The following is a 55,729-nucleotide window of genomic DNA, read 5'->3' on the forward strand; positions in this document are numbered from 1 at the left end:
CGAAAATAGTAAATGATCCGGATGTCTTATTAACAATGCCTGTTAAGATGTGAATCAACGTTGACTTACCTGCCCCATTATGACCAACAAACCCGAAAACTTCTCCTTTGTTAACTGTCAGGTTAATGCCTTTTAATACATCTGTGTTTCTATATTCTTTTCTTAAGTTTTTTACTTGAACAATACTTTCCATTTATAAATCTCTCCTCTTTATAATAAAAACAGATAGTGTGAAAAAGACTGTTCCGATAATCAGTGGCACGAATGACATAGTCAATTGCTCGCTATAATAAAATGGGAAAATGTATTTTGCGGGAATTAGATACCATTTATCAATTTCTATTGCTGCTACGTTCAAAACTGGTAAAGCAATACCAAGCATGATACCAAAAAACATCGATAGTTTAGTTTTAGATATTATTGTTGAAATTAGCATTGTGAAACTGATGAAATAAAAGATTAAAACTAGCGTCTGCGCATAAAATTCGATAGACCATGAACCTGAAATAGCAAATATAACTATGTAGCTGATGGTTATTACAGACCACCAGAATAAAGTTACCCCTAATAATTTCCCGAGTAATATCTGACCTCTGGAGATTTTAGTTACAAGCAATCGGATAGTTCTGGATTCAGTTTCACTATTAACTATGTCGTGAGAAATGGAGAACACAAATAATGCGCCAAAGGCCATTATAATAAACGTGATGGCTGCGGCATAAATCTCCTCAACGCTTATAGCATTTTCTCCACTTAAAAACTGATTGATCAATACTTGGTTATTTTGAAAAAATCTGGAGGAGTAGTAAGCGACCAGTGTTAAGAATAGTATAATTAAGACAGATCGAACACTTCTGAAAGATTCAATGAACTCTCTTTTTAATACATGAACCAATTTTTCTCATCCTTTCTATGGCGTTGTCATCCCGGAAAAAGATAGTTGAATTCCTTTGAAAGTTTCTGAATTGCATCTCTATGATCACAACGAATTCAGTGGGTCTATTTTTAATTAAAAGTTATGCAAGTGTTCTTCTTGTAAGACTCCGAGTTCATAACTGATTCTGGTAAACTTTCTTAACTACAGGACTTATCAGTATCCTGAATAATAATAATGAAAAGATAAGTACCTGTGCCGTTAGAGACACATCAAGGTAAATCGACACAATAAAGGCGATCAAAGTCAGGGAATCCATAATAGAATTCATTGTTTCCCCTGATTTCGCATTAACCCACACATTACGTTCATCATGGACTTCGATGTCACTTCGTTTTTCCCCTTTTTCTGTTACTTTGTCCTTTCTATGTTCTATGTAAGTCTGAATTGATATCCCTGTCAGTGCTATACCTAACCCTCCAATCCCAAAGGGCCAATCGTTAATGTTGCTCATCACAAATATGAAAATCCCGGTACATGCCAAAATTACAGCAGTAATTAATTTAAAGATTTTTCTGTTCATAATCCTGACTCCTCCTCTTCGAAAGTAAATAGTTCTTCAATACTGATGTTAAAAATCTTTGCAATTTTATAGGCTAAAAGTACAGAGGGATTATATTTTCCTTTTTCCAGAGAAATAATCGTTCTTGAGGAAACTGAAACTTTATCAGCTAACTGTTGCTGAGTCATATTCTTTTCTTTGCGAAAGTATTTGATATGATTCTTCAATCCGGAAACATCCTCTTCTGAAAAATATATATTAAAAAACACGAAGTTAACTTCATGTGAAATCAACTTCATGTTATAACGTTAAAATTACTTTGTCAATGCGGGAATAATGTAATCGTTAGAAGGTGAATTTTGTTGTTTTAGTATAAACGCTCTTATCCGATATCGATGAATTTGCCCGGGTTCATGATGTTGTTCGGATCAAGAGCTTTTTTAATCGACTTCATAATGGAAAGAGACGCTCCGTGCTCCGCTTCCAGGTACTTCTTCTTCCCGATTCCGACGCCGTGCTCGCCCGTACAGGTGCCGCCCCGGGCCAGAGCGTGTTCAACGATAGCTTCATTGAACTGTTCCGCTTTGTGCATCTCGTTCTCATCAATTTTGTCGATCATGACGAATGCGTGGTAATTGCCATCTCCGGCATGTCCCACAAGTCCTCCCGGAAGCCCCTGTCGGTCGAGCTCTTCCCGGCCGAATACGATGGCTTCGGCAAGAGAAGAAATAGGAACGCAAACATCTGTTACCATCATGGAACGTCCCGGATAGGCGTGGGTGTAGGTATACGCAAGGTTGTGCCGGCCTTCCCACAGTTTCATGCGTCCCCGGGTGTCTTTCTCGAACGTCACGGACGTGCAGCCGTGGTCCGAAAGAATCTCCTTCGCAAAAGCCACGTCCTGATTCAGTCCCGCTTCATTTCCATGAAACTCAAGGAAAAGAGTGGGGTTCACTTCGTAGTCGGTTTCCATCCAGTCGTTCACCTGACGGATAGAACTCTCGTCCACGATTTCCATACGGGCGACAGGGACACCGGTCTGAACGATAGAAGTTACAGCATTCACCGCTTCCGTCATCTCTTTGAAAGTGGCGCGGGCAGCCGTAATATGCTCGGGGATTCCGTACACTTTCAGCGTTATTTCGGTAATACAGCCGAGTGTGCCTTCGGATCCTGTGTAAAGGTCGTTGAGATTGTAACCGGAGGAAGATTTCTGGGCGAGACTCCCGGTATGGATAATCTCCCCGTCCGGAGTCACGACTTCCAGATTGCGTATCTGATCTTTCATCACTCCGTACTTGACGGACGTAGTACCGCTCGCATTGGTAGCTGTCATTCCGCCGATTGTAGCGTCCGCACCCGGGTCCACTGGGAAGAAAAAACCGTGCTTTTTCAGCGCTTTATCAAGCATCGAGCGTGTGACACCCGGCTGGACACGGACGAGAAGATCCTGCTCCCGTATCTCAAGAATATCGTCCATCTCCGAAAAGTCGATGGAAAACCCTCCCTGTACGGGTACAACGTGGCCTTCGAGACCGGAACCGAGTCCGAACGGCGTGACCGGAATCCTCTTTTCATTTGCCAGCTTCAGAATATGACTGATCTCCCGGCTCGAGCGCGGGAAGAGGACGACCTCAGGAAAAACGGGGGTGTGGTAGGACTCGTCTTTACTATGGTGGTTACGTATCGTTTCGTTCGTACTAATCTGTTCTTCGCTTAAAAATTCCTTCAGCTGCGAAAGTACTTCGTGTTTCATGAAAACGCCTCCTCTTTTTCTCCGATTATACATAAGTCAGCATATTTTTACAGTTTATGAAACGTAATTTCGAAATATTATTAACCAATTTGACATAAAATTTTAATCATATTATAATCTTAGTAATAAAAAAGGTGGGGGTTGAATGGACTGCATCATTGGCGTTGATGGAGGAGGTTCTAAGACGGAAGTAGCTTTTTACCGGAAGGGCAGTCTTCATGAAACAGATAATGTGCTGTTCGGTCCCGGTTCGAATCCGAGAGCTTCCGGATACGATACGAGTGCCGAAAGAATTGCTGCACTCATTGAAGAGGGTATGAAGAAATTCCATATACCTCCGGACTCTGTCACAGCAGTGGGAGCCGGAATAGCAGGAGCGGGACGCTTTCAGGAACAGGAAGAATTGATGACACGGTTGCGGTCGCTTTTTTTTAAACTTAATATGTCAGAAAATTTAAAAATCGATGTGTTTTCGGACAGTAAAGCTGCACTTCAGGGGGCTCTGCATCCCGATATGACGAGCGGCATGCTGATCATCTCGGGCACGGGGTCCAATGCTGTAGCTGTGGAGGATGGGGCGTTTTTCAAAAGCGGCGGCTGGGGCCATCTTTTCGGAGACGAGGGCAGCGGTTTCGATATTGGCAAGAAGGCACTGCGTCGCATCACTAAAGAAAGAGACGGACGTGCAGCTCCCTCCTCCATAACGGGGATTATTCTCAGGGAACTCGGCCTTATGCATGCGGAGCAGCTGATCGGACACTTTTACCAGGCGGAAGATCAGAAGAAGGAGATAGCCGCTCTCGCCCGGCCGCTGATTGAACATGAACATTTACCGGAAGTCCGAGGTATACTTGAGCAGGCTGTGCAGGAACTGGTGCTCCATATCGAAAGTCTGCATCATAAGATGAGAAGGGAGGACGGGGAGCTTCCTGTCTTTACTGCAGGAGCAATTTTCAACAATTCTTCTTTTATGCAGGAAACATTCAGGGACTACGTTGAAACCGGAGGACTGGGTCTTATCCGGCACATATATTCGTCTCCGTCTTCCGGTGCGGCGAAACTTACAGAGAGGAGAGGGTGCTGATGGGAGAAGACAAACTTCAGTCCCTGGTCACAGAAAGCAGGAACCCGGACAGTATGTCCATTGATATGGAATCAACTATGGGCATGCTTGAAATAATGAACCGGGAGGATGCCAGGGTGGCAGAAGCGGTGGCGCGCGTGCTCCCTGAAGTTGCAGCAGTAGTGGAGAAGACGGTGGAGAGCTTGAAAAAAGGCGGAAGGCTGTTTTATGCAGGAGCAGGCACTAGCGGACGCGTCGGTTTTATGGACGCTTCCGAATGTCCTCCTACGTTCATGACCTCTCCGGATCAGGTTCAGGCCATTATGGCCGGAGGAGGGGAAGCTTTCGAACAGGCAAAAGAAAATGCGGAGGATGAGGAAGAAGCAGGGTATCGGGATCTGGACGCTGCCTCACCCGATGACCGGGATGTCGTAATTGGAATTACGGCAAGTGGAAGGACTCCATATCCGGTAGGGACGCTGAAAAGAGCGGAAGAGGCGGGAGCGTATACAGTGGCTCTTTCCTGTAACCCGGATGCTTTTATAAGCACGTATGCCGATACAGCTATCGAAGTCATCGTCGGTCCGGAAGTTCTTACAGGGTCTACGAGGCTGAAAGCCGCCACCTCTCATAAGATGATTCTGAATATGATCAGCACTTGCGTTATGATACAGCTCGGGAAAGTTTACGAGAACCTTATGGTGGATGTACACGCAAGTAACTACAAACTCCGAAAAAGAGCGGAAAGTATTTTGAAAACGGTTACAGAAACGAGTGAGGAGGAAGCCTCCCTTCTGCTTAAGAATGCCAACTACGAAGTGAAAACAGCGATTATGATGAAGAAGGCAGATCTGTCCTATGAAAAAGCGAAAGAAATTCTCGATGCCTGTGATGGCTACCTCAGAAAAGCCGAGAGTTCTACTTCACATTGATTTGTAAGCCTCAGGGCTTCAAATAAATATTATTCAAGGGGGATTTGTGTTGAAAAAAAGCTGGAAGTACACAATTGCTGCGTTACTGCTTCTCGTTTTTATGGTTGTAGCCGGTTGTGCACCCGGGTCCGGCGGGGAAGAAAACAGTTCCGGAAAAGATTCATCCGGAAGCGGGGACAGCTCCGGAAACGGGGGAGACGGAGAAGTTTCCGGGGAACTTGAAATCCAGTATTTTGTCGGAGGGTACGGAGATTCCTGGTGGAAGGAAGTAATTGCCGACTTCCAGGAAGAATATCCGGATGTTTCTATCAAGGAACACGCAGGTCCTAATATCAACGAAGAGATGAGATCGCGCTGGGTCTCGGAGGATCCGCCCGATGTCGTTTACATTGATGGTGCGGGATCGAGTGAAACTCAGATGGTGGAAGACGGGCAGCTTATGAATCTGAGCAGTTTTCTGGATGAGATTGAACTTGAAGACGGCACGCCGCTGAAAGACAGTTTTATCGTGGAACCTGCAAAGTATGACGGAGAAGTTTACAGTCTTCCTCTCGTGTTTGATACGTGGGGTACCTGGTATGACAGCGCCTGGTTTGAAGAAAAAGGATGGGAAGCGCCTGAAAACTTCCCGGATTTCATGGAGACGATGGGAACGATTAAAGACGAAGAAGGTATCGCGCCATTTGTTACTACAGGACAGCATCCTTATTACTTCCTGAGAGGTATGATGTACCCGGCTTTTGGAGCCCGGGGCGGTGACGAACTGCTGACGCAGACAATCCAGGGTCAGGAAGGGGCCTGGAGCAGTGATGAAGTAATGGAAGTCATCAAGAATATTGAAGAAATGCAGAAGGAAGGATACATCGATCCGGACTTTGGAGCTCTGAACCATACCCAGTCCCAGATGAATTTCCTGAACCATGACAATGCTTTTATCCCGGTAGGTTTCTGGCTGCCGAACGAAATGGCGAAAGATAAGCCGGAGGGTGTGGAATACGGATTCATCCCGTCTCCGATGCAGAAAGAAGGGGAACCTTATGCGATTGTACCGGACCTTCGTCCTTTGGCTATCGCGGAAGAAGCCGAGAATCCTGAAGCGGCGAAAGCGTTTGTGGAGTTCGTTTATACGAAAGAGTACGCCACTTCTTTCTCCGAACATACCGGAGCACTGATGAACCTGCAGGGTGTCGATCTGAAGGAATCCGACGATGTGCCGGAATTCCTCATCCAGGCGAACGAAATGATCAACGACCCGGATAAGGTACAAATCTATCAGAAACCTCATCCGATGAGTGCCGATCTCGAAACGCCGATCAGTAACTCCCTGGTCTCCCTCATGCTTGGGAATATTACGGCAGAAGAATTCGTGGAAGAAGCAGAACAGGCTTCCAAAGAATACCGCAAATCTCTGGAATAAGAGTGGATACGGAGGTGTGAACCTGCACCTCTGTATTTTCTTTTCACAAATTCACCGGTCTGCCCGGATTATATGAAAAGAGGGGGAAAGTATGGTCCAGTCAAAAAAACAACGGTACCTGTTTCTGGCTTTTTGCCTCGTACCTACGTTTCTCATGTTTGCCTTATTCACCCTGTATCCTCTGGTCAACGGTCTTTACTACTCTTTCTTTCAGTGGTCAGGATCTTCCTCGGTGGCGGAATTTACGGGCTTCGACAATTACCGGAAACTTTTCAATGACGAAATTATTCCGGCGACGATCTGGCATGATTATTTTCTCGTCATTACAAAAATCATCGGCATTATGATTCTTGCGACGTTTTTTGCTGTAGCTCTGACGCAGATGAGGATAAAGGAAGCACCGTTCTACCGGATCGTGTTCTTTTTTCCGAATATTATGTCCGTCGTTGTTATCGGGATACTGTGGATGTTTATTTACAATCCGAGTCTCGGGCTCGTGAACTCCGGGCTGGAGTATTTAGGTCTCGGGGAGTGGACGAAAGCGTGGCTCGGGAACGAAAAGTGGGCTTTGCCGAGTCTCGTGCTTCCGTCTGTATGGGCGGGCATCGGACTGTTCATGCTCATGCTGATGGGAGGTATTTCAAACATCTCGAAAAGTTACTACGAAGCCGCCGAAATAGACGGGGCCAATGGATGGCAGCAGTTCTGGAAGATTACGCTTCCGCTCGTCTGGCCGCAGATCAAAATATCCATCCTTTATATCATCATTACGACGCTGAACGGTTCCTTCATCATCGTACAGGTTATGACTAAGGGTGGCCCCAACAACGCTACACACGTCATGGGATCGTATCTGTATGAAGAAGCTTTCGTAAAATATAATTTCGGCTACGGCGCGACGATAGGCGTCATGATTTTAGTACTTTCTCTGATTACCGTACTCATCATGCAGTATTTCATGAGACGTGAGAAAGTGGAATATTAAGAGGAGGGATGGCGAAGTGAAACGGAAACAGGGATTTTGGACGAAAATCGGTGTCAGAATTCCTCTTGTTCTATGGTCTCTGGCGGTTCTGTATCCGATCCTCTGGATGATTCTCGGTGCTTTCAAATCGAACGCGGAAATCTACGCAAATCCTTGGGGACTGCCGGATTCATTCAGTTTCGGAAACTTTATCGACGCCTGGTCCAATTACAACATCGACATCAGTGTATTCAACAGTCTTATCGTTACGGGACTGGGTGCTTTACTGACGCTGGTTATGGCAATACCTACCGCTTATGCACTGGAACGGCTCAGGTTCCGCGGGAACCGTTTGCTGTTCACTCTATATATTTCCGCCATGATGATTCCGATGGTGCTCGGCTGGATTCCTTTATTTTTCCTGCTTATGCAGCTGAACCTGCTTGATAATATTTTCGGTCTTGCTATCGTTTACGCTGTCAGTCAGCTTCCTTTCAGCATTTTCGTACTGACGAGCTTTATGGCTACGATTCCGAAATCTCTGGAAGAGGCTGCTGCCATAGACGGCATGAGCCCTTACAAAATCTTATGGAAAATTATCACCCCTCTTTCCATGACCGGTATCATTACAGTTACGATTATGAATATGATACAGTTCTGGAATGAGTATTTTATGGCTCTCATCTTTTTACAGTCGGAAAACAACTACACGCTGGCTCTCGCCATCGATTACATCAGTAATGAAACCCAGTATACGAACTCCTGGGGTACACTGTTTGCGAGTCTGGTTATCGCCATCGTGCCGGTGATTATTCTGTACGCGATTTTCCAGCGGCGTATTGTTAAAGGAATGACAGAAGGAGCCATCAAAGGGTAGGTGTAAACATGAAGCAGCCGTTGAAAGGCGGGCTGGTTATGCTTTCCGAAATGAAAGAAAACCTTCCCCCTTCCGAGAAAAAGATTGCCGCATTCATTCTTGACCATCCGCACGAAGCGATCCACTGTACAGCAGCTCAGCTCGGGGAACTCAGTGGTACGAGCGGAGCGGCAGTGATGCGTTTGTGCAAATCGCTGGATCTGAAAGGTCTACAGGAACTGAAGCTGCGGATTTCCGGCGATTTGCAGAAAGAAGTGGCATCATCGTACCGCAACATTCAGCCGGGGGAAGAGATGGATGCTATCGTAGATAAAGTGACGAATAATAATATGCAGGCTATTCGTGAGACGACGGAACTGGTGGATTTTGCCGGGCTGGAAAAAGCGGGAGATGCTGTCGTGAAGGCCCGCCGGCTGCATTTCTTCGGTGTGGGGGCCTCAGGTATCATCGCTCAGGACGCCCAGCAGAAATTTCTCCGCATGAATATCGCGACCTCGGCATTTACCGATGTTCATAATGCAGTGATGGATATCGCAAATATTAAAGAAACAGATGTGCTGATCGGCATATCTTTCTCCGGAGAAACGAGAGAAACGGCACTCGTCATGGAAGAAGCGAAACGAAGAGGTGCGGTGACGATCAGCATTACCCGTTACGGTTCCAATACCGTCGCGTCTTTCGCCGATATTCCTTTGTATATATCGGCGTCCCGGGAAATTCCTGCTCCATTCCGGAGCGGGGCCACCTCCTCAAGGATGGGTCAGCTTCATATGATCGATCTTTTATTTACCAAGGTAGTCACTTCTCATTTCGAAGAAGCTTCCGGATATTTTGAACAGATCCAGGACATTATGACACGGCTTAAGTGAACAGATGCCGACTCGAAAAGCCCCCTGACTCTCCGGTTTCCCGGAAACTCAGGGGGCTTTTGTTCGAAGTTAAGACGAAAATGCTTCAGATACAGGAGTGAACTCATACCCGAGGGCTTTAGCTACTGCTTCGTAAGTCAGGTGTCCATTCATGGTGTTGATTCCTTCTTCGATGGCTTTATTACCTTGGGCAGCCTTTTGGACGCCTTTGTCGGCTATAGTGACTGCATAAGGCATGGTCACGTTTGTAAGGCCGATAGTGGCTGTTCGTGGAACGGCGCCCGGGATGTTTGCAACTGCGTAATGCAGGACGTCATGTTTTTCATAAATAGGATCATCGTGAGTGGTAATGTGATCCACTGTTTCAAAATTACCGCCCTGGTCGATTGCTACATCAACGATGACAGAGCCTTTGGTCATGGATTTGACCATATCTTCCGATACCAGTTTCGGCGCTTTAGCACCCGGGATAAGGACAGCGCCAATGACCAGATCTGCCTGTTTGACGGCTTCCGAAATGTTCATAGGATTCGACATCAGCGTCTGGATATCTCCGCCGAACTGATCATCGAGTTCGCGCAGACGATCCGGGTTAAGGTCGAGAATCGTAACGTTCGCTCCTAGACCGATAGCGATTTTGGCGGCGTTCGTACCAACGACCCCGCCGCCAATGACGACAACGTTTCCTCTGGAGACGCCGGGAATGCCTCCAAGGAGAATACCTTTTCCTCCATCGGATTTCTCTAAATACTGGGAACCGATCTGCGTAGCCATCCGGCCGGCTACCTCACTCATGGGAGTAAGCAGCGGGAGTTTACCGTTCGAGGCTACCGTTTCGTAAGCGATGGCTGTAACTTTGCTGTCAGTCAGGGCTTTCGTAAGTTCCGGTTCAGCAGCCAAATGAAGGAAGGTGAATAGAATAAGTCCTTCCCTGAAGTGTTTATATTCGGACTCCAAAGGTTCTTTCACTTTCATAACCATCTCGGATTTAGCCCATACATCAGCAGCACTGTCGATCATTTCAGCCCCTGCCTCTTCGTACTCTTTATCCGCGAAGTTTGAACCGAGGCCTGCCTCTTTCTCTACTAGAACAGTGTGACCTGTTTTTTTCAGGTGCAGAACTCCTGCAGGTGTAATAGCTACGCGATTTTCATTGTTTTTAATTTCTTTAGGTATACCGACAATCACAGAAAATGACCACCTTTCCATTTTAATTCTTATCTACTATTATAACTGATGTAAGCGCATAAATATTTAGATGAAGAATAAAAAATGAGGCTTTTCATTTGTGTAATTACACAAACGGTAATCGCTATCCCTGAATGATCAGGTCGATAAACAGTTTTGTTTTCTGATTGGTATCCTCAAGGTCGGCGCCGGTAATTTCCCTGATTCTTTTCAGCCGGTATAGCAGTGTATTTGTATGAATGTGCAGCTGCCGGGCCGCCTGGTGAGTGCTGTTGTAGTGAAGGAACGAGCGGAGGGTCTCCAAAAGGCTGGTGTTGTGACTCCGGTCGTAAGCTTTGATAGCTTCTATTACGCTGTTCTTATAGTTCTCCTGTTCATAAAGCACAGTGATTTCCTGAATAAACTGATATACTCCAAGTTCCCGAAAGGTTGTCACCCCGGCCAGTGCTTCCGGATAGCGGTTCTTCAGTTCCAGCGTTTTTTGAGCCTGATGATAACTGACGTAAACGTCCTCCGGCCTTTTACATACTTTTCCGTAAGTACTGCGGATATCCGAGATGCCGGTTCTTTCTTTTAGTTTGTCCCTGAAGTCCCGCAACAGCTCCTGCGTCACGTTCTCGGCCTCTTCCCCGTTTGTGTGGATAAGGAGGAGAAGCGAGTCATCTTCGAACATATGAGAGGTGATATTTTTTCGGCGGAATGTTTCAGTCAGGTACGAAGCATGTCTTTCTACAGAGGGGGTGATGGCTTCCATGAACTCCAAAGCGGCTACTGACAGGCTGCCTTCTAAAGAAAGATGAAGTTTTCGGGCCTGCTTTTCAATCTCTGCACGGCTCCCCGCAGTTCCATGGAAGAGCCGGTGCATAAAGCTTCGGATATTTTCTTCTTTTTCCCGTTTTCTGTCGCGCTGTTTCTGGAGATGTCTCGAAGCAAGAGAAGCCGCTTCCTTTAATTGACTTATCTTGTCGTGGCTCATCTCTATCTGTTCCGTCTGAGCCCAGATGAAGCCGAGGACTTCTTTGTTTTTCCAGACGGATATGGCAATGCGGTTACCGAGACCGATGGCCGGGAGAGGGGAGACGAAGACCGGTGTCCCGCTTTCGAACAGGTTTCCCATGACCCCTGCCTGCCACAGGCCGTTCACTACGTGCTCCGGCACTTTTCTCTGCATAATCGTTGCACTTCTTGCATTATCTACGTTCGTTTCATGACTGCTGTAGGAGACGATCCGGTGATTGGCATCTTCAATTGTGACCGGACAGCCAAGCTTTCCGGCAATATAGTCAGCCAGGCCTTCAGGGGAATCCGGCATCTGATCGATTTCTCGGTTAGGTGACATAGCATTGCTCCTTCTGATTTCTTGTTTGTATTTTACCATGCTGGAAAGATATCCGTCAGTCGGAGGAAACGCCGGAGAGGTTTTATAGTTATCTCCCATTATCCCCGGATGTAAGAACGAGTTTTCTCATTATGGTAGAAAAAAGAAGCTCCTGTTCCTCTACACGCAGTCCGGCTTTTTGGATGTTGGTCATCGTTTCTCTGTTTATATTAGCTCCGACGATATGGAGGCCGACCGGATTCAGTACGTCCATCATTTTTCCTATCCATTCGGTATCACTCCGCATGTGCTCAAGCATCAGTACTTTACCTTCCGGTTTCACGACACGGTTGATCTCCCGGAGACCGCGGACGGGGTCAGGGACGGAACAGAAGACGCAGGTGGAGACGACATAATCGAAAGAATCATCTGGAAACTCCAGGTTTTCCGCATCCATCTCCCGGAGTGCGATAGAACCGGGAAGAAAAGCGGCTTTCTCTTCTGCTTTTTTAAGCATTTTCCTGCTGAAGTCTATCCCTGTCACTTCTGCTGTTTCCGGATAAAAAGGCAGGTTTGCACCGGTGCCGACTCCTATTTCAAGGACGGAGCCGTCCAGGTCTTTCAGTAAATCTTTTCTCCATTTATCTTTGATCATATGATCCATCATGTCGAAAACGCCGGACACACGATCGTACCTTTTTTTGATTTCTTCCGTTCCGCTCATGCCAAACGCCTCCCTGGTCAATTTGTGTTGCTATGAATAAGTGTATCCCTTATAATGCATTCATATCAATTATCGTCAGACTTTTTAGAGAGAAGGTAGAAAGTTATGGAGAGAATTTACAACTTTTCGGCGGGGCCTTCCATGCTTCCGCTTCCTGTTCTCGAACAGGCGCAAAAAGAACTTACGAACTATAAAAACTCGGGAATGTCCGTCATGGAGCTGAGCCACCGTTCCGGCTGGTTTAAGGAAATCATTGAAGGGGCGGAACAGGGACTGCGTAATCTGATGAAGATCCCGGATGATTATCGTGTGCTTTTTCTTCAGGGAGGCGCGAGTCAGCAGTTTTCCATGGTCCCGATGAACCTGCTCGGTCCTTCGAAAAAAGCAGATTATGTACACACTGGCTCGTGGTCGAAAAAAGCGATGAAGGAAGCAGAGAAATTTGCGGAAGTGAATGTGATCGTATCCAGTGAGGATGGAAGCTTTACGTACATTCCGGAAGTAACGGAAGATATGATTGATGAAGAAGCCTCTTACGTTCACATTACTACGAACAACACGATTGAAGGAACGGCTTTCCGGAATATACCTGACACGGGGGACGTACCACTTGTTGCAGATATGTCTTCGAACATTCTGTCTGAAGAGGTGGACGTATCAAAATTCGGACTTATCTATGCCGGTGCCCAGAAGAATATAGGACCGGCGGGTCTTACTGTAGTCATTATCCGTGACGATCTGATCGGTCATGCAGACGCGAACGTACCGGCGATGCTCGATTATAAAACGCACAGCGATGCCGGGTCGCTTTATAATACGCCACCGACGTTTGCAATCTACATGGCGAAACTTGTGTTTGAGTACATTGAAAGTCTCGGCGGGTTGAAAACTATGGAAAAAATAAACCGGGAGAAAGCGGATCTTCTATATGAAACGATAGAAAACTCCGATCTTTTCACCTCTCCCGTTAAGAAGGACAGTCGTTCTCTCATGAATATCCCTTTTGTCAGTCCTTCTGCACAAACGGATGCTGAATTTCTGGAGGAAGCACAAGAACGTGGTCTTGAAACGTTGAAAGGACATCGGTCTGTCGGCGGAATGCGGGCGAGCATCTACAACGCTATGCCGCAGGAAGGAGTTCAGGCTCTCGTTCGCTTCATGGACGAGTTTGAGCATCATCGTAATAAATAGAAAGAGGAAAGCCGCAGGTATCTGCGGTTTTTTTCGTACTGGAACATTTAAATGTATGGAATGTTTTACTCATTTTGACAAATAAGTCACCTTACTTTAATGTACTATCCGAGAGAAAGGATAAAAAAGATTCGGAACGGGAGAGGGTACATAGTGAAAAAGGTAAAAGCAGGCTTGATGGCGGCTATCGCTGCGACAGTTCTCGCAGCGTGCGGCTCCTCTGAAACAGAGTCGGAAGAAAAAGGAGAGACGTGGAGAGAGATTCAGGAAGAAGGGGAGATTGTAGTAGCTACCCCCGGCACACTGTATCCGGCTTCTTATTACCCGGAGGATTCGGATGAACTTACCGGTTACGACGTCGAGGTTATGAGAGAAGTCGGTGAGCGGCTGGATCTTGAAATTGTATTTGAAGAGATGGATTTCGACAGTATGTTCGCCTCTCTTACCTCAGGAAGAGTGGACGTGGCACCTGCCGGTATGAGAGAGGAAATCAAAGATAAGTACTCCTATAGTGAGCCTTATAAATACTCCTATGCAACTATGATTGTACGGGAGGAAGATGTGGAGTCCTACGACTCCCTGGAGGACCTTGAAGGGAAAGTAGCCGGGGGAGCAGCTACTACCGTATACAGTGACATTGCCGAAAAATTCGGAGCTGAACTGAAAACGTATGGAAACGTGACGAATGACGTTTATTTGCGGGATGTGGACGTAGGCCGGACGGATGTGATCATCAACGACTATTATTTACAACGGCTGGCACTAGAATCTTTGCCACAACTGGATGTGACCATGCACCCGGATTTGAAATTCCACACGAACAATCAGCGCGCGGTTATCGAGGAAGGCGCACATACTTTCCGGGATAAAATCGATGGTGCGCTGGATGAAATGAGGAAAGACGGAACGCTGACCGAACTTTCCAAAGAATTCTTCGGAGGGGAAGACGTATCAGAAAAGCCGGAAGAAGATATAAGAGAAATTGAAGGAATCGAGTGATTTATTTTCCTTATTTATTCCATGAATAACAAAGATAACGGCGATCGAACCATTCAAAGTTCGTTCGCCATTTTTTTATTTTATCATTTGTTTTCTTTATGACTTCTAATTAATCGGACGTTTCCACTTTTATACTTGACTCGTCATAGTTTAAGGGGTAAACTGACTATTAGTTTAACCCGTATACTATAGAGGTGAAAGTATGAGAGAAGAGCTTATCAGACAGGTATACGAATCTATCTATGATATTTATTTGCACGGTTCGGAGCAGGTGGCTCACTCCCTGAAAGAGGATGAAGAGCTGAAACACTTCTCCAGGGAGCAGACACAGCTGATCAAAGTGATCGACAGCTACCCGGAAACGACGATGAAAGAAATAGCTGAAATTCTCGGTGTGCATAAAACCGGAGTATCCAATAAAGTGAAAAAGCTGGTGGAAGGGGGATATCTCGAGTACAGAAAGGGACCGAATCATAAGAGTAAATACGTGGCAGTGACAGAAAAGGGTCACGAAGTTGTAGAACGGATTGAAGCTATTAACGTAACCCGGTGGAGAACCCTCTTTGCGGGTGAATTTACCGAGGAAGAATTGGAAGACCTTTACGGGAAACTATTCCGTATCAGTAAACGTTTTAAGAAAGAAGAGGATGAAAAATGAAGAAAGAATGGAAGAAAATTTTAGCGAGTCCAAAGATACTGGTGGTACTTTTCATTATCCAGTGTATACCCATCATTTATACTTCCGTATTCGTAGGTTCTATGTGGGACCCTTACGGTAATACGGAACAACTGCCGGTTGCTGTAGTGAATGAGGACGAGGCGGCCGATTTTGAAGGGGAAGAAGTAGCAGTAGGTGCGGATACAGTTGAAAACTTACGTGACAACGAGAAGTTCGACTGGCATTTTCCATCGCAAAAAGAAGCGGCCGAGGGATTGAAGAACGGAGACTATTTTCTCGTGGTAACGATACCCGAATCCTTTTCACAGAAGGCGGTCACAGTTTTCGATGAGAAACCCGAGAAACCGGAAATTACGTACGAAACGAATCCGGGCTACAGCATGACCGGTGAAATCATCGCCGGGCGCGGCAGTGAAAAAGTGACAGAAGAAGTATCCGGTCAGCTGCAGTCTTCCTACACGGAGGCCTGGACGACGGCTATCAATGATATGAAAGAGGGGTACTCCCAAAATGAGGAGAAACTCGGAGCGATGGAGGAGAAGCTGGCTCAGCTGAAAGAAGCAAGTGCCGGACTCGCTGATAATCTTCAGGCTCAGGCACCGGCTGCCGGTGCGCAGGCGGGAGAGCTGAATAAAGCCATCGCTGAACTGGAAAAAGGAATAGGCCAATTGAAAGAAGCTCAAAGTTCGGCACTCGAGGAAGCAGGCACGCTGAATCTGGAAGAGGGGAACACTTCCCAGTTTTTAAACCCGATCTCTATTAATGAAGAATCGATGACGGAAGTGGATAACTACGGTTCAGGTTTTACTCCTTATATTTTGAGTATCAGTCTTTTCATCGGTGCTATCGCCTTTCACGTATTTTACAGCATGAATGATACAATTCGTGAAGGTATGAGAGGGTGGACCGGGAAGCTGAGTGTAGTAATGATGCAGGCTATTATGCAGGCGCTGATCGCCGCGCTGGTGCTTGACTTTTTTATGCATGTAGAAATAGGGGATAGACTTCTGTTCTATAGTATGACAGTTCTCACTTCCCTTACGTTTATGATGGGGATTACTCTTCTCGTTTCCTCTCTCGGAAATATAGGCAGGTTTCTGGCGGTGTTACTCCTCGTATTTCAGATCGGTACGAGCGCGGGCACTTTCCCGATCAAAGTTTCGCCAGTTATATTTCAGAAACTGCATGAATTTTCACCGATGACGTACAGTATTAAAGGGATGAGGGAAGCGATGTTCGATTTTACGGAAAGCGTTGCTCCAGGAGAAATACTTCTCATACTGGGCATCCTCTCCCTCGTACTGACGATCCTCTGGGCAGCTGTTTTTCAACTGTTTCATAAACGTCCGGATCTTCATGAGAAAATGGAAAATGCAGTCTGACGATCAAATTGTTCGTTTTTCCGTTTTGAGTAGTGGTACGGTGGACCAGGAGGGATGAAAAATGACAGATTGGGATCAACGATTCAACGAAAGTGGATTTATTTACGGCACAGAGGTGAATGAATTTATTAAAAATCACTATGATTATATTGAAGAGGGCGGTCACATCGGCTGTTTTGCAGAGGGGGAAGGCAGAAATGCCGTATTCTTAGCTGAAGAGGGACACCCGGTAACGGCTTATGATAATTCCGAAGTCGGTATGGAGAAGATGAAGCGCCTCGCTGACGAGCGGGAAGTCTACGTGGAAGGGCTTCATAAAGACCTTACGAAGGACCGGGTTGGAGAAAATGTTTATGATGGGGCGATTATGGTATTCGGCCACGTGCCGAAAGAAGATCAGCCTTTCCTGATGGCAAACGTCCGTGGCTCGGTAAAGACCGGCGGCACTATCCTTATGGAAGTGTACTCGGAAGAACAAATAAACTACAAAACCGGAGGGCCTCCGACAACAGAAGCGATGTACCGGCCTGAAGATATACTTGAATGGTTCCGCGACGATAAAATCCTTCATTTTTATTATGGGGAAGCGAATCGCGTGGAAGGTACAAGGCATACAGGCCTTGGTCATGTTATCGAGTTGATTGCAGTAAAAGAATCCGTCTGATTTGCAGACGGATTCTTTTATTTGCGAGAATAAGTTTCCCGGGATTACCCGGGAAATAATCGGTTCCTTTAAGTGCTATACCCGGGAGAAGACAAAAAAACTGCCGGCTTCCGGGGAGAAGCCAGCGGCTGAAATCTACTGGTGAATCGATGTTAATGCTGATCGGGGAAATCAGCTTGTATTACAGGTTTGGCTGATATTTCATACGTAGTCTCTTTAGCAGTCACTGCAGTTGCAGAACCTAAAACCAGCAGCATCGTCACGACGAAGACTGAAAGCTTCCTGGACACGTAGTCACCACCTCTTTTGAAATTAATTATAATACGGTATAGTAAATAATATAAAACTCTTTCAGAAAGGGAAACAGATGTATACGATGGCGGATGAATGTATGTAGAAGAACAATCTTATTTTTTTAATGAAATTATGCATTTTTGCATAAAGAAGGAGGGGTGATGTTATGTATGAAAATACTGGAGAAAAAATACGTGAATTGAGAAAACAGACCGGAATGTCCCAGGCTTTTCTGGCTAATAAAATCTGTTCCCAATCGGAAATAAGCAGGATAGAACGGGGGTTGAATGAGCCTTCCTACCAGATGTTATGGGCTATTTCGAAGAAGTTCGACGTAGATATCAATTATTTTTTTGATGAGCATTCGACGGAAAGGGAAGATTATTTTCAGGAAGTAAAAGAATTGCTGGAGGAAGCGAGACGTGACCGCGACTACAGTCTTATTGAGGAGATCGTGGACCAGGAATCGAAAAACCCGCTCCTCCAGAAAGGGCACCGCCACAAATACCTGAAATGGCATAAAGCAATGACTGTTTACCATCTTCACAAAGACGCTGCAGGGGCAGTGTCTCTCTTCATGGATTGTCTGTCGAATGGAGACCTCGATTTATTGATTACTGAACTTGATATGAACGTCCTGAATAGTATCGGTATCATAAAAAGAAATGAAGGGGAGCTTAAGGAAGCCGTCTATTACTTGGAGAAAGCCCTGCGTATCCTTAAGCGGATGGCTTCACTGAAAAAAGAGAGGATTGTAAGAAAAGTATATTACAACCTCTCCAAAGTTCACTCGGATCTCGGGGAATATAAGCTCTCGGCAGGTTATTGTGAGAAAGGGCTGGCTCTTTGCTTATCCGAGGAGGATATGTTTCTGTTTGCAGAGTTCCACTATCAGCTCGGCCGTAACCTTCTGCTGCTTGGAGACGAAGAAGAGGGGTTGCGTTACTGGGGAAAAACGAGGACGATTATAGAACTCCAGCAGAAGAACAACCTGCTTAAATTTATCGAAAGTGAGATAGAGAATTACCGGGAGACGGGAATGATAAAATAGAATTATGCATATATTCATAATTTTATATGTTTATGTATAGAAAAAGGGGAGCGGGGAGTGTACTCCGGGCACACAGGTGTATAAGCGTTGCAGGAGCTTTTGCAGGAAAGTGGAAGAGGAGATATAATCATACTCATAAAGACACACCATCATCACCCCCCCTCTCCTTTTAACTAATAAAAAACAGGCGGCCCTTTCCCCGAAGGGTCCGCCTGTTTTTATTGATGGAAGACAGCTTCCCTTTTGTTCCCTCTCCTTCTGCGATATAATGGAAGAAACATAGCGAGATGAGGGAGGTTATATTATGGCTGAGGAGAAAAAAAACCAGTTTAATATACTGAGCGGTGATTCTACAGGGGGAGATGGCAGTTACGGGGTAGGAACAATCAACCTCGATAACATTTCCCCGGTTATTGTCGACCCTCAGAAAGAAGAAGCCTACATTGATATGGATGCCCTGCATGCCCGCAGTAAAATAGAGAAAAAGGTCCGTTTTAAACCGGATAAGGAACCGCTTGTGGAACCGAATCTGTACTGGATCGTCTGGGTAGCGACGCAGGTGGGGCAGGAAGGCCCTTATATCCACGGTATCGGTGCCTGTGAAGTGCAGGTATCGACGGAAGAGCGTCGGATTAAGCCCGGTTATAAGTCGATGCCGGAGCACGTCAATAATCTGGATAAATCGCTGAAAGGGAAAGTCCTGGTCGAACATATGGATGAAAAATCGAAGCGGATACTCGCGGACTATCTGAAAGAAGAGCACGGGGAGCTTTGGAAGAACTCCCGTGACGAAGTGGCTGGCGGATTACAATAATATCAGTACGAAAAGCAGTTCCGTCATAGTGTATGCCGATGGAACTGCTTTTTTATAAACAGTCTTCCAAAGATTCAAGGTGTATGAAAAAAGGAGGGAAAAGAATGGAAAAGGGAAAGAACGGTTTCAATTTTAAAAGCCCGCTGCTGCTGTTTGTAATCATATGGTCTATTATCTGGAAGGGGATAGCACTCTGGCATGCAGCCCGTAACAGACAGCTGCCCTGGTTTCTCAGCCTGCTGATTGTAAACACTGTCGGTCTCGTGGAAATAATATATCTCATATTTTTCAGGAAAGACAGAAAGCTGAATGAATAATACAAAAAGCGGACCGCAAACAAGGTTTTGATTTGCGGTCCGCTTTTCTATTTCCGATTAAAGAATTCTTTAGCTTTTTCTACATATGGCATGTCTTCATCGATAAGGTCTTCTTCGTAATAAATAGCCTCTACCGGACAGACTGCTTCGCAGGCGCCGCAGTCGATACAGATTTCCGGGTCGATATAAAACATGTCTTTACCTTCTTCTATACAATCCACCGGGCATACGTCTACGCATTCTCCGGATTTCTCCTGTTCACACGGGGCAGTGATGACAAAAGCCATGTAAACCCTCCTTTATGTCTATGTTAAAAAGGGGATTAAGTTTTCCCGCATTCATTTTAACACACTCAGGAGGCCTGTTTCTCTGTTTTGCTGATGACGTTTGTGCCGACAAGGTCTCCCGTTACGTTAAGGGCGGTGGCTCCCATACCTACAAAGACGTCGACTGCAGTAAGAAGAGCTACTGCTTCCATCGGAAGTCCTACCTGGGAGAAGACGGTAGCAATCATAATAATACCCGCACCGGGGACTCCGGCAGTCCCCACGGAAGCGAGCGTGCCGACGATTACCACTTGAAGTACGCTGACAAAGCTCAGCGGGTCACCGATGACATTTGCTGCAAATACCGCCGAAACTGCTATCCTTATAGCCGCTCCGTCCATATTAATGGTAGCACCGAGCGGAAGGCTGAAGCCGTAAAGGCTTTTGTTCAGTTTCAGCTGGCTCGCAGCATGAAGAGTGACCGGCAGCGTTCCGGAAGAACTCTGGGTGACGAAAGCGGTGACCATGGGGGTTCTCGCTTCTCCGAAGAAACGGCTCAGCTTCGTTTTTGTAAGCAGAAGAATACCTGCGTAAATTATGAGCTGTACGAGCAGGGCTATATAAAGGACACCGATGAAGCCTCCGAGTTCCTGAAGGGTGTCGGCGCCCTGATCTCCTACGATTCCTGCAATTATAGCTGCGATACCAATCGGGATGTACTGGAGGATCCCTTTCATAACGGTCAAGGTCAGTTCGTTCAGCGTATCTATAAGATCGTACAGCCTATCGGCTTTTTCACCGAATTTTTCTGTACTGCGCATATAAGATATAGCAATCCCGAAAGCGAAAGCAGTAAAAATGATGCCGAGCAGATTCATTTCGACGAATGCTTTTACTATATTATCCGGAACGATACTCAGGAGCACCTGTGTGACTCCCGGGTCTTCGGGAACTTCAAAGGATTCGTCGCCGCTTAAAGAAAGGCCTGTACCTGGGTCGAAGAGGCTGGCGACGGATGTCCCGATGATGATGGCAAGAGCCGAAGTGCCGAGATAGTACAGAAACACTTTGCCGCCCATCCGGCCGAGATTCCCGATATTCGTCTGATTCACCCCTACGATCAGTGTAAAAAGAATAAGCGGAATGATAATAAATTGTAACAGACGAAGCATAAGGTCACCGAAGGGGGCGAGGGCACTTGCTTTATCACCGAGAAGAAGTCCCAGGATGATACCGATAACCAGAGCTACCGTAATTTTTTTAATGAGTGAAGCATGTATATATGAATTCCAGAGTTTTTTCACGCTGTTCCTCCTTCAACTTAATTCTGATTTGTTTACTCTGCATTACAATAGCGGAAAAAAGTTTTGATGTCAAAACAGACGATTTTGTTTTTTAAAAGGGAAAAAGAGGTATTCAATATTGTAGAGGAAAGGGGGGGGAAAGGATGAGTGTTACTCAAGTAGTGCTTCTTTTGTTTATAGGATATATCGTTTTTACTATCGATAAGAAGAAAAAGAGTGTGCCGATTCCGGTGGTGCTTCTCATAATCGGTATCGGGTTATCATTTATTCCGTATTTTTCCACGGTGGAAGTTACGGAGAAGATAATTTATGAAATTTTCCTGCCGGGTATTCTGTTCGTCTCTGCCTATAAATATTCGGCTAAAGCTATTAAAAGGCACGGTGCTGTTCTGGCTACGCTGAGTACCCTGGGCCTGATGGCCACGGCGCTTCTGCTCGGTCTCTTAACGTATATGGTCGGAGGATGGTTCGGAAGTATCTCTTTTCTCGGGGCCATGGTTATAGCTTCTATTCTGACCCCGACAGATCCGGTCTCCGCTGTCTCTGTGCTTGAAGAAGCAGCAGACGAACAGATAGCCGAAGTAGTAGACGGAGAGTCGATGATCAACGACGGAACGAGTATAGTACTGTTTACTGTTTTGAGCGGCATGTATCTGGGTGAGAATTCCTTTCAGCTCACCGGGTTCCTCGGGGAATTTCTGTACGTGTCGCTCGGTGGAGTGATCGTGGGGGTAGCGTTCGGATGGCTCTGTTCGAAAGCCGTACATATAACCCACCATCACGATTATCAGGTGATGCTCAGTATCATTATCGCTTACGGCGCATTCCAGACAGCTGAACACGTTGGATTCTCTGGAGTGCTCGGTACAGTGGCTGCAGGGATTATGCTGAGTTATGAATTTGAGCATATGAACCGGGAAGGACATTACAGAGAAGCACTGTCCGGTTTCTGGAATGTCGTTGAACCGTCTTTGCTTGCTCTCGTTTTTCTGCTTATCGGAATTACGGCGACACCTTATCTCGCTTCCGCAAACTGGATTATGGCTATTATCATTTTTGTCGCATCTATCGTTATCCGTTACTTAATAGTAACGGCAGTGCTGGCTATATTTCATAACAACCGTACACTTGATAAACAAAAGCAGGCTTTTCTCGTTTCCTGGGCGGGAATAAGGGGGACGATGTCCGTATTTTTGATTCTGAGCCTCCACGCGAAAAGTCCGGAAGGAAGCGAAGCGCTGTTATCCATCAGCTTCTCCGTGGTAGTACTCTCACTGATTATTCAGAGCCTCGGGGTATATCCGTTATCCCGTAAACTCGAAAACTGACCGGGAGCTCTTTTTCGTTTACTCCGGCATAAACAGCCCCCTGGACACCGATATTTCTCCGGCTTCCAGGGGGCCTTTTGCTATTCATTCTTTTCAAATTACTCAGGCTGCAGCTGCAGTTCTTTTCCTGCTCTTGATGAAGAAAGCGAGTACGAAACCGAAAAGGGAAAGCGCTCCTGCTACAATGAATGAACTATTGACACCGGCAACCATACCGGAAGCACCTTCTCCGGGGATGGCACCACTGGACATGACCGATACTAACAGCCCCGTACCGACAGCTCCGGAAATCTGCCTCATTGTATTATTCATAGCTGTCCCGTGAGGCATAAGTCTATCAGGGAGCTGGTTAAGGCCGGCAGTTGTCACAGGCATCATTACCAGAGCGATACCGAACATACGTGCAGAGTTAACAATCGCCAGATAGGCGAATGTCGTTTCGACTGAAAGTGAAGTGAAGAGAAAATTCGTAACAGTCAAAATCCCGAGCCCCGATATCGCAAGCCATCTGGCTCCGAACATGTCGAAAAGACGACCGGTCACCGGGTTCATAATTCCCATTAAAATCGCTCCGGGAAGCAGCATCAGACCGGATTCCAGCGGAGAAAACCCGAGCATATTCTGCATCAGAATAGGTAAAATGACGGCCCCGCCTATCATCGACATGAACACCACCATGCCAAGGGCGGTAGTGAGGGTGAAAACTTTGTATTTGAAAATCCTGAACTCCAGAATAGGCTGTTCGAGTTTCATCTGACGTTTAATGAACAGCGTAAGCGTAATAGCTCCGACTACAATTGGAATATAAACCTGGGGGACGAGCCACCCGCCGACATTACCTGCTGTACTGAAACCGTACAGAAGCCCTCCGAACCCGAGCGTGGAGAGGGAAATGGAAAGAGCATCGATTTTTGGGAATGTCCTCGTTGTGACGTTCTTCAGAATAAAGTAAGCCACAATTATATCGATAATTGCGATAGGGAGTACGACATAAAATACACTTCTCCAAGGGAATTGACCTACAAGGTAGCCGGAGAGCGTAGGTCCTATAGCCGGGGCGAAGGCTATGACCAGACCGAACAGACCCATCGCGGTGCCACGTTTTTCAATCGGAAAAACGAGGAAAAGAATTGTCTGCATCAGCGGCATAATGATACCTGCGCCGCCGGCCTGGAGAACACGACCGGCCATTAAAAACGAAAAGGTCGGGGCTATCGCGCATACGAGAGTTCCGAGTGCGAAAGTGCCGACAGCTGTAAGAAACAGACCACGGGTGGTGAAACGTTCAATGAGAAAAGCTGTGATGGGAATCATGATTCCGTTAACAAGCATGAAGACCGACTGTAACCATTGGGCAGTATTCGCACTTACTCCGAGGTCGTTCATGATCGGGGGAATAGCAGTAGATAAAAGTGTCTGATTGAGAATCGCTACGAATGCTCCCGAAATCAGAACAATCATCAGCGGAACTTTATTTATATCGGGGCGTCCTTGACCGTCAGCCATATCAATTCCTTCTTTCTTCCTATTTAATAATGTGTTGAACAATTTAACTATTATAGCAGAACATAATCTGGAAGTTAATTGATATGCACAGGAAATTCAAATAGTCTGCACAAAGTATATAAATAAGTTATAATTAAAGAGAAATAAAGGAGGAATAAATATGGGTAAATTAGAAGGTAAAGTTGCAATCATCACCGGAGGAGCTTCCGGTATGGGTAAAGAAATGGTGGATTTGTTTAAAAACGAAGGAGCTTTCGTCATTGCTGCGGATGTGAACGAAGAGGGCCTTAAAGCTGTCGAGCAGGAAGCGAACGTGGAAGGGGTCAAACTCGATGTGTCTTCCGATGAGGACTGGAAGCATGCTGTCGAGAACATTAAGGAGCGCCACGGAAAGATAGATATTCTTGTAAACAATGCGGGTATCACCACAGAGAAGTCGGCAGACGACACAACGGTCGAGGACTGGGAACTGATGATGCGTATCAATAGCTACGGCCCGTTTGCGGGAATCAAGCACGTAGCTCCTTACATGGCGGAGAACGGAAAAGGATCGATTGTGAATATATCAAGCTTCACAGCACAAATCGGTCTAGGATTTAACAGCTATTCCGCTTCTAAAGGAGCCGTGCGGGCTGTTTCCAAATCTGCCAGTACTACGTATGGAAAACAGGGTGTCCGCGTAAATGCAGTATTCCCGGGTGTGATAGAAACGCCTATGACGAAAAACCTGAAAGAATCCGGCGGTATGCTTGAGCAGCTTGAAAAGGCTACTCCGCTCGGACGACTTGGAAAATCAGAAGACATAGCGAAGGCTGTCCTGTTTTTGGCTTCTGATGATGCTGATTATATAACAGGTGCCGAACTCGTCATTGATGGAGGATTTTCAGCACAGTAATGGTGCAGGCTGCCCTTAAACAGGGCAGCTTATTTTTTGATAAGAATAAACGAAGAAAAGAGGTATGTCCTAAAATGTCGATGCATATACTGATACTGGGACTGTTGAGGGAATCCCCCATGCACCCTTACGAAATGAAGAGGATGATGAAACAGCAGCACTGGAATCAATTGTTCCCGATAACCGAAGGTAATCTTTACCACAATATAAAAAGGGCGGAGGAAAAAGGAAACATAAAGGCTATAAAGCAGGAACAGATAGAAAAACGTCCGAGCCGCACTGTATATGAAATTACGGAAAAGGGAAAAGAAGAACTCTCCGACCGGATACTGCAGGTGTTCCTCAATCAGAAAATGGAGATAAGTACCGTATACCCGGCTCTATTATTCGTCCGATATTCAAATCAAAGGGCAGTGGCGGAAGCTGTGAGAAAGTGGATAGGAACGATTGAAACGGAGAAGAAAAACGCCCGTGAGGGGAGCGGGGCGGGGTACTATATTTATAAACATTTTCAGGACAGGATGCAGGTAGACAGAAAGTGGCTGAAGGAAGTGGCTGTATGGCTGGAAAAAGAGTCACAGTAATAAACGTGAAAGGTCAACTGTAGACCTTTCACGTTTTTCTTTATCCCTTAGCAGGGTCGGTACTTTCGCTATATACTGTTTCGTTGCTTTTCTTTTTCATGTGATTGCTGAATAGCCGCATAATGATAAGATGTGAGAACGCCTGGGTGTACTTATAGGCGAACCACGGAAGTGAAGGCATATATTCGTGGATAGCGACTATAAGCTCATTCTTTTCAGGAATCTTCCTGAATTCGAGTCTTCCACGGGAGTTCTTTTCCGAATCTGTCAGAAGCCCCCCGGTTATATAATAAAGGGCGCGGTCTGTCGTACTTCGTTCTTTGGAATAAGAAAGTTCCAGCAGTGATTTCGAACTGAACGAAGTTCCTACTTTACAGCAGTGTTCTTCATCTACCGTAGTCCGGATCCAGGGGTTCAGCAAAGATTCCAGCCATTCTACGTAGTAAAGGGCAGTACTGTCCGCTGTTTCTCCTTCAGGCAGAATGATTCTCTGTACGGAACGGACATCCTGCTTGAAAGATGGGAGCTGGGGAAGTTTCAGCCTTATACCTTCTTGACGCTCGCTTTCCAGAGCGTATTTTGCGGATTCTTCGAAAGTGATCTCGCCGTCACTGATGCCCTCCACGTAGTTTTCTTTCTGAACGACCATCGGATGTTTAAGGCTTTCGATAAGCGGATATACAATTTCTTTCGATGCTCCGGTCACCATGCTTACCCACAGCCTGGACAGTTTCACGGTGATGAACGGTACCGGTATGGCCTTCGGCTTCCGCCCCATTATAGCTGCGGTTTTCAACATCATATCCCAGTAAGTCATTACCTCCGGGCCGCCGACATCGATGGACCGATTGGAAATCTCTTCGTTCTCCAGGCCTTCATCAAGGGCATTAAGAACGTCCGGCAGTGCAATAGGCTGGGTATCCATACGCGTCCATTTTGGCAGAACCATAATCGGAAGGCGCTTCACAAGTTTTGCGAGAATCGGGAAAGAAGAACCTTTCGGACCTACAATGAGCCCGGCTCTGATTGCAGTGACGGGGGTGCCGTAAGCACGAAGTATATTTTCGACTTCCAGACGGCTTCGCAAGTGTCTGGAAAGAGGTTCTCCGTCTCCCGGAACGATACCGGTCAGGTAAACGATCCTTTTTACATTGTTCTTTCTGGCTGCCTGAGCAAAGTTGTCGGCTAAAATAACGTCCATATCTTCGAAAGAACCTTGCGTAAGTTTCGCCGAGGGCATCATGGAGTGTACGAGATAAACGGCTACATCCGCCCCCTCCAGAGCTTTCTCGGCATCATTCATTGAATACAGATCACAGGACCTCCACTGGATATGTTCACTGTCCTCGTAATTATCCCCATTACGGGAAAGAGCTATTATGTCAGCCTTGTCCTCGATTTTTTTCAGCAGATTCTGTCCGATGTATCCACTGGCCCCGGTCAGGGCGACAACTGGTCTTTTGCTCATCATCTCACTCTCCTTTTTCTGTATCCTTCCCTATCAGTGAAAACTGAAACCGAACTATAGCCATCCTTTCTCCTGACAGTAATGAATCGCTTCAATACGGTTCGTCACTCCCAGTTTATCAAGAATAATCGATACGTAGTTCCTTACAGTCGCCGGAGTTATGAAAAGAGAATCAGCGATAGCTTTCGTATTCTTGCCTTCGGACATAAGTGTGACTACCTGTTTCTCCCTTTCGGTGAGCGGACTCGGGTCCGTGAAGGCGAGATCGATCAGTTCCGGGTCGTAAATCTTCGCTCCTTCATGGATTTTGCGGATGGAGGCGGCCAGGTCGTCGCTCGGGCTGTCTTTCAGTAAATAACCGTGCACCCCTGCATTTTTGGCTCTTTGAAAGTATCCGGAGCGTGCGTACGTAGTAAGGATGATAACCTTACACGGAAAATCCTTCAGTTCTCGGGCAGCGTCCAATCCGTCTTTTTTCGGCATTTCGATATCGAGCATGCATATATCCGGTTCCAATTCCCGCGCAAGGCGAAGCAGTTCTTCCCCGTCTCCTGCCTTGCCGACGACTTCTATTCCCTCTTCGAGATCGAGAAGCGTGGCCAGCGCCCCGAGCAGCATCTGCTGATCCTCGGCGATTACCATACGAATCATGAAAGTTCCTCCTTTTGTTTAATGATAGTCGGTACATAAAAGTTCAGGGCAGTTTTTGCGTTCTGTTCAATCTTAAGCGTTCCGTTGACAAATTCCAGCCGTTCTTTCATCCCTTTCAGTCCACTTCCCTCCCCGTAATCGTCTTTGCTGAAGCCGTCTCCGTCATCCGTAACGGTAAGCAGAGTATCTTCTTCTCCCTGGTCGATAGCGATTTGACATACGGAAGCGTTGCTGTGTCTTGTCACATTCGTCACTGCTTCTTTCAGGCACATGCTGAGTACGTGCTCAATCAGGGGAGGGAGATGCACCGAGCCCGGAGCTCCAGCCTCTTCGAAATTCATGCCGGCTGTCTCTATCATTTGCCGGGCACGTATCCATTCATCTTCAAGAGATGCCACTCTCATGTCAGAGACCATTTCCCTTACTTCTTTCAACGCCGTACGGGCGGTGTCGTGTATATCCCTCATCTCATCCTTGGCCTGATCCGGTTTCTGCTCAATGAGCTTTCCGGCCAGTTCGCTTTTCAGACCGATCATAGACAGTTTCTGACCGAGCGTATCATGAAGGTCTCTTGCTATCCTTTCTCTTTCTTCCGTCACCACCAGCTGGGAAATGCGTTCGTTGGCATCTTCAAGGGCGTCTTCGAGAATTTCCTGATTTCTCCGGTACCGGACGGTAAAAGGGAGAAGCACTACCCCTATAAGAGCAATCGTTACGAAGGGAAGGTAGGGAAACAGAGAATCCATCTGCATAATGAAAGTCATCACCGTCGCTATAAAGGTAGTCGTCAAATGGACCGTATACAGAGCTATAAACCCTCCGCGGTGACGGATGCTTCCGATAAAGTAGGCAAGAAACAAGGCGAAATAGACGTATCCGAAAAGGAAAGTCATAAGGAGGCTTATAGCTATTTCTATACTGACGAAGAGGTAAATCATACGACTATTTGACGAAAAGGACCACCGATAACAGAGGAAGAAAATGAAAGTCATCAGAATACCGAACACAATTTCCAGCACGGAAGATGATCTGAATATGAAGAAAAAGGGAAGGACGCAGAAAACGATCCATATATATGCGCCGAGCCCCGTATGTTTTGGAAGTATATGGTACCATTGCTGCATAGAAGTTACTCCTTTTCTTTTAGCATATCACACACGAAAGAGACCGTCCCGGCAAACACGGGGCGGTCTCACTTTTATGATGAATAACGGTTTTTAACCGGAAGTCCCTGCATTGCTTTTTAACAGGGGCTTCACTTCCTTGAAAGAAACGAAAGTTTTGTTGGCGGTATCATAAAGCCGGAACCGGACCGATTCCAGACTGGTAAGCAACGTAATAGTCGTCGCGTACTGGAGAGGAGGCGTAGATTCGTGAGCTTCCTCAAGTTTATAGTTGGGTACTCTTGGACTCAGATGGTGCACGTGGTGGAAGCCGATATTTCCGGAAATCCACTGGAAGACTTTCGGGAGACGGTAGTAGGAACTTCCGTCGACAGCCGCTTTAACGAAATCCCACTCCGATTCGTCCTCGAAGTAAGAATCTTCGAACTGATGCTGAACGTAAAAAAGCCATATTCCGAGCATGCCGGACACGTAAAGGATCGGCAGCTGCACGAGAAGGAAAGCTTCCCATCCGAGTGTTGCAATGATCGTTCCGTAAATGAGTACGGCAGATATATTAGTTACGTAGGTATTCACGCGTTCCTTTTTCTTCGCACCTTTACGGTTGAAACGGTTGGAGATAAGGAAAAGATAAATGGGACCGAATCCGAACATGACGATAGGATTCCGGTACATACGGTAAATGAAACGTTCGCGTTTTGAAGCCTGAAGATATTCTTCCACCGTCATCACCCATATATCGCCGGTACCGCGCTTATCCAGGTTCCCGCTTGTCGCATGGTGGATAGAGTGGCTCCGTTTCCATTTATCAAAAGGGAAAAGAGTCAAAATACCGCTGATAATGCCGATGGTACGATTGGCTTTCTGACTTGGCAGAAAAGAAGAGTGCGTACAGTCGTGAAAGATGATGAAAATCCTTACGACGAAAGCCCCGGCGAGGATAGCTACCGGTACGGCGAGCCAGGCAGATATTTCAAGAGAAAGATAGGCCAGAATCCAAAGCGTGACAAAAGGTACCATAGTATTGAGCAGCTGGATTATTCCGGCTTTAGTATCGGGTTTTGCGAATTCCGAAACGTCTTTTTTAAGCTGTTTCTGTTTTTCTTTTTCCATAGTTGAGCCTCCCGTGTTCCGTTGTTTCTATATCGTAACTTAAATTAGGATCAGGTATAAGGCACAAGTGTCAGTATTTATTCGTGATAAATATCACGGATGTTTATATGTATTCAGAGTTACTCATTTAGTATAAAATGATAAGTAGCTTGTTAAAAAGGTAGGTTCAATTATGGAAGAACATGAGGATTATATAACACGGATTCAGATTGAGGATAAAGAAATAGTGCTCATCGGCACCGCTCACGTCTCCAGGGCGAGTGCTCTGCAGGTGAAGGAAGTAGTGGAGCAGGAAGAACCGGACAGCGTCTGTGTGGAGCTTGACGAACAGCGGTATCATTCCGTCGTCGAGGGAAACCAGTGGAGAAATATGGACATCTTCCAGATCATTAAGGAGAAGAAAGCGACGCTGCTGCTGATGAACCTGGCGATTTCGTCCTTCCAGAAACGAATGGCAGAACAGTTCGGTATTAAAGCAGGTCAGGAAATGATTCAGGGGATTGAATCAGCCGAAGCATCGGGTGCCGAACTCGTCCTTGCCGACCGGAACATTCAGTTGACGTTTGCCCGTATATGGGGGAACCTTGGTTTCAAAGGGAAAGCGAAACTCATGCTTTCCCTGTTTGCAGGTATTTTCTCCAAAGAATCGATATCGGAGGAAGATCTGGAAAAGATGAAGGAGCAGGATATGCTGGATGCGATGCTTGAAGACTTCAGCGATAACTTTCCGAGACTGAAGCAGCCGCTTATCGACGAGAGGGATCAGTATCTCGCCGAGAAGATCCGTACGGCTCCCGGAAAGAAAGTGGTAGCCGTTCTTGGAGCCGCCCATGTTCCCGGAATTACGAAGGAAGTACACAGGGAACACGACCTGGAAGCGTTGAAAGAACGTCCGAAAAAATCTCCCTGGCCGAAGATCATCGGCTGGGCCATCCCGATTTTCATTATAGCGCTCATCGCCTATACCTTTACGATGAATGCGGAAGCCGGTATGCAGCAGACGCTCAGCTGGGTCCTCTGGAACGGCATCGTTTCAGCTGTCGGAGCGGCTGCGGCCTTTGCGCATCCTCTCGCTATTCTGACTGCTTTCGTAGCGGCCCCTGTCACCTCATTGAATCCGCTTATTGCGGCCGGCTGGTTTGCAGGGTTCGTCCAGGCTTACATTAAGCGGCCGAACGTGGGGGACTTCGAATCCCTTTCCGACGACGTGACTTCCGTCAAAGGTTTCTGGAACAACAAAGCGACGCGCGTGCTGCTCGTCATTGCACTGACAAATATCGGAAGTTCTCTTGGAACATTCATCGGTGGAGCGGATGTCATTCGATTATTTTTGGAAAACTTTTAGCACGTCTCCCTCGTTCAATGGAGGGAAGATATGATTTATGTCAGGAGGATCTGTTTTGAGTAAAGAAGAAACATATATCAATGATTTAATCGACTTTTTGAGTATTCCTTCCATTTCCACGGACGCAGCCTATGAAGCCGAGGTGAGGAAAGGGGCAGAATGGCTCGCTTCCGACCTCAGGAACAGCAGGATGGAAAATGTGGAGATTATGGAAACGGATGGTCATCCGGTAGTGTATGCAGATTGGCTGCATCAGCCTGACAAACCTGTTTTCCTCGTGTATGGCCATTATGACGTACAGCCGGCTGATTCCGTGGAACTGTGGACGTCCGCTCCTTTCCACCCGGAGATCAGGGACGGTAAGCTCTTTGCCCGTGGAGCCACGGATGATAAAGGTCAGGTACTCATCCACGTTAAAGCGATTGCGTCATTAATGGAAGAGGACGGGGAACTGCCTGTCAATATCAAGCTCTGTTTAGAAGGCGAGGAGGAAATAGCCAGCCCCAGCCTCGTCCCTTTCGTTAAGGAGCATAGAGATAAGCTTGCCTGTGACGCCGTGCTTATTTCCGATACTCCGATGATAGACGAAGAGACTCCTGCGATTGTAACCGGTCTCCGGGGCGCTTTGGCGTTTGAAATGGAAGTTTCTACTGCCGCTACCGATCTCCATTCCGGAGCGTACGGGGGAGCGGTACCTAACGCTGCGCATCATCTTGTCAAAGTACTGGACTCTTTCCATGATGAGAGCGGAAGAGTGAATGTCGAAGGATTTTATGAAGGGGTGCCCGAAGTAACGGATGAACTGCGGGAAGAGATGGCGCGTATTCCTTTCCATGAAGAAGCTTTGAAAGGAGAACTCGGGCTCACTTCGTTGTACGGGGAAGAGGGGTACACTCCGCTTGAGCAGATCGGTCTCCGTCCGACATTGGAATTCAACGGAATTACTTCCGGTTATCAGGGTGCGGGTGTGAAAACCGTAATACCCAAAGTGGCCACGGCAAAAGTAAGCTGTCGCCTGACGGGTGAACAGGACCCTTCTCATGTGTTCGAAAAAATCAGGGAGCACGTGGAAGCGACAGCTCCTGCAGGCGCTTCGGTTACTCTTGATAAACAGATAGAAGCGAAAGCAGTGACGGTCGATGCCGGTAATGAGTACATCCAAAAAGCCGGAAAGGCTTATGAACAGTTTTATAAAAACAGAACTCTCTATCCAAAAGAGGGAGGCTCCATACCGATCGTCGAGGTGTTCCGAAATGAACTCGGAGCGGAGCCCGTACTGATGGGATTCGGTCTTCAGTCCGAAAACATGCATGCCCCTGATGAACATTTCCATCTGTCCAATTTTAAAAGGGGAATACAGACAGTGAAAGCGTACTATAAATCTTTTCAGGAAGATTGATCGTTTTTTTTGAAGCAGGCAGCCATCCCGTTCGTGAGGGTTTTGTCCGTTGGGATTTCTGAATAAGCACTCTGTTTTCTTTCCACGATCGGAAAAGGGAGCAGAGTGTTTTAAAATTCAGAAAATTTATAGATAGTATGGTAATAAGGGTTTACAATCCCGGGGAATAAGGAAGACTGATACAGATGCGCAGGGCCCGTGTACAAAATTCCGGAACTTATTGACACCGCTTACACTATCCGCTATAGTGTATGTACAAGTTAAAACGTGTGGTGGAGATTCGGAGATTCACATGAGCAGGCGCATCGGGAGTGGTGTGCTTACTCATGTGAATCTTTTTTTGTCCCCGACCGTTAAACAGACGAAAAGGAGAGGTGACAATGACTGAATTTTTAGCTGAAATAATCGGGACGATGATTCTCATCATATTCGGTGGCGGTGTTGTAGCAGGGGTGGTATTGAAAGGTTCGAAAGCCGAAGGGACAGGCTGGGTACTGATTACGATCGCCTGGGGTCTTGGTGTTACGATGGGAGTATATGCTTCCGGTAACGTCTCCGGGGGACACATCAACCCGGCCGTTACGCTTGGTTTTGCTGCAATAGGAGAATTTCCGTGGGCCAAGGTGCCGATGTACATATCTGCCCAGATCATCGGAGCATTCATCGGCGGTGTGATCGTCTTCCTGAATTACCTTCCCCACTGGCGTGCCACGGAAGATAAAGGAGCAAAACTTGCCGTTTTCTCGACGGATCCGGCAATCCGCAGTCCTTTTTCAAACCTGGTCAGTGAGATTCTTGGTACTTTTGTACTCGTAATGGGGCTACTGTTCATTGGAGCTAACGACTTTACCCAGGGACTCAACCCGGCGATTGTCGGTCTTCTGATCGTAGCTATCGGAATGAGTCTCGGAGGAACGACAGGGTATGCAATCAACCCGGCTCGTGACCTCGGGCCGCGTATCGCCCATGCTTTACTTCCTATTCCGAATAAAGGCGGTTCGGATTGGAGCTATTCCTGGGTCCCTATTCTCGGACCGGTGCTCGGAGGAATCTATGGAGCGATTTTTTACAAAGCGATTTTCCTCAGTGAATATTCCGTAGCTTTCTGGATCAGTTCCGTCATCATTCTGGCGATTCTTATCCTTGCGGCACGATCAGAACTGAAAGAAAAACCGACAAAGGCAGATAATCTGGAAGAGAAACTCAGCTAGAGCTTTGCAAACTTATTTTCTATAATCAATATATTATAAGAAAGGGGAATTATTATGTCAGAGAAGTATATTCTATCCCTGGATCAGGGTACTACAAGTTCAAGAGCCATTCTTTTTAATCAAAAGGGGGAGATTGTCGAAACCGGCCAGAAAGAATTCGAACAGTTCTTCCAGAAACCCGGGTGGGTGGAGCACGATGCTAATGAAATATGGACTTCCGTTCTTTCCTGTATATCCGAGGTTCTGAGAAAATCCGATATTGAACCTAATCAGATTGCCGGAATAGGGATTACCAACCAGCGGGAGACGACAGTCATCTGGGATAAGAACACCGGTAAACCTATCTACCGGGCAGTAGTATGGCAGTCGCGCCAGACCCAGCAGATCTGTAATGATCTCCGGGAACAGGGGTACAATGAGACGTTCCGTGACAAGACCGGGCTGCTGCTCGACCCTTATTTCTCAGGTACGAAAGTAAAATGGATTCTTGATAATGTGGAAGGTGCAAGAGAAAAAGCGGATAACGGCGAGCTGCTCTTCGGAACTATGGATACATGGCTCGTTCATAAGCTTTCAGGCGGGAAAGCCCACGTTACTGATTACTCCAACGCATCCCGTACCCTCATGTTCAACATCCACGAGCTGAAGTGGGATGAGGAACTTCTTGATATTCTGGGTGTTCCGAAAAGCATGCTGCCGGAAGTGAAAAACTCTTCCGAAGTTTATGCGAACACGGTTGATTATCACTTCTTCGGGGAAGAGGTGCCGATTGCCGGTATGGCCGGAGACCAGCAGGCTGCCCTGTTCGGCCAGGCCTGTTTCGACGAAGGAATGGCGAAGAACACGTACGGTACCGGCTGTTTCATGCTTATGAATACCGGTGACAAAGGCGTACAGTCGGAAAACGGGTTGTTGACTACTCTCGCCTGGGGGCTGGACGGTAAAGTCGAGTATGCCCTGGAAGGAAGTATCTTCGTAGCCGGTTCAGCTATCCAGTGGCTCCGCGACGGGCTGAAGCTCATCGAAGACAGCCCAGCCAGTGAACAATATGCAAAAAACGTAGATTCGACCGAAGGAGTTTATATGGTACCGGCGTTTGTAGGACTTGGTACTCCTTACTGGGACAGTGAAGCCAGAGGGGCGATGTTCGGCCTGACACGCGGCACGAAGAAAGATCACGTCATCCGTGCCACACTGGAGTCTCTTGCTTATCAGACGAAGGATGTCCTTAACGCAATGGTTACGGATTCAGGCATCGATGTGAAAAGTCTTCGTGTGGATGGAGGGGCTGTGAGGAACGACTTTCTTATGCAGTTCCAAAGTGACATACTCGATGCACCGGTGGAGCGTCCGGTCGTTCAGGAAACGACAGCCCTGGGTGCCGCTTACCTCGCGGGTCTTGCGGTAGGTTTCTGGGATAGTAAGGATGATATAAGAAAACAATGGAACGTGGAAGAAACTTTTGAACCTGATATGGAAAGTGAAGAAAGAGAAGAGCTTTACAACGGCTGGAAGAAAGCCGTTAAAGCGACGAGAGAATTTAAATAAGTATGATGAAAAGCCACAGTGCCGGACACTGTGGCTTTTTTTATGAGATAGGAAAACACGTTTTCGAGGTTCCGCTTTCCTAACTTTTGGATTAACGTTATAATATTAATTAAAGAAATACGGTTTCAGAGAGGAAGTTAGCGTGTGAGATGGGAAGAACGATTTGACTGGCAGCTGTTTTTTTCAATTCTGGCATTTATAGTTGTCAGTTGTATCGCTTTATATAGTGCCCAGCAGAGTGAACAGTATAACGATCCGTTCGTCACGAGACAACTGGTGTTCTACGGGCTTGGTTTTATCGTCATCGCTGTAATGATGAATTTTGATCCTGAACTTTACCAGAAAGCGAGTATTTATTTATACATTTTCGGCCTGCTTCTGCTTATTGCGCTTATTTTGGCACCTTCTTCCATTGCGCCGGTCATCAAGGGACAGAAAAGCTGGTTTGCCCTGCCGGGACTGTCTATACAACCTTCGGAATTCATGAAGTTCTTCACGATAATGATGCTTGCGAACGTTATATCCAGGCACAACGGCCGTTTTCAGGGAAAAGCTTTTACTTCGGATGTCGTATTGCTTTTAAAAATCATCGGTGTCACCGCGCTGCCTCTTCTTTTGATTATGCAGCAGCCCGATCTCGGGACTTCTCTCGTGTTCATCGCAATAATGGCAGGTATGATTCTTATTTCGGGAATACGGTGGAGAGTGATTGTACCGATTTACTCGGGCATCGCTGTACTTGGAACTACTATTATTTTGCTGGCTCTTCAGGCTCCGCAGTTTCTGGAGAAGTATCTTGGAGTTAAGGAATATCATTTCGGACGTATCTATTCCTGGCTTCAACCACTTAAATATGAAGACTCCTCCGGCTATCAGCTGGTTAAAGCAATGCGTGCCATCGGCTCAGGACAGCTGTACGGAAAAGGCACGGGGGAACGGGAAGTGTATATGCCGGAGAGTCAGACGGATTTCATTTTCAGTATTATAGGGGAGGAGTACGGTTTTCTTGGCTCATGTGTCGTGCTGCTTCTGTTCTTTCTGCTTATTTACAGACTTACCTTTATTGCCCAGCGTGCGAATTCCAACTTCAGTTCTTACGTACTTGTCGGGATTATAGTGATGATCACTTTCCACGTTTTTCAGAATATCGGCATGTCTATTCAGCTCTTGCCAATTACAGGGATCCCTCTGCCATTCATCAGTTACGGCGGGAGTTCTCTGCTGGCGACTCTGATGGCTATGGGCTTCGCTTTTGCCGTCACTTTTCATCATCGTACGTACATGTTCGGGGACTACTGAAGAAGTCACAATCGAATCTGCTGACAAAAAGAGGCATGAATCCGCCAGGAAGTCATGCCTCTCTTTAATAGGTACTTGAAATTAATAGTGAGCTGCTTTAGTATCCTGAACAAAGAAGTCGAATCCGAACGCGGTCAGGAGACCGACAATCAGTACCCAGAGAGCGATACTAATCCCCATCCAGGTGAGCATCCGCCTTTTAGTAGCTCCCATAGCCATCCCGATAAAGGCTGCAATGTGGGTGCCGATAAGAATTGGACCGAGGAGAGCGAAACCGATCACCCCGTATTTTTGAAATAGGCGTACGGCCCGCACACTCCTGCTTGAAGAGCGACCTTTCTCTTCCCGTCGTCGTACATACCATGCCTTTAATTTATCAAACAAAAGGATTACCGGTATAACGGTAAGCATATTTCCCATAAAGCCGACAACCATCACGAGTATGGGAGAGAGCCCCCATACAATGCCGAGTGGTACTACGACAAGCACTTCCAGCCAGGGAGTGGCAGCACCAAGGAAAATAAGTAGATATTTGTATAATAGCACTCCCGTCCCCCCTTTATAATGATTGGATATTAAAATATAAGCGACCGGGAGGCAGTGGGTCAAGCCTTCCGCCCGGGTGCCAGCTTGTTTCTCCCTGTTCTCATAGAGGGAAAGAACTTCAGTTTCCGGAGACGGCCGATCTAATACTGCAATGATCCGGTGATTGACGAATAAGTCTAAAAAAGGGTAGCAGGAATCAGAATCCTGATTCCTGCTACCCGTCCATTGGTCGTACCTTCACCCATTATTGTTTTTTATCGTTGATGTCAGTTACGTTGTCACCCGTACTGCCGGAAGTGCTGGTGTTATCGGAACTTTCACTGCTTGAAAGTTCTTCTTTTGCTTCGCTGGCTTTTTCTCCGACGGATTGAAGTTCGTCACCCGCATCTTTGGCTGTCTCTATCATCTCTTTGGATTCGTTCTGGATGTCCTGTGCGCTTTCTTTAAGCTGATTACCCTGTTCGTCCAGGATCTCCTGAATCTTTTGCACAGCTTCTTTCGTGATGGAGGCAGCACGCTGAATACGGCCGAGCCAGTCATCCTTAACGCCCTGCGGGTCTTCTTTTACGCGGTTAGCGTAGCTAGAGATTTTATTCTTCGCATTGGAAGAACCGGATTTGACACGTTTACGCTCTTCGGAATCTGAAGCGAGAACTACGACTGCGCCTACCAATGCTCCGGAAACCATAGCGAAAGGAAGTTTGTTACCTCTTCTTTTATTATTCTGGCTGTCCTCATAATTTTGTCCCATTATTTATCCCTCTTTCTGTGTCAGATTATTTTCGTAACGGGCAGCACGTGCGGCTTCCTGTCTCAACTGAAGTTTATCGGCTTCGATGGAGTGGTGAACGTCTGAACCTTTCGAATACCGCTCTATACTTTTCCGTTCTTTTTTCAGGCGGCGGTGCGACTGCTGCTTTTGAAAGCGGGTATCCCGGTAAAGGAAGAACCCGCCCACGGCGCCAAGAGCAAAACCGAGACCGGTGAGCCCTGTTTCGAGGTTATTGTCCTGCGCCATTTGTCTGCTCCGGAAGATTGTCTTTCAATGCTTTTCTCTTCTGCACGAGATAATAAGAAAGAGCCATCGCACCGTAGAGCCCGTTCCATCCCTGTTCTCCGACTTTCTCTTCGCCTTCGGAAGTATTCTTCTTCAGAGCATACGTGACGTCCACAAGAGACGACGTAAGCTTACGGGAGGATTCTCCCACATCGCCGACTATATAAAACAGTGGACTCAGTGCACGCAGTTTCTCGTTGACATCTGCAAGGGCATTGTTACTGTTTTTCAGTATGTCGGTCGTTTCATTCATTACTGTATCCAACTGGGAAGGCAGTTCATCGACTGTGCGGTCCACCCCTTTCAGTACGCTGGCCAGATTATTCAAAGTTCTTACTAAAAATATAGCTATGATCGCAAAAGCTATTCCTATAATTAATACACCAATTCCTAAATAATCCATAGTTTACCCCTTTCTTATTTCGTATTTTGTTTCGGACGAACGCGGCGATACTTAGAGTACAACTCGAGAATAGCATCTCCCCATTTCATCGCCTGGGCAACCTGTTCCGAACTGCGGTCAGATGCGTGTGATACGTGACGAGTCAGATTCTCTATTGAATCATTTACGTTCCCTACAGAAGAGCTGACGCTATGTAGAGATTCGAAGACCGGGTCGATCGATTCGCTTTTATGCTGCACATCGTCTGCCAGTCCGTTAGTTTTTCTTACGAGATCCTCGGTTTGGGTAGTCATACCCTCCACCTGTTTCTCCACCGTATCCAGCGTGCTGGAAACATTGTTTAAAATGTCAGTTGCTGCTTTCATAGTTTTAACCAGGAAAATCACGATCAACGCAAAAGATAATGCGATAATTAATAAACTTATGGAAACAAATGACAATGGATCCACCTCCTTCGACTTCTTTTCCTATCATACCACTAAAAAATACTTTTGAAACTCATTAGAAGGAAAGTTTTTCTTAAAAAAATCGGTTAATCGAACCCCGGGATAGGGAAAGAGGGAAGAAGTAAAATGTTATCAAAGGAGGAAGTTCCGTGTTCAAAAAAATGAAAAAGTTCGGTAAAGAACTTATTGAAGAATTTCAGAAAGACGATGTGCCTGTTCTCGCCTCTTCCCAGGCTTATTATTACTTGCTGGCCATCTTCCCGATGCTCATACTTATGTTGTCTTTATTACCTTATTTCTCCATAGACAGTGAGCGGGTTATGGGATTCATCTCCAGCAACGTGCCGGGAGACACGGCAGATATGCTTCGGGAAAACATCGTAAGTGTAGTGGATAAGCCGAGCGGCGGCCTTCTTACAATCGGTATCCTCGGTACGCTCTGGTCGGCATCGAATGGGGTCAACGCATTCATTAAAGCAGCGAACATAGCCTACAATGTGGAAGAGACGAGATCTTTCATTAAAGTAAGGTTGATTTCCATAGGTCTTACGCTCGGCATGATTTTAGCAATCGTTGTCGCGATTATGCTCCCTGTCTTCGGTGATGTAATCATCACTTTTGTGACAGATCTTCTCCGGCTCCCGGACTCTACCGTTATTTTATTTCAGATACTCAGATGGGCTGTCTCTATTATTGTCATGGCTGGAGTACTCATGGCCCTGTACCACATCGCTCCCAATGAAAAAATTCCGTTCAAGAGCATTATACCGGGAGCGCTGACTACTGCAGTACTGTGGCAGGTCATTTCCCTTCTTTTCTCTTTTTACATCAGTAACTTCGGAAACTACTCTGCTACGTACGGAAGCCTCGGAGGTATAATTATACTGATGCTTTGGTTCTTCCTTACAGGCATCATTCTTATGGTCGGTGCGGAGATCAACGTTATCACAAGCAGACACAGACAGTCGAAACATGGATGAGAAGACCGGGTACCCCCGGTCTTTTTATATGCAGAAAATGTATGCAGGTAATACTTTATCCCGTGAAAATATCACGAGTATGTGACAGGATATATAAGAAAATACGAGTTTTTTTAAGAATGGAGCTTTTTAACTTTACTTCAGGGGGTAATTTGATATTATATACATGGATATGATAAATAATTATGTTTGTAAAGGAGGAAGAGACGATGGTTACATCTCTTTTCATAATTTTGTTCACTGTATTTTCGACGTTCGTAGTACTGGCAGCCGGTAATGAGTTCATGACCCGCATGAAGAACCGTGCGGATAGAAATCGTCTTTCTCAGGAACCTCTTCAGCAGCCGGTTTTTGAGACGGGTTCCCGGTAAACCCCCCTCCCGAAAAATATGAAGAAGAACCGGAAACAGTTACCTTAAACCGAACTTCCCATAAATAAGCCCTTTCCGATATTTTTAACGGGAAGGGTTTTGTTTTATTATATAGAGACCTACTGATAAGGCTGGAAGTGAAAAGGGATTGTTTCAATCTGCCCTGGAATGGGTATCTTTCTAACAGAATATTACAGAGGAAGGTGGAATTTTTAATGAAGGAATACGTGGATTATTTAACAGAGTGGCTGCAGAGTAAAATCAAAGACGCCAACGCTAAAGGTGCTGCAGTGGGAGTGAGCGGCGGTCTTGATTCGGCTGTAGTCGTGAACCTCATTAAGCGGGCTTTTCCTGACAACTCCCTCGGAGTGATTATGCCGGTCGGACAGGAAGTGGAAGATCAGAAGGAAGCGGTGGAAACCGTTAAGAAAGCGAATCTTTTTTACCTCGGTATAAACCTGACCGAGTCGTACGAAAAACTTTTCAAAGATATTAAAGGAAACATCGAGAGTCACGGGGAGTGGGTGGAAGACAATGAACAGCTGGGCGGTGCCAATCTTAAAGCCCGTTTAAGAATGAGCACATTGTACGCTGTAGCTGCCAACTACAACTATTTAGTGATCGGTACCGGAAACGCCCCCGAGACGTATACCGGATACTTTACGAAATTCGGGGACGGTGCGGCGGATATTGAACCTCTCTCTCATCTCACCAAGCAGCAGGTAAGGGAAATGGCAAGATACCTTGAAGTACCTGAGTCCGTCATTGAAAGACCGCCGAGTGCTGAGCTCTGGGAAGGTCAGACGGATGAGGATGAACTCGGAGTTACGTACGAAACGATAGATGCTTATCTGCGCGGAGAAACGATTGATGAGAAAGACGAACAAATTATCGAGGGGCTTCACGAGAAAAGTAAACATAAGCGTCACATGCCTGCTGTCCCGCCTGAGGCTCCAAAAGGAGAGTAAACGAAATGAGCAATAAAACAGCTTTATTATTGATCGATTTCATCAACAGCATGGATTTCGACGGGGGAGAGAATCTTCTTCAAAATACGAAAGAGATCGTGCCGGATGTGAAGGCACTGAAACAGGAAGCTAAGGACAACGATGTCCCGGTCATCTATGTCAATGACAACTTCGGCCTGTGGCAGGATCACGTGGAGGACCTGATCAAAGACGTAAAAAAAGGGATCGGACGCCCTGTTATAGAAGAACTGGAGCCGGCAAGGGACGAGTACTTCATACTGAAACCGAAACATTCCGGATTCTATGGGACACAGCTTGATATTCTGCTTCGGCAGCTCGGAATCGAGCAGCTCATCATCAGCGGTATCGCGGGCGACATCTGTACGCTGTTCACCGCAAACGACGCCTATATGCGCGGCTACCATTTATGGGTGCCGGAAAATGTTTCTGCTTCTGAATATAAAGAAGATAACGATAATGCGTTAAGAATTATAAAGCGTTCTCTGCAGGCGAATATTACGTCTACAAAAGATTTCACAATAAGAGAGTTTCTTGATGGAAAAGATAAATAAAATGAAGGCTTCCGGTTCTCCGGCAGCCTTCATTTTTTACTTTCAAGGATTTCTTTCATCACGACAGCGTGATTATATTCTTTTTCCTTCGTGCCATATAAAAGCACAACCCTTCCCCCGTCACTTTTTTCTTTCAGTCGTTGGAGTTCTTCCTGATGATTCCCGTTTTGAAGTTCCTGTTTATAAGAAGAGCGGAACTCTTCAAATTTTTCCTTATCGTGATTGAACCATTTCCGCAGGGAAGAGGAGGGAGCTAATGTTTTTGCCCACTCATCCAGGCCGGCATCTTCCTTGGAGATTCCACGCGGCCATATTCCGTCAATGAGTACACGGTAGCCGCCGAGTTTCGAATCTTCTTCATAAATTCTTTGCAGTACAACAGACATGGACAATCCCCTTTCTTCAATAATTGAATGATTTCCACCTGTTACAGGGGTTTCTGTATTCTATATTTAGGGGTTTTCCCCGATTCCCGAAACTTACACGTAAATATAGAATAGAAGAAGGAGGGGAAGCAGATGCCTGATGTATCCATTCATAATTTTTACGAACAGCTTCTCGAAGAAGCATCCTTTGATTTACATGAGCGTTACAGTCAATTGCTGACTGGCCTCAAGTGGAAAATGGACGAAGAAGATGCTTTGCTTATATCCTATATCATTGAAGATATGCGTGAGCGGTCTTCGTATTATTCCCCTGTATCTCTCAGGAAGCTGGGGGTGTACCGCGCGTGGAGGACTTACGCAAACCAACTTGGGAAACGGCATGGTATCCGTATATTATTCGAGGAAACTGCTTGTCATGTATGGAATGAAGACAATCCTATAATATTCCGTTTTCTTCAGAAACTGATACAGATCGTCGTCAGCGAAGGCGGCACGGAAGAAATAAGAGTTTTTGTTGAGGGTAATAGTTTGCTATTATTATATGAAAAAGAATTGTATAGAAGCATGAAAGAAGATTTTTTAAAAAAATTCGCTGTCTTTGCGGGCGTCGAGGTTTCCGTTCAGGAAAAGGAGAGCACTGTCGCCTGGGTAGTGAAAAGAGAGGAGGGGCCTCATGATTTCAATACTAATTGTGGATGATCATGCTGTAGTGCGTTCAGGGCTGCGTATGCTGCTGGAGGCACAGGAGAATCTGGAAGTGGCAGGTGAAGCCTCGGAAGGTAACGAAGCCTACGCCATGACAGAGGAACAACGTCCGGACCTTGTACTTATGGATTTGTCGATGCCTCATGGGAAGGATGGACTTTCCGCAACGTCCGAGATTAAAAATAAATTTCCTGAAACGAACGTCCTTGTTCTGACTATGCACGACGATGAGGAGTATTTGTTCAGGGCGATTCAGCTGGGTGCTTCCGGATGCATATTGAAAAATGCTCCTCACGATGAGCTGATCAAAGCGATACATCAGGTTTCAAAAGGGGATGCCTATCTCTACCCTTCCGCAACGAAACGGCTGATGGAAGAGTATATGACGAAGGTGGAAAAAGGGAAAGAAGGAGATCGTTTTTCTTTACTTTCGGATCGGGAAAAAGAAGTTCTTGCTCTGGTGGCTAAAGGTTATTCCAATAAAGAAACCGGGGAAAAACTGATCATCAGTGTGAAAACGGTGGAAGCGCACAAAGCGAACGTGATGGAAAAACTCCAGTTGAAGACGAGACCGGAGCTGGTAGAGTATGCGTGGAAAAAAGGGCTGTTTGGCTATTCGATATAAGGAGCGATGAGTGTGGAAGTACTACTCCGGGAAATTAAAAAGAACCTTCAGGCCGACGTTGTGGCGATAGCAGAATGGAAGAAGAAAGAGGCCTCTATCCAATGGAGTCACACAATCGGCATGAATACTAATAAACATCTGCACGTTCGTATCCTTTACGGTCTGGGTATCGTCGGCAAAGTGATGCAGTCCGGCACGCCTATGTACTACTATTCAGATGCAGAAGCTCACGAGGACCCTCTCGTATATTCGGAGTCCCTGAAATCATTTTTCCTCGTTCCTCTCGCTTCAGGCGCCAGTCTTCCGAGCGTAATGATGGTCGGGTATCGAACACCGGTTGACCTGCCCGGAGAGAAGCAGTGGGCTCTTTGGCGAAACCTGTTAACAGAGAAGTTGAAAGGGGGAGAACCGTTATGAAAAGTCCGATAACATCGTTCGCATCTATCCAGGAAGGTCTTTTTTTATTTGATAAAACAGGAGAAGTGTTATTTGCTAACGAACAGGCCTGGCAGATGGCTCGTTCTTCGGTTACGGATATAGAAGATGTGTTTCTTGATTTTTCGCAGGAAGAGCTTGAAAAGTGTGAAAAGAACGTACTGCTTGATAAACATCTCCTGCTTGCCGACGGGCAAACGATTCCCGTGCTGGTGGTCGTATACGAAAAAGACGATATGTACATCGTAACGCTTAGCAACATACGGGAGCGGAGCCGCATTGCCCCGGATTTTTATCAGCCGCTAAAAGAGCTTCTTGACATTAAATACGCTCTTGACGAATCTTCTATTGTGGCAGTGACGGACCAGCGCGGGCGCATTAAATACGTTAACCGGAAGTTTTGTGAAGTGTCTAAATATGAACCGGGAGAACTGATTGGGAAAGATCACCGTGTCTTAAACTCAGGTACCCATTCGAAAGAGTTTTTTAAACAACTCTGGAAGACGATCGGTACCGGTAACGTATGGCGCGGCGAAATTTGCAACAGGACGAAGGACGGGGGCTTCTACTGGGTGGAAACAACTATTGTACCTTTTCTGAAAGAGGATGGAAAGCCGTATCAGTATTTGGCTATCAGGAATGAAATAACGGCAAGAAAACAGTTCGAACAGGAACTGAAAGAAATGGCGACGAGGATTCTTTCTGTACAGGAAGAAGAGAAGCGACGCCTGTCCCGGGAATTACATGACGGGATCGGCCAGAATCTGTACAGTCTTCTCATCGGCCTTCAGCGGTTACAACAGGAAGGTACAACCCCTCTCGTTGACAGCATGGAAGAAGAAGTGAGCAGTATCATTCAAAAGGTGCGTGATATCTCCTGGGAACTTAGGCCTTCAACGCTCGACGAGCTCGGTCTGATCCCGGCGATACGATCGTTTGTGAACAGGCACCGGGAAGCATACGGAATGGAAGCGAATTTCAGAACTACACTGACAACGCGTCTGGACCCGGAGACGGAAACCGCGATTTACCGTATTGTGCAGGAGTCTATGACGAATGCACGTAAGTATGCAGGAGTAGAAGAAGTGAAGGTTGAAATTGAGGAAAACCTGGACTATATTTCCCTGGTCGTCCGCGACGAGGGGGAAGGCTTCGATAAACGCCGGACAGAAAGAGGGGTAGGGACCTTCAGCATGCAGGAAAGGGCCCGATCGGCAGGTGGTGAACTCACTGTTTACTCCAGACCGGGAGAGGGCACGACTGTTAAAGCTACGTTCCCTAAAAATATGTAAAAACTTCAGAATCAGAACGCTTTTTATACCTGGATGCAGGGGGTGAACTTTGCTGAAACAACTATTCACTACCCCTCCGGGTTTTTTTAATTTATAGGGGATTACCTTCATAAAGATGAGGGGATTCCCCGATAGCTATTCGAACCCTTTCTTTTTATAATTGAAAAGAAAGGGGGAAGACAGGCATGAAAAAAGAACCGTCTCTGAAAGGAACGCTGGTTAGCGTGTTCGTGGTCGGATTCATTATCGTTGCTATGTGGATAGGGGTATATACCCTGTATATCGGTCGTTTATAAAGGAGGGTGTTTATGCATTTACATAAGTATGAAAAAATTTGGCTTACATTCGGTTTTGCAGCACTCATCATTTTCCTTTCGGTTGTGGGGGTCAGTGCGTTTCATCAGGGTCACACTCCGGCAGGTGGTCTTCAAAAAGTGGATCCGGATAACCTGGAATCTACTCCTCCTTTTGATAAGCCCGGTGTGCATGAAAAGGAAGACGGAAGTTATGAGGTAGCAGTAGTCGCTGAGGCTTTCGGGTACACTCCTGGAGAAATTCAGGTGCCTGCCGGAGAAAAAGTGACGTTCAAAGTGACGAGTAAAGACGTAACTCACAGTTTTTCCATTGTAGATACCAATGTAAATATGATGGTAGTACCCGGTCAGGTGAATGAGAAGACTCACGTGTTTCGTGACCCGGGCAAATATTTGATTGTGTGTAACGAGTATTGTGGCTCAGGCCATCATTTTATGAGCATGGAAATTGAGGTGGTGGACCAGTGACAGCAGTATCCATTCCGAATCCGGAAAGAAAATTAGCCCTTACGAATTTAGGTATAGCCTATACAGCTTTTATTATTGGTACCCTGTGTGGTTTGCTGCAGGTATTCATACGGAACGACGCCCTGCAGTTACCTGTCTGGCTGGATTACTATCAGATTTTAACGGCTCATGGTGTGCTTCTGGCTCTCATATTTACTACATTTTTTATCTTTGGTTTTTTCCAGTCCGGCATGAGCAGAACCTTAGGGGCTTTCGGGCCGAAAGTTGTGTTTTGGAACTGGGTCGGTCTGATTATTACCACAACGGGTACAGTGATGGCTACAGTAATGATTGTAAGCGGAGAGGCCTCTGTTCTTTATACTTTTTATGCCCCGATGATGGCTAATGGCTTTTTCTATGTAGGACTGGCGCTGTTCGTCGTCGGTACCTGGGTGCAAAGCTTTGCTTTAGCGGGTCACTACTTAGTGTGGCGCAAAGCGAATAAGGGAGAAAAAAGTCCGCTTTTTGCTTATATGACAGTCGCTACCATTATCCTGTGGATCATTGCCTGTCTCGGAGTAGTCGCTACTGTCCTGTTCCAGTTTATCCCATGGGCGTTCGGCTGGAAAGAAGGTATTAACGTAGAGTTGAGCCGCTCATTATTCTGGTATTTTGGCCATCCGCTCGTTTATTTCTGGCTTCTTCCGGCTTACATCGGATGGTATGTCATTGTGCCGAAAATCATTGGTGGAAAAGTCTTCAGTGATTCTCTGGCCAGACTATCGTTTATCTTATTCATACTGTTTTCTATACCGGTAGGATTTCACCACCAGTTGACGGAACCGGGAATCGCCAGCTTTTGGAAGTTTCTGCAGACGGTACTCACGTTCATGGTAATAGTGCCTTCTCTTATGACGGCCTTCTCCATGTTTGCAGTATTTGAAACGAGAGGGCGTGAACTCGGAGGGAAGGGGTTATTCGGATGGTTCCGTAAACTCCCGTGGAAAGATGTAAGATTCACATCCATTTTTATTGCAATGCTGTTTTTTATCCCCGGAGGAGCCGGAGGAATTATTAACGCAAGTTTTCAGATGAATGAAGTGATTCACAATACTCTCTGGGTGGTCGGCCATTTCCACATTACGGTCGGTACCCCTGTAGCCATGACATTTTTCGGAATAACGTTCTGGCTCATTCCTTTTCTGACGAAACGCGTGTTTACAAAGGCTCTTCAGCGTCTTGCGCTGATTCAGATCATTACCTGGTCGATCGGCATGGTTTTGATGAGTACGGCTCAGCATGTGCTCGGGTTGTTTGGTGCTCCCCGTCGTACAGCTTATACGGGGTATCAGCATGAGGATGCACTTGCCTGGTTTGAAGGAATCATTTCCAATCACGTGACGATGGCGGTAGGGGGGTCCATCCTCTTTCTTTCAGCCTCCCTGCTCATTTTTATAGTTGTTCAGCTGGCCTGGTTCGCTCCCATGGCTGAAAGTGCCACGCAGGAGACATTTCCTATAGCAGAAAGTGATGCGAGGGAGACACCGGGGATCCTTGAGAACTGGACAGTGTGGATAGGTGTAGCTCTTGTTCTGATTGCTGTAGCTTATACTATTCCCGTTGCAGATATGATTCAGCATGCACCCCCTGATTCCGACGGCTTCAGGACCTGGTAGGAAAGGAGAAAAAATATGTCTTTTGCATTTGCTTTTACGTTATCGATGGTTATCATGCTGACGATAGTACTTGGCATAGTAGTGGAATTGGCGGAAGAGTAAGACGACACATTTTGCGCAGTTTCTGTAAGTCGTCGTAAATAAATCAGTAAGGGAACCGCAATAAAATTGAAGAGACACAGCAGATCGGAAGGTTAGAGTTCGATCTGCTGTGTCTCTTAATGTTATCTATTACCTGTTTTATTCACGTTCCTTCATTTATGGCTTATAAGGAAATGTAATATGGGAGATCATCGTGTCCCATTGCTCTTACATAGACGAATAACTGCCCTTTGTGATGAATTTCATGGTGCATGCCGGTTTCCAGTACCTTTTCGGCCGGAAGTTTCTCTCCCAGCATATCGCTGACATCAATAGTCTTGTCAAAATCTTCCTCGCTCATGGAAGCAATCAGTTTTTCTGTTTCCTGTGTGTAAGTGGAAGCTTTCGATTTAAGTTCCGTATTATCATCGTCGTCGAAAAGCTTGGCAGGAGACTGATTGTTAGCGAGACGGGCGAACGTGTAAGTCGCCTCCAAAATGTGGTTTGCGAGTTTACCCACCGGCATGGATGTATCCGTAGGCGCGAAATCCAGTTTCTTCTCGTCTATCAAAGCTATCAGATCGTTCGTCACCTTACGATGGGCACGAAACGTAGCAAGAAAATCTTCTTTTCTGTTACTCACTGTAATTCCTCCTATAGTCATTTTCATTGAGATTCTTCCTGTTTCTCTTATCGTGTAAACCTTTTATTCAATATTAAAGCGCCTTCAATTGTGACGATTTCCTTAAAATAGCATGTTTCGATACACTTTAGGGAGGAAATGATGTAAAATAATGTTGTGCGAAACTTAACGGAGGTTTTACAATGATTACTAAAATTAAAAATGCTTTTATTAATAACAAAACGAAATTCGGCACGTATGCTGCAGTGATTGCACTGTTCTGGCTGAAGATGTATGTGATCCAGCGGTTCGTGTTCAATCTTCCGGTGGAGAATACGAATGAAGCTTTTATTCTCGCCTTTAACCCGCTGAGCAGTATTCTTCTTATCTTTGGGATCGGATTGCTTATTGCAGGAAGAAAAGGGATGCTGGTTTCGTACATCCTCGGTTCTGCGCTTTTGTACATTAACGTACTGTTTTACAGAGAATACAACGATTTTATCACTCTACCGATGATTGAGCAGGTAGCCAACCTTGCCGGCATGGGAGGAAGCATTCAGGAAATTCTTTCTTTCGGGGATATTTTCCTCTTTGTAGATGTATTAATCGCCGCGTTCCTTCTTTTCTATCTAAGAAAAGATCGTTTCGTCTCTTTTATGCCGAAACGCTGGGAAGGGTTCGCTTTTGCAGTAGTAGCTATTCCTGTATTTATGATTAATTTAGCGTGGGCAGAAACAGAGCGTACGGATCTTCTGGAACGTACTTTTGACAGGAACATGCTTGTGCAGTACATCGGCCTGCTGAACTATCATGCTTATGATATAACGCTGCAGGGGCGTACGGAGATGAAGCGGACTTTCGCGGACAGCAACGAACTGGTTCCTGTGATCAACTATCTGAACGAACAGAACGTGGAAGACAGTGATAAGCTTGAAGGGGTGGCCGAAGGGAAAAACGTCATTTTAATTTCTCTTGAGAGTACGCAGACGTTTGCTATTGATAATACTGTCAACGGCCAGGAAATAACTCCTTACTTCAACCAGATGAAAGAAGAGGGGATTTACTTCAATAACTTCTACCATCAGGTGAAACAGGGACGTACGTCGGACTCCGAGTTTTTACTCGATAACTCTCTTTATCCGTTGAACAGGGGAGCGGTGTTCTTCACTCATTCCGGTAACGAATATGAAGCGACTCCGGAAATTTTGAGTGAAAATGGATACGCGACGTCGACGATGCACGCTAACGATAAAACGTTCTGGAACCGTAATGTGATGTATGACTCTCTTGGATACGACAAATATTATTCGAAGGAAGACTACAATGTAACGGAAGAGAAATCCCATGGATGGGGCTATCTGGACGAATATTTCTTCCAGGATTCGCTCGATAAGATGAAAGATATGGACAAACCATTCTATACGAAAATGATTACTCTTACGAACCACTATCCGTTTACGCTTCCTGAAGAACTTAAGTATATTGAAGCGGGAGACACCTCCAGCAAAACATTGAACAACTACTTCCAGACGATGCGTTATCAGGATGAGGCACTTAAACAGTTCGTGGAAGAATTTAAGCAGTCGGATCTTTACGACAATACGGTACTGATGATTTACGGAGACCACTTCGGTATTTCCGAAAACCACCAGAAGGCAATGGGTCAGTATCTTGATAAAGATATAGGGCCATTCGAGCAATTCCAGCTTCAGCGCGTTCCGTTCCTGATCTACGGGAAGGACATTCCGGCCATGAACAAGGAAACAGTAGGAGGTCAGATTGATATGAGACCGACGATTATGAATCTCCTTGGAATGGAAGAGGAAGAAGACAATCCGATCCAGTTCGGTACGGATCTGTTGAATGAGAATCGTAAAGAATTCGTGGCAGACCGTGATGGCAACTTCGCGAATGAGGAATACGTAGGAATCGAAGGCACGTGTTACGATCGGGAGACCGGTGAGAAAGTAACGGCCGGCCAGGCCTGCGAAGAAGGTTTCGAAAAAGCGCGGGAAGAGCTCAGTATGTCGGACTCCGTCATTTACGGAGATCTGCTCCGCTATCTCGACGAAAGTCGACTGGTGGAAGAAAACGGCCAGTCTTCGGAATAAACGTTAAACCCCCTGCAGCAGCCAGCTGCAGGGGGTTTTTCGTATAGCTGTCAGATTCCGAAAATATCCAGCCATATTTTGATAGCCGTGCCAAGTATGAGAACAGCAAGCATTCCCTGGAGGATAGTGGTGTTCATCTTCTTGCCTGCTTTGGCTCCGAGTGGAGCAGCAATAAGACTGGCAACAATCATAATACCGGCAGCGAGATAGTCCACCTGACCCGTCGAAATTTTTCCGATAGTGGAACCGATGGAAGATATGAGAGTGATCGCGAGCGACGAAGCGATCGTCATTTTTGTCGGTATCTTCATGACGGTAAGCATGATAGGCACAAGCAGGAAAGCTCCTGCGGCTCCGACAATACCTGCACCGATTCCGACGACAAGAGCGAGTACGGAGGCGAGCGGTTTGTTAAATGTAACTGTACTGAAATCCTGGTCGTCCAGACCTTTTTTCGGAATGAACATCATTACGGCTGCAATGAGAGCAAGGATACCGTATACGAAATTGATGCCTTCTTCCGGAAGAAGGCGGGAGCCGAAACCTCCGATCAGACTTCCAATCAGTACGGAAACTCCCATGTAGAGGATCAGCTCTTTGTGCAGGTAATTCCCTTTCCGGTAGGCCCATACACCGCCGATAGTGGCAAAGAAGACCTGGACGGCACTGATACCCGAGACTTCGTGAGCGGTAAAAGCGGTAAATCCTACAAGGGTAGGGATGTATAAAAGCATAGGGTATTTGATGATCGATCCGCCGATTCCGAGCATGCCGGAAATATAAGAGCCCGCGAACCCGATCAGGAATATTGTAATGATCAAACCGATTTCCATATAAGTTTCCTCCTTTACAAATGGAGAAGGGGACCTTTGAATAAAGGCCCCCTCCCAATCAGGTGATGCAGAGGAGAGTTACTCCCCTTTTTTAATCCAGAACTTGAGGACTTCGGAGCTTTCGTCCGTTTCCAGAAGCTCGTGGCCAGAGGATTTAGTCCATGCACTCAGGTCGCTTTTGGCTCCCTGGTCCGTAGCATGTACCTCAAGTACTTCTCCAGTTTCGATATCCTTGATGGCTTTTTTCGTTTTTACGATCGGCATTGGGCAGGCCAGTCCTGTTGCATCGAGTGTTTTTGTTACGTTCATGTTAAACATCCTCCTTGAATAATATAATGAAAGTTTGTTCTTGCTTCTGCTGCTGTCCGCTTTTAACGGACGGCGCAGCGGTTTGGACCGATTTCCATTTCGCGTTTTCTTTCACTGTCCGGTGCAACCTGTCCCATATTCGTTTCGCGGATTTCCTGATAGGCATTCGGTTGCGGTGGCAGATTTTCCGTGACAGTCTTTCTGAACTCGGCTTCATCTTCAATGTTCAACCCGTGGTTCTCTTTGTAAAGAACCGAGAGTTTTTCCTGAACAGAACCATCGTCGTTCAATTCATCTGTAGCCGTGTAGTGGGCCGGAAGAACGATGAGGTTGTCAGAGAGTTCCCTGTATCTTTCGTAAAGGGTGGTACGGAGATCCTGTACCCAGTCTTCCGCTTTCCCGGCAAGATCCGGACGTCCGATAGAGGCAATGAACAGGATATCCCCTGTCAGTAAATACTGCCCGTCGATGACGAAAGAAGTGGAGCCTATGGTGTGCCCCGGGGAATATAGCGCCTGGATATCAATGTCTGTTTCTCCTACCCTGATGGTATTCCCGTCTTCCAGAGGTTTATAATCGAACGTTACTCCTTCTGCGTCTTTCGGAGGCAGCCAGTACGTACCGCCTGACTCTTCGGCAAGAGCACGACCTCCGGAAATGTGATCAGCGTGCAGGTGGGTGTCCATCGTATGGTTGATGGTAACTCCTTTTTCTTTGGCGAAATCCGTATAAATATCAGTCATGCGGTTGGCATCGATCACCGCAGCTTCTTCTCCTGAAAGAACCATATAGGAAAGGCATCCTTTACCGAGACGAACGAACTGATACAGTTCACCGCCATTCGCCAGGTCGCTTATTTTCACGGGTGCCAGGTGTTCACTCCATGCTTTCATACCGCCTTCAAGATAGGACACTTCCAGACCTTCATCAGCAAGCATTTCTCCTACCATAACCGAAGACCCCTCTTTGGCACACACGACAAGGATGTTCTTATCTTTTGGGAGATCGTCCATGATTTCCTCAACCCCGTCGATCAGGTCGAAGTAGGGAACGTTCATATATTCGAAGTTTCCCCCTTCTACTTTCCAGTCTTCGAACGCATCTTCGTTCCTTACGTCCAGAATAAACAATTCTTCTTTATTTACTGCTTTCCTTGCCAGTTCAGATGGTTTCATTGGTTGTAGTGACAATTACATAACCCCCTGTGGTTTATTTCTGTATTATATCTTCAGGATTTTTCCGTCTCTTTTGACCATTCACTCATACCCGGAACTACGTTGTATACTTTGTCATAGCCGTTTTCCGTGAGCTTCTGCGCCGCCATATCACTGCGGTTACCTGTACGGCACACGACATATATTTCTTTAGAGGAATCGATCTCGTTCATACGCTCGTCAAGCTCCCCGAGAGGAATGGAGACAGCTCCCGGGATGTGGCCGAAAGCATATTCTGCTGATTCTCTCACATCCACAACCACTGCATCGTCGTTACGATTTTCAAGTTCTTCGTTTCCTACTGTATTCGGATGGGTTTTTTCCGGTTTCTCCTCATCCGCTTTGCGGACGTAGTGGTAAAGTACACCGTCCGTTTCGTTGGTGCCGAGGTACTGGTGTCCCGATTTATTTGCCCAGGCTTTAAGGTCGGTTGTAGATCCCTGATCTGTAGCCTGTACTTCAAGCACCTGACCTGCCTCGAGATCTTTCATCGTTTTTTTCGTTTTGACGATCGGCATAGGGCACGCAAGCCCTTTTGCGTCTAATTGCATATCAGTTGTAATACTCATAATGATGACCTCCTGTTTTTATTCAGTCTTACCGTCGTAATTCATCATGCCGCCTTCCATATTGGTGACGTCGTACCCCTGGTTTTCAAGGAAACGCGCGGCCTGGGAACTTCTCCCTCCGGAAAGGCATACGGTAACGTAAGCTTCTTTTTTATTCAGTTCATTCATCCGGTATTCCAATACCCCGAGAGGGATGTGAATAGCTCCGGGTATTTTTCCTTCGGCTACTTCGTCCGCTTCCCGGACATCTATAACATTTAAATCGCTATACTGCGTTTCTACTTCATGTGCCTGGATTGTTTTCATAACAATACCTCCTAATTGTTTAGATAAACAGGTTGATAGCTCCGTCTTCACCTTCACCGATATAAGCAGCAACGCCGCCGTACTCGATATCGTCGAGAAGTTCTTCTTTTCTGAGACCTAAAAGATCCATCGTCATGGTGCAGGCAATCAAATTGATATCCTGTTCCTGAGCCATTTCTATCAAGTCTTCGACGGGCATGGCATTGTGCTTCTTCATAACGTCCTTGATCATTTTCTGACCGAAACCGCCGAAGTTCATTTTGGAGATGCCCATTCGTTTGGCGCCGCGCGGCATCATACGACCGAACATTTTTTCAAGTCTTGATTTGTTCTCAATAAGCATCTTGTCGTCCTTACGGAGGGCGTTCAGTCCCCAGAACGTGTGGAAAATGGTTACATCGTGATCGTAGGCTGCAGCACCGTTTGCGATGATGTAGGCAGCCATTGCCTTATCGTAATCTCCACTGAATAGAATAATGTTGGTTTTTTTGTTTTCGGATGACATGATTATTTCCTCCTTATACCTACAGGGGTATTATTTTATTGAAAAAAATTATCTGCTTTTCACCAGAAGCTGCACTGCTTCGTTGATTGCAACTTCCTGATCTTCCTCGTTTTCTTCCTCTCTGACGCACGCTACAAGATTGGAACTTACGAGTACGCCGATGGAACGGTCGATAGCACTGCGGGAGGCTGAGAGCTGGGTGATAACGTCCTTGCAATCTTTTCCTTCTTCCATCATCTTCAGTACACCCCGAAGCTGACCTTCCAGACGTTTTATTCTGTTTATTTCTTTGTTGCTGTATTCCATCTGTCTTCCCTCCCTTAGCGAGACTGATGCTTATTATATACCTACGGGGGTATATTGTCAACGAAAAAAATTTGCTGTTGAATGTAAGGTGATTTCTTTTAATCAACTAAGTGCATCTTATACCCCTATAGGTATTTTGTCAACAAGATATGCTTATTTTATTTGAGATCTCCGGAGAAAAAGAAAAACCCCCTTCAGAAGGGAGGTTTTAAGCTGCGTTATCGATGCAGACTTTCAGACGTTCTTCAATATCGGCCGCTACATCTTTAATTTCTTTATCACCGATCATTTCCATAAGGGACGTAGGTTTCGGCATACCGATTTTAATCTGCCCCTGATCGTTGTATACGACCATTTTACATGGGAGAAAGTAGCCTGCGAGGAGATCTTTTTCGAGGATGTGTTTGGCTTCTTTCGGGTTACATACTTCAAGTATCCGGTAATCCGTATCGAAGTCGAGACCTTTTCCCTGAAGCGTCTCTTTCACATCGAAGTTCCATAGTACGCCGAACTGCGCTTCCTGAAGGCTTGCCTGAAGACTTTCTACTGCTTCTTCGAGGTTTTTATCCGTTTCTACTGTATAGTGGAACATGTCGTTTCACTCCTTTTTGTAGTATTTCTCAAATAAGTGTACCCTCGCAGGTATATAAATAAACACGTGAAGTTCATTCATT

At 46.2% G+C, this 55,729-nt stretch carries 65 protein-coding genes (1 of these 65 cut by a window edge); 34 read left to right on the forward strand and 31 right to left on the reverse strand.

Annotated features, from left to right (window positions below):
• The 5 genes from AAV35_RS01200 to AAV35_RS01220 form a co-directional block, all read right to left on the reverse strand.
• Positions 1 to 193 carry the beginning of an ABC transporter ATP-binding protein gene (locus AAV35_RS01200; RefSeq protein WP_008589075.1) on the reverse strand. Its footprint begins 725 nt before the window's first position, so the window shows 193 of its 918 coding nt (coding positions 1-193); it begins with the start codon at positions 191 to 193; its stop codon lies off the left edge, out of view.
• Positions 194 to 895: an ABC transporter permease gene (locus AAV35_RS01205; RefSeq protein WP_008589079.1), complete on the reverse strand. Its 702-nt coding sequence runs from the start codon at positions 893 to 895 to the stop codon at positions 194 to 196.
• A gap of 154 nt (positions 896 to 1,049) precedes the next feature.
• Complete coding sequence (locus AAV35_RS01210; protein WP_008589088.1) at positions 1,050 to 1,457, reverse strand: hypothetical protein; 408 nt, start codon at positions 1,455 to 1,457, stop codon at positions 1,050 to 1,052.
• Entirely contained in the window at positions 1,454 to 1,663 is a 210-nt protein-coding gene (locus AAV35_RS01215) for a helix-turn-helix transcriptional regulator (protein ID WP_008589091.1), read from the reverse strand. The genes AAV35_RS01210 and AAV35_RS01215 overlap by 4 nt, the downstream gene beginning before the upstream one ends.
• Positions 1,664 to 1,818: 155 nt before the next feature.
• Positions 1,819 to 3,192, reverse strand: a complete 1,374-nt coding sequence (locus AAV35_RS01220) for an FAD-binding oxidoreductase (protein ID WP_008589093.1) — start codon at positions 3,190 to 3,192, stop codon at positions 1,819 to 1,821.
• Between the two features lie 145 nt (positions 3,193 to 3,337).
• On the opposite strand from AAV35_RS01220, the gene AAV35_RS01225 reads away from it, so the two are divergent.
• The 6 genes from AAV35_RS01225 (at position 3,338) to AAV35_RS01250 (ending at position 9,314) form a co-directional block, all read left to right on the forward strand.
• Entirely contained in the window at positions 3,338 to 4,276 is a 939-nt protein-coding gene (locus tag AAV35_RS01225) for an N-acetylglucosamine kinase (protein ID WP_008589095.1), read from the forward strand.
• The gene (gene murQ, locus AAV35_RS01230; RefSeq protein ID WP_008589097.1) at positions 4,276 to 5,187 is read left to right on the forward strand and encodes an N-acetylmuramic acid 6-phosphate etherase; all 912 of its coding nucleotides are present in this window, start codon (positions 4,276 to 4,278) and stop codon (positions 5,185 to 5,187) included. Before AAV35_RS01225 ends, murQ begins: the two co-directional genes overlap by 1 nt.
• A 49-nt stretch (positions 5,188 to 5,236) precedes the next feature.
• A complete protein-coding gene (locus AAV35_RS01235) occupies positions 5,237 to 6,604 on the forward strand; it encodes an extracellular solute-binding protein (RefSeq protein WP_008589099.1) in 1,368 nt (455 codons plus the stop codon).
• A gap of 91 nt (positions 6,605 to 6,695) precedes the next feature.
• Positions 6,696 to 7,589 (forward strand): carbohydrate ABC transporter permease, encoded by an 894-nt coding sequence (locus tag AAV35_RS01240; RefSeq protein ID WP_008589102.1) that lies wholly within the window; start codon positions 6,696 to 6,698, stop codon positions 7,587 to 7,589.
• A gap of 16 nt (positions 7,590 to 7,605) precedes the next feature.
• Positions 7,606 to 8,445 (forward strand): carbohydrate ABC transporter permease, encoded by an 840-nt coding sequence (locus AAV35_RS01245; protein WP_008589103.1) that lies wholly within the window; start codon positions 7,606 to 7,608, stop codon positions 8,443 to 8,445.
• 8 nt (positions 8,446 to 8,453) lie between these two features.
• On the forward strand, positions 8,454 to 9,314 hold the full coding sequence (locus AAV35_RS01250) for a MurR/RpiR family transcriptional regulator (RefSeq protein WP_008589105.1): 861 nt from the start codon (positions 8,454 to 8,456) through the stop codon (positions 9,312 to 9,314).
• Between the two features lie 69 nt (positions 9,315 to 9,383).
• Here AAV35_RS01250 and ald read toward each other — a convergent pair whose 3' ends face one another.
• The 3 genes from ald to AAV35_RS01265 all read right to left on the reverse strand — a co-directional run bounded on the left by ald (position 9,384) and on the right by AAV35_RS01265 (position 12,544).
• The gene (gene ald, locus AAV35_RS01255; RefSeq protein WP_008589119.1) at positions 9,384 to 10,502 is read right to left on the reverse strand and encodes an alanine dehydrogenase; all 1,119 of its coding nucleotides are present in this window, start codon (positions 10,500 to 10,502) and stop codon (positions 9,384 to 9,386) included.
• 124 nt (positions 10,503 to 10,626) lie between these two features.
• Complete coding sequence (locus AAV35_RS01260; protein WP_040609243.1) at positions 10,627 to 11,841, reverse strand: PucR family transcriptional regulator; 1,215 nt, start codon at positions 11,839 to 11,841, stop codon at positions 10,627 to 10,629.
• 88 nt (positions 11,842 to 11,929) lie between these two features.
• A complete protein-coding gene (locus tag AAV35_RS01265; protein ID WP_008589122.1) occupies positions 11,930 to 12,544 on the reverse strand; it encodes a class I SAM-dependent methyltransferase in 615 nt (204 codons plus the stop codon).
• 105 nt (positions 12,545 to 12,649) lie between these two features.
• Between AAV35_RS01265 and serC the strand changes: the two genes are divergently transcribed.
• From serC to AAV35_RS01290, 5 genes are all read left to right on the forward strand, one after another.
• A complete protein-coding gene (gene serC, locus AAV35_RS01270; RefSeq protein WP_008589124.1) occupies positions 12,650 to 13,735 on the forward strand; it encodes a 3-phosphoserine/phosphohydroxythreonine transaminase in 1,086 nt (361 codons plus the stop codon).
• Positions 13,736 to 13,888: 153 nt separating this feature from the next.
• Positions 13,889 to 14,734: a transporter substrate-binding domain-containing protein gene (locus tag AAV35_RS01275; protein WP_008589126.1), complete on the forward strand. Its 846-nt coding sequence runs from the start codon at positions 13,889 to 13,891 to the stop codon at positions 14,732 to 14,734.
• Between the two features lie 202 nt (positions 14,735 to 14,936).
• Positions 14,937 to 15,392, forward strand: a complete 456-nt coding sequence (locus AAV35_RS01280; RefSeq protein WP_008589127.1) for a MarR family winged helix-turn-helix transcriptional regulator — start codon at positions 14,937 to 14,939, stop codon at positions 15,390 to 15,392.
• Positions 15,389 to 16,795, forward strand: coding sequence for a YhgE/Pip domain-containing protein (locus tag AAV35_RS01285; RefSeq protein ID WP_008589129.1), 1,407 nt, complete (start codon positions 15,389 to 15,391; stop codon positions 16,793 to 16,795). Before AAV35_RS01280 ends, AAV35_RS01285 begins: the two co-directional genes overlap by 4 nt.
• Before the next feature lie 61 nt (positions 16,796 to 16,856).
• Positions 16,857 to 17,459 (forward strand): class I SAM-dependent methyltransferase, encoded by a 603-nt coding sequence (locus AAV35_RS01290; protein WP_008589131.1) that lies wholly within the window; start codon positions 16,857 to 16,859, stop codon positions 17,457 to 17,459.
• A 152-nt stretch (positions 17,460 to 17,611) separates the two neighbouring features.
• Here the strand turns inward: AAV35_RS01290 and AAV35_RS14275 are convergent, their stop codons facing one another.
• Positions 17,612 to 17,749, reverse strand: a complete 138-nt coding sequence (locus tag AAV35_RS14275; RefSeq protein WP_156330859.1) for a hypothetical protein — start codon at positions 17,747 to 17,749, stop codon at positions 17,612 to 17,614.
• Between the two features lie 170 nt (positions 17,750 to 17,919).
• Here AAV35_RS14275 and AAV35_RS01295 point away from each other — a divergent pair, with 170 nt between their 5' ends.
• The 3 genes from AAV35_RS01295 (at position 17,920) to AAV35_RS01305 (ending at position 19,935) form a co-directional block, all read left to right on the forward strand.
• The gene (locus AAV35_RS01295) at positions 17,920 to 18,804 is read left to right on the forward strand and encodes a helix-turn-helix domain-containing protein (protein ID WP_008589134.1); all 885 of its coding nucleotides are present in this window, start codon (positions 17,920 to 17,922) and stop codon (positions 18,802 to 18,804) included.
• Between the two features lie 304 nt (positions 18,805 to 19,108).
• A complete protein-coding gene (locus AAV35_RS01300) occupies positions 19,109 to 19,618 on the forward strand; it encodes a YwhD family protein (protein ID WP_008589136.1) in 510 nt (169 codons plus the stop codon).
• Positions 19,619 to 19,722: 104 nt separating this feature from the next.
• Positions 19,723 to 19,935, forward strand: a complete 213-nt coding sequence (locus AAV35_RS01305) for a DUF5652 family protein (RefSeq protein WP_040609224.1) — start codon at positions 19,723 to 19,725, stop codon at positions 19,933 to 19,935.
• A gap of 47 nt (positions 19,936 to 19,982) precedes the next feature.
• Here AAV35_RS01305 and AAV35_RS01310 read toward each other — a convergent pair whose 3' ends face one another.
• Together AAV35_RS01310 and AAV35_RS01315 are read right to left on the reverse strand one after the other, a co-directional pair.
• Positions 19,983 to 20,222 (reverse strand): ferredoxin family protein, encoded by a 240-nt coding sequence (locus AAV35_RS01310; RefSeq protein WP_008589139.1) that lies wholly within the window; start codon positions 20,220 to 20,222, stop codon positions 19,983 to 19,985.
• Positions 20,223 to 20,287: 65 nt separating this feature from the next.
• Positions 20,288 to 21,505: a dicarboxylate/amino acid:cation symporter gene (locus AAV35_RS01315; RefSeq protein WP_008589141.1), complete on the reverse strand. Its 1,218-nt coding sequence runs from the start codon at positions 21,503 to 21,505 to the stop codon at positions 20,288 to 20,290.
• 143 nt (positions 21,506 to 21,648) lie between these two features.
• Here AAV35_RS01315 and AAV35_RS01320 point away from each other — a divergent pair, with 143 nt between their 5' ends.
• Positions 21,649 to 22,833, forward strand: coding sequence for a cation:proton antiporter (locus AAV35_RS01320; protein ID WP_008589143.1), 1,185 nt, complete (start codon positions 21,649 to 21,651; stop codon positions 22,831 to 22,833).
• Between the two features lie 102 nt (positions 22,834 to 22,935).
• Here the strand turns inward: AAV35_RS01320 and AAV35_RS01325 are convergent, their stop codons facing one another.
• Positions 22,936 to 24,339 carry a DHA2 family efflux MFS transporter permease subunit gene (locus AAV35_RS01325; RefSeq protein WP_008589144.1) on the reverse strand — a complete coding sequence of 468 codons (1,404 nt, stop codon included), beginning with the start codon at positions 24,337 to 24,339 and terminating at the stop codon, positions 22,936 to 22,938.
• Positions 24,340 to 24,499: 160 nt separating this feature from the next.
• On the opposite strand from AAV35_RS01325, the gene AAV35_RS01330 reads away from it, so the two are divergent.
• Together AAV35_RS01330 and AAV35_RS01335 are read left to right on the forward strand one after the other, a co-directional pair.
• On the forward strand, positions 24,500 to 25,234 hold the full coding sequence (locus AAV35_RS01330) for an SDR family NAD(P)-dependent oxidoreductase (RefSeq protein WP_008589146.1): 735 nt from the start codon (positions 24,500 to 24,502) through the stop codon (positions 25,232 to 25,234).
• A gap of 74 nt (positions 25,235 to 25,308) precedes the next feature.
• A complete protein-coding gene (locus AAV35_RS01335) occupies positions 25,309 to 25,818 on the forward strand; it encodes a PadR family transcriptional regulator (RefSeq protein WP_169819451.1) in 510 nt (169 codons plus the stop codon).
• Between the two features lie 40 nt (positions 25,819 to 25,858).
• Here the strand turns inward: AAV35_RS01335 and AAV35_RS01340 are convergent, their stop codons facing one another.
• The 4 genes from AAV35_RS01340 to desA form a co-directional block, all read right to left on the reverse strand.
• Positions 25,859 to 27,286: an NAD(P)H-binding protein gene (locus tag AAV35_RS01340; RefSeq protein WP_008589150.1), complete on the reverse strand. Its 1,428-nt coding sequence runs from the start codon at positions 27,284 to 27,286 to the stop codon at positions 25,859 to 25,861.
• A 54-nt stretch (positions 27,287 to 27,340) separates the two neighbouring features.
• Positions 27,341 to 27,937, reverse strand: coding sequence for a response regulator transcription factor (locus tag AAV35_RS01345; RefSeq protein ID WP_008589151.1), 597 nt, complete (start codon positions 27,935 to 27,937; stop codon positions 27,341 to 27,343).
• The gene (locus tag AAV35_RS01350; protein WP_008589153.1) at positions 27,934 to 29,061 is read right to left on the reverse strand and encodes a sensor histidine kinase; all 1,128 of its coding nucleotides are present in this window, start codon (positions 29,059 to 29,061) and stop codon (positions 27,934 to 27,936) included. The genes AAV35_RS01345 and AAV35_RS01350 overlap by 4 nt, the downstream gene beginning before the upstream one ends.
• A gap of 93 nt (positions 29,062 to 29,154) precedes the next feature.
• Positions 29,155 to 30,174 (reverse strand): Delta(5) desaturase DesA, encoded by a 1,020-nt coding sequence (gene desA / locus AAV35_RS01355; RefSeq protein ID WP_008589154.1) that lies wholly within the window; start codon positions 30,172 to 30,174, stop codon positions 29,155 to 29,157.
• A gap of 172 nt (positions 30,175 to 30,346) precedes the next feature.
• Here desA and AAV35_RS01360 point away from each other — a divergent pair, with 172 nt between their 5' ends.
• The 5 genes from AAV35_RS01360 (at position 30,347) to AAV35_RS01380 (ending at position 36,976) form a co-directional block, all read left to right on the forward strand.
• Complete coding sequence (locus AAV35_RS01360) at positions 30,347 to 31,519, forward strand: TraB/GumN family protein (protein ID WP_008589156.1); 1,173 nt, start codon at positions 30,347 to 30,349, stop codon at positions 31,517 to 31,519.
• 55 nt (positions 31,520 to 31,574) lie between these two features.
• Positions 31,575 to 32,918: a dipeptidase gene (locus AAV35_RS01365; RefSeq protein WP_008589158.1), complete on the forward strand. Its 1,344-nt coding sequence runs from the start codon at positions 31,575 to 31,577 to the stop codon at positions 32,916 to 32,918.
• A 380-nt stretch (positions 32,919 to 33,298) separates the two neighbouring features.
• Positions 33,299 to 34,129, forward strand: coding sequence for an MIP/aquaporin family protein (locus AAV35_RS01370; protein WP_008589160.1), 831 nt, complete (start codon positions 33,299 to 33,301; stop codon positions 34,127 to 34,129).
• 54 nt (positions 34,130 to 34,183) lie between these two features.
• Positions 34,184 to 35,677 (forward strand): glycerol kinase GlpK, encoded by a 1,494-nt coding sequence (gene glpK, locus AAV35_RS01375; protein WP_008589161.1) that lies wholly within the window; start codon positions 34,184 to 34,186, stop codon positions 35,675 to 35,677.
• Between the two features lie 144 nt (positions 35,678 to 35,821).
• Complete coding sequence (locus tag AAV35_RS01380; RefSeq protein WP_008589163.1) at positions 35,822 to 36,976, forward strand: FtsW/RodA/SpoVE family cell cycle protein; 1,155 nt, start codon at positions 35,822 to 35,824, stop codon at positions 36,974 to 36,976.
• Between the two features lie 81 nt (positions 36,977 to 37,057).
• Here AAV35_RS01380 and AAV35_RS01385 read toward each other — a convergent pair whose 3' ends face one another.
• From AAV35_RS01385 to AAV35_RS01405, 5 genes are all read right to left on the reverse strand, one after another.
• Positions 37,058 to 37,522, reverse strand: a complete 465-nt coding sequence (locus AAV35_RS01385; RefSeq protein WP_008589165.1) for a small multi-drug export protein — start codon at positions 37,520 to 37,522, stop codon at positions 37,058 to 37,060.
• 244 nt (positions 37,523 to 37,766) lie between these two features.
• Positions 37,767 to 38,273, reverse strand: coding sequence for a hypothetical protein (locus AAV35_RS01390; RefSeq protein WP_008589167.1), 507 nt, complete (start codon positions 38,271 to 38,273; stop codon positions 37,767 to 37,769).
• 3 nt (positions 38,274 to 38,276) lie between these two features.
• A complete protein-coding gene (locus AAV35_RS01395; protein ID WP_008589169.1) occupies positions 38,277 to 38,540 on the reverse strand; it encodes a hypothetical protein in 264 nt (87 codons plus the stop codon).
• Positions 38,524 to 38,982: a DUF948 domain-containing protein gene (locus AAV35_RS01400; protein ID WP_008589172.1), complete on the reverse strand. Its 459-nt coding sequence runs from the start codon at positions 38,980 to 38,982 to the stop codon at positions 38,524 to 38,526. The genes AAV35_RS01395 and AAV35_RS01400 overlap by 17 nt, the downstream gene beginning before the upstream one ends.
• A gap of 14 nt (positions 38,983 to 38,996) precedes the next feature.
• Positions 38,997 to 39,422: a DUF948 domain-containing protein gene (locus AAV35_RS01405; RefSeq protein WP_008589174.1), complete on the reverse strand. Its 426-nt coding sequence runs from the start codon at positions 39,420 to 39,422 to the stop codon at positions 38,997 to 38,999.
• A gap of 155 nt (positions 39,423 to 39,577) precedes the next feature.
• Between AAV35_RS01405 and AAV35_RS01410 the strand changes: the two genes are divergently transcribed.
• The 4 genes from AAV35_RS01410 (at position 39,578) to AAV35_RS01420 (ending at position 42,319) form a co-directional block, all read left to right on the forward strand.
• Positions 39,578 to 40,408 carry a YihY/virulence factor BrkB family protein gene (locus AAV35_RS01410; RefSeq protein WP_008589177.1) on the forward strand — a complete coding sequence of 277 codons (831 nt, stop codon included), beginning with the start codon at positions 39,578 to 39,580 and terminating at the stop codon, positions 40,406 to 40,408.
• A 209-nt stretch (positions 40,409 to 40,617) separates the two neighbouring features.
• Positions 40,618 to 40,779, forward strand: coding sequence for a hypothetical protein (locus AAV35_RS14280; RefSeq protein ID WP_156330860.1), 162 nt, complete (start codon positions 40,618 to 40,620; stop codon positions 40,777 to 40,779).
• A 215-nt stretch (positions 40,780 to 40,994) separates the two neighbouring features.
• Positions 40,995 to 41,747: an NAD(+) synthase gene (nadE, locus tag AAV35_RS01415; RefSeq protein ID WP_008589178.1), complete on the forward strand. Its 753-nt coding sequence runs from the start codon at positions 40,995 to 40,997 to the stop codon at positions 41,745 to 41,747.
• Positions 41,748 to 41,752: 5 nt separating this feature from the next.
• Entirely contained in the window at positions 41,753 to 42,319 is a 567-nt protein-coding gene (locus AAV35_RS01420; RefSeq protein WP_008589180.1) for a cysteine hydrolase family protein, read from the forward strand.
• Positions 42,320 to 42,348: 29 nt separating this feature from the next.
• Here the strand turns inward: AAV35_RS01420 and AAV35_RS01425 are convergent, their stop codons facing one another.
• The gene (locus tag AAV35_RS01425; RefSeq protein WP_008589183.1) at positions 42,349 to 42,705 is read right to left on the reverse strand and encodes a DUF488 domain-containing protein; all 357 of its coding nucleotides are present in this window, start codon (positions 42,703 to 42,705) and stop codon (positions 42,349 to 42,351) included.
• 132 nt (positions 42,706 to 42,837) lie between these two features.
• Here AAV35_RS01425 and AAV35_RS01430 point away from each other — a divergent pair, with 132 nt between their 5' ends.
• From AAV35_RS01430 to AAV35_RS01460, 7 genes are all read left to right on the forward strand, one after another.
• Positions 42,838 to 43,404, forward strand: coding sequence for a hypothetical protein (locus AAV35_RS01430; RefSeq protein ID WP_008589185.1), 567 nt, complete (start codon positions 42,838 to 42,840; stop codon positions 43,402 to 43,404).
• Positions 43,379 to 44,035, forward strand: a complete 657-nt coding sequence (locus AAV35_RS01435; RefSeq protein ID WP_008589186.1) for a response regulator — start codon at positions 43,379 to 43,381, stop codon at positions 44,033 to 44,035. Before AAV35_RS01430 ends, AAV35_RS01435 begins: the two co-directional genes overlap by 26 nt.
• A 12-nt stretch (positions 44,036 to 44,047) precedes the next feature.
• Entirely contained in the window at positions 44,048 to 44,452 is a 405-nt protein-coding gene (locus tag AAV35_RS01440; RefSeq protein ID WP_008589188.1) for a GAF domain-containing protein, read from the forward strand.
• The gene (locus tag AAV35_RS01445; protein ID WP_008589190.1) at positions 44,449 to 45,762 is read left to right on the forward strand and encodes a PAS domain-containing sensor histidine kinase; all 1,314 of its coding nucleotides are present in this window, start codon (positions 44,449 to 44,451) and stop codon (positions 45,760 to 45,762) included. Before AAV35_RS01440 ends, AAV35_RS01445 begins: the two co-directional genes overlap by 4 nt.
• Positions 45,763 to 45,947: 185 nt before the next feature.
• The gene (locus AAV35_RS01450; protein ID WP_008589193.1) at positions 45,948 to 46,058 is read left to right on the forward strand and encodes a hypothetical protein; all 111 of its coding nucleotides are present in this window, start codon (positions 45,948 to 45,950) and stop codon (positions 46,056 to 46,058) included.
• A gap of 12 nt (positions 46,059 to 46,070) precedes the next feature.
• Complete coding sequence (locus AAV35_RS01455; protein WP_008589195.1) at positions 46,071 to 46,544, forward strand: cytochrome c oxidase subunit II; 474 nt, start codon at positions 46,071 to 46,073, stop codon at positions 46,542 to 46,544.
• On the forward strand, positions 46,541 to 48,199 hold the full coding sequence (locus tag AAV35_RS01460; protein ID WP_008589197.1) for a b(o/a)3-type cytochrome-c oxidase subunit 1: 1,659 nt from the start codon (positions 46,541 to 46,543) through the stop codon (positions 48,197 to 48,199). The genes AAV35_RS01455 and AAV35_RS01460 overlap by 4 nt, the downstream gene beginning before the upstream one ends.
• A 265-nt stretch (positions 48,200 to 48,464) precedes the next feature.
• Here AAV35_RS01460 and AAV35_RS01465 read toward each other — a convergent pair whose 3' ends face one another.
• Positions 48,465 to 48,923: a DinB family protein gene (locus AAV35_RS01465; RefSeq protein WP_237757024.1), complete on the reverse strand. Its 459-nt coding sequence runs from the start codon at positions 48,921 to 48,923 to the stop codon at positions 48,465 to 48,467.
• Between the two features lie 182 nt (positions 48,924 to 49,105).
• Between AAV35_RS01465 and AAV35_RS01470 the strand changes: the two genes are divergently transcribed.
• A complete protein-coding gene (locus AAV35_RS01470) occupies positions 49,106 to 51,013 on the forward strand; it encodes an LTA synthase family protein (RefSeq protein WP_008589201.1) in 1,908 nt (635 codons plus the stop codon).
• 50 nt (positions 51,014 to 51,063) lie between these two features.
• Here the strand turns inward: AAV35_RS01470 and AAV35_RS01475 are convergent, their stop codons facing one another.
• The 8 genes from AAV35_RS01475 to AAV35_RS01510 form a co-directional block, all read right to left on the reverse strand.
• Entirely contained in the window at positions 51,064 to 51,846 is a 783-nt protein-coding gene (locus tag AAV35_RS01475; RefSeq protein WP_008589203.1) for a sulfite exporter TauE/SafE family protein, read from the reverse strand.
• A gap of 78 nt (positions 51,847 to 51,924) precedes the next feature.
• The gene (locus AAV35_RS01480) at positions 51,925 to 52,155 is read right to left on the reverse strand and encodes a sulfurtransferase TusA family protein (RefSeq protein WP_008589205.1); all 231 of its coding nucleotides are present in this window, start codon (positions 52,153 to 52,155) and stop codon (positions 51,925 to 51,927) included.
• Between the two features lie 62 nt (positions 52,156 to 52,217).
• A complete protein-coding gene (locus AAV35_RS01485; RefSeq protein WP_420329554.1) occupies positions 52,218 to 53,330 on the reverse strand; it encodes an MBL fold metallo-hydrolase in 1,113 nt (370 codons plus the stop codon).
• Between the two features lie 53 nt (positions 53,331 to 53,383).
• Positions 53,384 to 53,938 carry a sulfurtransferase TusA family protein gene (locus tag AAV35_RS01490; protein ID WP_008589209.1) on the reverse strand — a complete coding sequence of 185 codons (555 nt, stop codon included), beginning with the start codon at positions 53,936 to 53,938 and terminating at the stop codon, positions 53,384 to 53,386.
• Between the two features lie 18 nt (positions 53,939 to 53,956).
• Positions 53,957 to 54,244 (reverse strand): rhodanese-like domain-containing protein, encoded by a 288-nt coding sequence (locus tag AAV35_RS01495; RefSeq protein ID WP_008589211.1) that lies wholly within the window; start codon positions 54,242 to 54,244, stop codon positions 53,957 to 53,959.
• A gap of 19 nt (positions 54,245 to 54,263) precedes the next feature.
• Positions 54,264 to 54,749 (reverse strand): DsrE/DsrF/DrsH-like family protein, encoded by a 486-nt coding sequence (locus AAV35_RS01500; RefSeq protein WP_008589213.1) that lies wholly within the window; start codon positions 54,747 to 54,749, stop codon positions 54,264 to 54,266.
• Positions 54,750 to 54,797: 48 nt separating this feature from the next.
• Positions 54,798 to 55,055, reverse strand: coding sequence for a metal-sensitive transcriptional regulator (locus tag AAV35_RS01505; protein ID WP_008589216.1), 258 nt, complete (start codon positions 55,053 to 55,055; stop codon positions 54,798 to 54,800).
• A 208-nt stretch (positions 55,056 to 55,263) separates the two neighbouring features.
• Positions 55,264 to 55,647 carry a DUF302 domain-containing protein gene (locus tag AAV35_RS01510; protein ID WP_008589218.1) on the reverse strand — a complete coding sequence of 128 codons (384 nt, stop codon included), beginning with the start codon at positions 55,645 to 55,647 and terminating at the stop codon, positions 55,264 to 55,266.
• Positions 55,648 to 55,729: the final 82 nt, after the last annotated feature.

This window comes from Salimicrobium jeotgali, from assembly GCF_001685435.2.
Lineage (GTDB): Bacteria > Bacillota > Bacilli > Bacillales > Halobacillaceae > Salimicrobium > Salimicrobium album.

Coding starts and splice junctions, on each gene's coding strand:
- AAV35_RS01210 (WP_008589088.1), bottom strand. CDS start 1,457: ATGAACAGAAAAATCTTTAAATTAATTACTGCTGTAATTTTGGCATGT.
- AAV35_RS01220 (WP_008589093.1), bottom strand. CDS start 3,192: ATGAAACACGAAGTACTTTCGCAGCTGAAGGAATTTTTAAGCGAAGAA.
- AAV35_RS01225 (WP_008589095.1), top strand. CDS start 3,338: ATGGACTGCATCATTGGCGTTGATGGAGGAGGTTCTAAGACGGAAGTA.
- murQ (WP_008589097.1), top strand. CDS start 4,276: ATGGGAGAAGACAAACTTCAGTCCCTGGTCACAGAAAGCAGGAACCCG.
- AAV35_RS01240 (WP_008589102.1), top strand. CDS start 6,696: ATGGTCCAGTCAAAAAAACAACGGTACCTGTTTCTGGCTTTTTGCCTC.
- AAV35_RS01250 (WP_008589105.1), top strand. CDS start 8,454: ATGAAGCAGCCGTTGAAAGGCGGGCTGGTTATGCTTTCCGAAATGAAA.
- AAV35_RS01260 (WP_040609243.1), bottom strand. CDS start 11,841: ATGTCACCTAACCGAGAAATCGATCAGATGCCGGATTCCCCTGAAGGC.
- AAV35_RS01265 (WP_008589122.1), bottom strand. CDS start 12,544: ATGAGCGGAACGGAAGAAATCAAAAAAAGGTACGATCGTGTGTCCGGC.
- serC (WP_008589124.1), top strand. CDS start 12,650: ATGGAGAGAATTTACAACTTTTCGGCGGGGCCTTCCATGCTTCCGCTT.
- AAV35_RS01280 (WP_008589127.1), top strand. CDS start 14,937: ATGAGAGAAGAGCTTATCAGACAGGTATACGAATCTATCTATGATATT.
- AAV35_RS01285 (WP_008589129.1), top strand. CDS start 15,389: ATGAAGAAAGAATGGAAGAAAATTTTAGCGAGTCCAAAGATACTGGTG.
- AAV35_RS01290 (WP_008589131.1), top strand. CDS start 16,857: ATGACAGATTGGGATCAACGATTCAACGAAAGTGGATTTATTTACGGC.
- AAV35_RS01295 (WP_008589134.1), top strand. CDS start 17,920: ATGTATGAAAATACTGGAGAAAAAATACGTGAATTGAGAAAACAGACC.
- AAV35_RS01300 (WP_008589136.1), top strand. CDS start 19,109: ATGGCTGAGGAGAAAAAAAACCAGTTTAATATACTGAGCGGTGATTCT.
- AAV35_RS01305 (WP_040609224.1), top strand. CDS start 19,723: ATGGAAAAGGGAAAGAACGGTTTCAATTTTAAAAGCCCGCTGCTGCTG.
- AAV35_RS01310 (WP_008589139.1), bottom strand. CDS start 20,222: ATGGCTTTTGTCATCACTGCCCCGTGTGAACAGGAGAAATCCGGAGAA.
- AAV35_RS01320 (WP_008589143.1), top strand. CDS start 21,649: ATGAGTGTTACTCAAGTAGTGCTTCTTTTGTTTATAGGATATATCGTT.
- AAV35_RS01325 (WP_008589144.1), bottom strand. CDS start 24,339: ATGGCTGACGGTCAAGGACGCCCCGATATAAATAAAGTTCCGCTGATG.
- AAV35_RS01330 (WP_008589146.1), top strand. CDS start 24,500: ATGGGTAAATTAGAAGGTAAAGTTGCAATCATCACCGGAGGAGCTTCC.
- AAV35_RS01335 (WP_169819451.1), top strand. CDS start 25,309: ATGTCGATGCATATACTGATACTGGGACTGTTGAGGGAATCCCCCATG.
- AAV35_RS01340 (WP_008589150.1), bottom strand. CDS start 27,286: ATGAGCAAAAGACCAGTTGTCGCCCTGACCGGGGCCAGTGGATACATC.
- AAV35_RS01345 (WP_008589151.1), bottom strand. CDS start 27,937: ATGATTCGTATGGTAATCGCCGAGGATCAGCAGATGCTGCTCGGGGCG.
- AAV35_RS01350 (WP_008589153.1), bottom strand. CDS start 29,061: ATGCAGCAATGGTACCATATACTTCCAAAACATACGGGGCTCGGCGCA.
- desA (WP_008589154.1), bottom strand. CDS start 30,174: ATGGAAAAAGAAAAACAGAAACAGCTTAAAAAAGACGTTTCGGAATTC.
- AAV35_RS01360 (WP_008589156.1), top strand. CDS start 30,347: ATGGAAGAACATGAGGATTATATAACACGGATTCAGATTGAGGATAAA.
- AAV35_RS01370 (WP_008589160.1), top strand. CDS start 33,299: ATGACTGAATTTTTAGCTGAAATAATCGGGACGATGATTCTCATCATA.
- glpK (WP_008589161.1), top strand. CDS start 34,184: ATGTCAGAGAAGTATATTCTATCCCTGGATCAGGGTACTACAAGTTCA.
- AAV35_RS01390 (WP_008589167.1), bottom strand. CDS start 38,273: ATGGGACAAAATTATGAGGACAGCCAGAATAATAAAAGAAGAGGTAAC.
- AAV35_RS01395 (WP_008589169.1), bottom strand. CDS start 38,540: ATGGCGCAGGACAATAACCTCGAAACAGGGCTCACCGGTCTCGGTTTT.
- AAV35_RS01400 (WP_008589172.1), bottom strand. CDS start 38,982: ATGGATTATTTAGGAATTGGTGTATTAATTATAGGAATAGCTTTTGCG.
- AAV35_RS14280 (WP_156330860.1), top strand. CDS start 40,618: ATGGTTACATCTCTTTTCATAATTTTGTTCACTGTATTTTCGACGTTC.
- nadE (WP_008589178.1), top strand. CDS start 40,995: ATGAAGGAATACGTGGATTATTTAACAGAGTGGCTGCAGAGTAAAATC.
- AAV35_RS01420 (WP_008589180.1), top strand. CDS start 41,753: ATGAGCAATAAAACAGCTTTATTATTGATCGATTTCATCAACAGCATG.
- AAV35_RS01425 (WP_008589183.1), bottom strand. CDS start 42,705: ATGTCTGTTGTACTGCAAAGAATTTATGAAGAAGATTCGAAACTCGGC.
- AAV35_RS01430 (WP_008589185.1), top strand. CDS start 42,838: ATGCCTGATGTATCCATTCATAATTTTTACGAACAGCTTCTCGAAGAA.
- AAV35_RS01435 (WP_008589186.1), top strand. CDS start 43,379: ATGATTTCAATACTAATTGTGGATGATCATGCTGTAGTGCGTTCAGGG.
- AAV35_RS01445 (WP_008589190.1), top strand. CDS start 44,449: ATGAAAAGTCCGATAACATCGTTCGCATCTATCCAGGAAGGTCTTTTT.
- AAV35_RS01450 (WP_008589193.1), top strand. CDS start 45,948: ATGAAAAAAGAACCGTCTCTGAAAGGAACGCTGGTTAGCGTGTTCGTG.
- AAV35_RS01455 (WP_008589195.1), top strand. CDS start 46,071: ATGCATTTACATAAGTATGAAAAAATTTGGCTTACATTCGGTTTTGCA.
- AAV35_RS01470 (WP_008589201.1), top strand. CDS start 49,106: ATGATTACTAAAATTAAAAATGCTTTTATTAATAACAAAACGAAATTC.
- AAV35_RS01475 (WP_008589203.1), bottom strand. CDS start 51,846: ATGGAAATCGGTTTGATCATTACAATATTCCTGATCGGGTTCGCGGGC.
- AAV35_RS01480 (WP_008589205.1), bottom strand. CDS start 52,155: ATGAACGTAACAAAAACACTCGATGCAACAGGACTGGCCTGCCCAATG.
- AAV35_RS01485 (WP_420329554.1), bottom strand. CDS start 53,330: ATGAAACCATCTGAACTGGCAAGGAAAGCAGTAAATAAAGAAGAATTG.
- AAV35_RS01490 (WP_008589209.1), bottom strand. CDS start 53,938: ATGAGTATTACAACTGATATGCAATTAGACGCAAAAGGGCTTGCGTGC.
- AAV35_RS01495 (WP_008589211.1), bottom strand. CDS start 54,244: ATGAAAACAATCCAGGCACATGAAGTAGAAACGCAGTATAGCGATTTA.
- AAV35_RS01500 (WP_008589213.1), bottom strand. CDS start 54,749: ATGTCATCCGAAAACAAAAAAACCAACATTATTCTATTCAGTGGAGAT.
- AAV35_RS01505 (WP_008589216.1), bottom strand. CDS start 55,055: ATGGAATACAGCAACAAAGAAATAAACAGAATAAAACGTCTGGAAGGT.
- AAV35_RS01510 (WP_008589218.1), bottom strand. CDS start 55,647: ATGTTCCACTATACAGTAGAAACGGATAAAAACCTCGAAGAAGCAGTA.